The following is a 57,671-nucleotide window of genomic DNA, read 5'->3' on the forward strand; positions in this document are numbered from 1 at the left end:
AGAAGATTATAAGTGAGTGACGGCCTTATGCCCGTTATGCAGGTAAATCAGCCGGAGTATGAACTCCGACTGATTCGAGTAAGTCCTATTACAATAAAGTTTAAACCTGTTCGTCCACAGTTAAACCTTTGATATCCTCCGTAAGTAACTTTTCTTTGTCTGCCATGGCCTGAATTTCCCTGTGAATTTTGTCCCAGTCGGCATCATTCTTTTGAGCTTGTTCTATTGAGGTATCATCCCTATTATCTTTCGCTTTCTGTGCGGCTTTTTTATCATCGGCAGCTTTTTCCAGTTTTTCTTTTTCTTCTTTTTCTTTCTCTTTTATTTCTTCTGCTTTATCCTTATCCTCTTCTATCTTATCATCGATATTCTCTTTTGCTTCATCATACAGGCCGCTAATAGCTTCTTTACCGGCAGCTTCTAACATTTTATCCGATTCTTTACCTGCATCAACCATAGGGTGGGTCTTTAATTTGGCCAATTGAATTCCCTCGATAGTCATATGCTCACCGGTAATTGAATTTTTGGCATCATTAAGTCTTTCTCTCCAGGTCAATTCCATATCATGATATTTCAGAGCTGCTTTTTGATACTCTGTTAAAGGTCCCATATTTTCTATTCGCTGTTTTTCCTCTTCAGTAAGAGGAGTATCACCAAGGCCTTTGGCACAATCTTTCTGTTTTTCCAACAACTCCAGATCTTTTTGTTCGTCACTTTCCGGATCAATATTACATGTCTTCTGCAAATCCTGTTTCAGATTATCAATTCGATTTAATTCGTCCTGTGCCTCTTTTGCTTCTTTTTCTAATGCTTTAACATTATCCTGGTGTGACTCAATATTTTCATCTATTTTCTGTTCACCGGTAAAGGCACTTAACAACACTTTTATTGCATTCTTTTTCATATGATCTTTTTTGGAAAGTATATCCGTTTCGCCAAGTTGTAAGTTTCCGGCAAAAATGGTATCCCCGCTTTTCCCCTGCTTATTATTAACTTCCTCCTGTTTGTTTTGTTCCTTTTCTTTTGCCCCGGTATTTTGAATATAGATACTCTTGTTATAATTTTGTCCATTGATTTTATCCATGATTAATTCTCCCCTTTTTATTTTGAATTATAGTACTGATATTTAGTATAATAAATTTTATAAATTGCCATTTACTACCATATGTATCGGAGATTTAATCCTATAATTTAACCGGTCAGCTTATATTTAATTTAAAGAAATATAAATGCTTATAGAAGAACTGCTGTGCTCACATTACTATAAGTTCTTTGAATCATATGGAAATTTATACTAACATGATCTGAATAAACTTTTGGCACCTCTAATCCTAATATAATAATAAGAAAAAGAAACTGCCCATAGTTTTCCATGCGCCCGCAATCCTTTTAATGTAAAATGGGCACTGTTGGGCAGCGATAAAGCGTTATTTTATTGCATGAAAAAGGCTGAACCAATTGGTTCAGCCTTTTTCATGTATAATTAACGATCTTTATGCAATGATCTTATAGTCATTTTTTATTAGCCGGTTCGATATTAATACTCTTACCTTTTATTTTCGCATCTTTCATAACCTGAATGACATCCGAAGCATATTCCCTCGGAACTTCAACAAATGTATATTTGTCATACATGTCAATAGAGCCGATTAATTTACCGGGCATACCGGTTTCTCCGGCTATGGCACCCAAGATATCTCCCGGTCTTGTATTCTGCTTTTTACCGATATTAATGAAAAGCCTTACCATACCTGCTTCCGCACCGGTGTCGCCATAATCCATATAGCTTTCTTTCTCTTCAATCTGTTCATTTTCTTCACCCATGGTCATTTTAAGGAAAGCCGCCGCAATATCTAAAGTAGTATAGTCTTCTGCATTAACACGGGCCTCAATAATTTCAACCATTTTTGTTAAATCTTCCGAATTGATAATATTATTGACACGATCCAATATCTTTTCTGCTTTTACAGCTGTTACATCATTCATGGAAGGAATAGGCTGAGCAATAATTTTAGTCTTGCAGTATCTTTGGATATCCTTTAATTTATATACTTCTTTTCCAACTACAAGGGTAAAGGCACGTCCAGTACGTCCTGCACGACCGGTTCGGCCGATACGGTGAACATAATATTCATCATCCTGGGGTACATCATAATTAAATACCGCTTCCACATCATCTACATCAATTCCTCTTGCCGCTACGTCGGTAGCTACTAAGATATCTGTTTTTCCGTTACGGAAACTGTTCATAACACGGTCACGCTGCTGCTGTTTTAAATCACCATGAAGTCCTTCTGCAAAATATCCTCTGCCCTGAAGTACGGATACCAGTTCATCCACCTGTTTTTTGGTATTACAGAAAACTAAGGATAATTTCGGATCGTACATATCAATTAAACGGCATAAAACTTCTTCTTTATTTTTCGGTTTTACTTCATAATAATACTGTTCAATCTTAGGTACGGTTAATTCTTTTTTCACAACACGAATGATTTCTGCTTCTTTTTGATAAGTTTTTGCTATATCCATGATGGGTTTTGGCATGGTAGCAGAAAATAGTACCGTCTGCCTTTCTTCCGGAACATCCTTTAATATGGTTTCAATGTCCTCACGAAATCCCATATTTAACATTTCATCCGCTTCGTCCAATACCACAAGTTTTACATCATCAAATTTTACCGTTTTTCTTCTCATATGGTCCATAACACGGCCCGGAGTACCAATTACAATCTGGGTACCGGCTTTTAAAGAACGTATTTGTTTTGAAATTTCCTGTCCTCCGTAAATAGGCAGTACTTTAATTCCATGAAGAAACGTTGCAAGTTTTCTGATTTCATCTGCGATCTGAATAGCCAATTCTCTCGTCGGACTTAATACAACCGCCTGTAAATGTTTATTTTTAGGATCAATTGCCTGTAATAGCGGAATACCAAAAGCTGCTGTTTTACCTGTTCCTGTTTGTGCCTGCCCCACAATATCCTTACCGGATAACATAATGGGGATCGCATTGGCTTGTATCGGTGATGCTTCTTCAAAGCCCATATCAACAATTGCCCTTAATATGGGTTCAATAATTCCTAATTCTTCAAATTTCGTTGTTTGCATGTTTATTTCGGTTCCTTTCTTTTTCCTTAAATCTCTTATTATTTTGTCCTAGTTACCAGACATTCAATCCTTGATTAAATATCCGTGTTAACATAACTTAAGCATCTGCAAAATTATTATAAGAACGAACTTTCAGCTCCTATAACCAGATTTACGTCAAAAACGATCGCCGTGGGAATCGTAGTTCCCAAAAGTTTAATATAATCAACTCTTATTGAGTGAAATCCCATAATTTTTATGTAATAGGAAATCTTCTGAATTTCTTATTACACAAAATGTATTCTGCTTGCGGAATACTCTGCCTGGGGTGGGTTTCGCCAGCAACATCTTTCCATCTACCCCAGTGCGATCCTCGCGGAGCATTTTTTATCGTATAGGACGAAATTTCCTAGACGATAAAAAAAAGCTCTTGGCCAATTTGGACAGAGAGCTTAAATATATAATGTATTAACTATACTATTCTTAAACTATTCCTTTGCTCCAGATGCTTAATCCAGATAAATGTACCGTACGTATTATAACACGGAAACTTAATTTGGTCAAATAATTTCTGAAATTAATACATCTTTTAATAATTTACTGAATTTTCGGCAATTTTGCAACATTTGAAACAATTCAAATTACCCTTTAACTCTTTATTACCATCTCAATGACTCTTTGTTCTATCAAATGTGCCATTTCATCAATTTCCTGTTTTGTATTCAGGTTGGGCAGGAAACCTGCTGCCATAGTGGCATGCCCTCCGCCATCGCCAAAACCTGACAGCGCCTCTTTAATCACTTTTCCCGCATCCACTGTTTTTGATTCACTGCGAACGGAAAACTTAAGCCCGCCCACCCTATAAGAATAAACCAATGTAAAATCAACTTCCGATACCGTTAACAAAAAGTCAGAAATACTGCCGATAATCGCTTCCGAACAGTCATCACCGATTCTGGCTATTCCGACCCTGCCATATAGTTTCAGATTCGAGATTGCTTCCTGATAGGCAATCAGGTCATTTTTCCTTAAACTGCAATTATCAAAACCGAATAAAATATCTTTATCCGCTTTTTTATAAAGAAAGCAGAACATATCAATATCCAAATCCGATGCCCTTCTGGATAAATTAGCCGTATCCATCTTAATACCGTAACTTAGAGCTGTTGCTATTTCCATTGATATTTCAATTTTGTTTTCCACAAAATATTCTGCTATTAACGAAGCACAGGCTCCAATCTGACTGCGTATATCATAAAAACGGTACTCCAAAACCTCCTGTTTGGGATGATGGTCAATACAGGCAACTTTTCTGCCAATAAAATTAACCATATTGACATTACCCATCTGACCATCCACCAGGATTATTTCATCTTCCGCTTCCATTGAAAATTCTTTGTTATTATATATATCAATATGAAGAAGCTCAATCATTTTTAATGTGTTAAACTTATCAATCTGCCCATTATAACAAATAGTAGATTTTATACCCTTAATTTCAAGCAAAGCCTGTAATCCGTAAGCAGAAGCCAGTGCATCCTGATCCGGATAATTGTGCATTTGAATGTATACATGCTCTTTTGTAAGGATGGATATCAGTTCATCTAATTTAGTCATACACCTATGGTACCTCATTCTAACACTCGAAAAGTTGTCCGTTACAACTACAGTATGGCCAAAACCGTGTCAATGCTATTGTTGCTAAACGGATCAGTGTAAGCTGCAATTCTTTAATCACTTCCATTATATCTTATTTCAAGCAGAAATACTATATGAAGATCATTTACCCTGGAGGTTCATTTTTTCCATATACAGAAGAATCTTCCTTATGATCCGGAACATGTGAACATTCAAAACTGGAATGTACTGAAGAATCCTTATGATTACAATTCAATTGACACCTTTAATAAAATCGCTTTTCGGCACTTCTGGACGTATGCGCCTATTGACATAAACTGCATTAATAAGTAAAATATTGTTATATTAAAGTAATCATTGTATTATTATTCCATATTATATATGCTTAATACTATGTATATTAATTTAAAACAATATTATATCGTCTTATGTTATAACGTAGCATTCAAAAGTATATAGGTATTCTCTATGTTTGATTTATTATTTGTATTATTGTAATCTGACATGTAATATGACATGGCTTTATGTAGATGTTTAAATAATTTTCCCAATTATTTCGGGAATATTAAATTAAAATATCTTATATAAATGTAAGAACGGTTACACTCCAATTTTCTTTAGAAGAGTATGAGTTTATAAAATTTAATGTAATTGCTATGGATGTTACTTTAAATTGATTTACAGGCGATAATAGATATTATAGAGTAGGCTAGGCATCAATTCTGATTATGGTACAATGTGCCTTTATTCATAGTATAAAAGGTGTATTATTACATAGATATAACAATTAGAGGTATAATATATGAAATATATTGCTTTCTATAAAAAAGCATTTAAATCCATGACCTTTTATCGGTCTACAACGGTTATTCGGTTGTTAAGCTCGGTTTTGATGTATTTAATACAGTATAGCCTATGGAGTGCGCTGATTCGAACAGGAAATCATACGGACGTGTCTCTGAATGAGATGATTTCCTATGTGATTATCAACCTATTTGTTAACATGCTTACCGATACCAATATTGCATCTCAACTGGAACCGTCTATTCGGGATGGCTCTGTTGTCATGGACTTTATTCGTCCCATTAATTTCAGATTGTATTTATTCAGTTCCTCTTTGGGCATAAATACTTATAATATGCTTACCTCGGCACTTCCGATTGTAATTGTGATATTTATCTTTCATGACTTGTCATTTCCAAGTCCTTTCTATACGCTTATGTTTGTGCTTTCTCTGCTGATTGGGGTGTTAATAATATTTGAGCTTACATATATTTTTGGGCTGCTGGCCTTTTTTACACAGAGAGCATGGTATCTGCGCTGGTATCTGGACGGATTTAAAACTATTTTTGGAGGAACGGTCGTCCCGCTGTGGTTTTATCCGGATATACTAAAGCGAATGAGTATGCTTCTGCCGTTCCGGTATGTTTCATTTGAACCCGTCAATTTTTTCCTGCAAAGAACACCCATCGATGAGTCTTGGCGGGTTTTATTCATTGGTGCGGGATGGATTGTCATTTTGCGGCTTATTAGTACTCTTATTTACAATCGAATTATAAGTCGTATTACTATCAATGGAGGGTAAAATGCGGATAGGCCAAAAAATTCTCATATATTTTACATTTGCTAAATCTACGATCCGCCAGGAGATGACATACCGTGTTTCATTCATCACAGGTGTCGTCGGGCAATGGATCGCCTATGGCGGTACATTTTTAAGCCTTTATATCATGATTGAAAACTTTAATGTCATGGGCGGTTGGACTTCTTACGAGGTATTGTATTTATACGCTTTCAACCTCTTGTCTTATGCTCTGGCCGCTACAGTTTTTTTTACGCCGTGTAGAAGTCTGTCCATGAAAATCCGGACGGGCGAATTTGATATTTCGCTTACAAAACCGATTAATCCGTTTTTACACGAGATTTATAATGGCTTCAACTTCGGCTATATCGGCCACACTATTTTGGCTGTTTCTGTCATGATTTTTTCAGTATCTCATCTTGACACCCAGTTTTCCATTGTAAATCTGATACTACTATTGATTTGTGCAGCATTGCTGCAAGCGGCATTTCTTATTTTGTCGTCCAGCTTTTGTTTTATAACGGTCAATCAAAATCCGGTGTTTGATTTTATATTAGGAAATTTCAAAAGTTTCACAAATTACCCAATCACAATCTACGGAATAGCCATACAATTTTTATTAACGTTTATTCTGCCATTTGCGTTCATGAACTTTTATCCATCATTAATTTTGTTGGGCAAAACTCCTTCATCACCGTTTGCAGCTTGGCTTCCGTTTGTAAGTCCGTTTGTTGGCATTGCTATGTTCATACTAAGCATTAAAATCTGGAATTATGGTCTATCCAAATACCAGAGTTCTGGATCATAAAAGGGAGGAAATATGAGCCTGATTGAAGTAAATCACATACACAAGAATTTTAAAATCGCAGAGCCTACAAAAGGTGTTATGGGAAGCCTTAAATCTCTGCTTAAGAAGAAATATTACACCAAAGTAGCGGTGGAAGATATCTCCTTTCAGATAGATAGGGGAGAAGTAGTCGGATACATTGGGCCAAACGGCGCGGGAAAATCCACAACTATCAAAATTCTTTCCGGCGTGTTAACACCGACAAGCGGGTCTGTTACAGTCAACGGTATCATCCCCTATAAAAACCGGAAAGAAAACGCACTGAAAATTGGTGTTGTATTCGGACAGCGTTCGCAGCTTTACTGGGATTTACCGGTAGCTGACACATTCGAGCTGTATCAGAAACTATATAATATAAAAGACGACCTCTACAATACCAACCGTAGATACTTTACGGACATTTTGGAGATGCACGATTTTATCAACCAGCCTGTACGGCAGTTGAGTCTTGGACAGAAGATGAAAGCGAATTTGGCACTTTCTATGCTACATGACCCGGATATTCTTTATCTCGACGAGCCTACTATTGGACTGGACGTGATGAGCAAAAAAACGCTACGCACTTGTATTGCAGACATTAACCGAGATAAGCAAACAACCATCATCCTAACAACGCATGACATGGACGACATCGAAGCGGTCTGTGGCAGATTAATACTCATTGATAAGGGGAGAAAACTATTCGACGGTAGCCTGACAGATTTCGAGGAACATTACAAAAACGGTTATTTGGTGAGAATGCAGTTTGAAAGGAACCTGCCTGTTTGGGGGGCGGAAAAGAATTATAAGCTACTGGAGCAATCGGAAAACAATTTTGTTATCAGCGTAGATAAATGCCTGACGACTAGGGAGGCCCTGACTTATCTTATCAATCGCTACAATCCGGATAATATCTACATAGAAAAGGAAAAAATCGAGGACATTATCCAGAAGATTTTTACAAATTGAAGCTTATTTGGAGATATCATATTTAAAATGCCGGTATAGAATTGTTTTATCTCTAATCTGCATTTTACTCTACCCAGAAAGTGCAAAAAAGCCATCCCATTCTTATAAATTATACAAATCTTATAATTTTTAAGAATGGATGGCTTTGTTTGGAATTTACTTTATAAAAGTGGATCTGACCTTGAAATTTGACTCAAGTTTCCCATTTACCACATCAATAAGGATGGTATCCTGCTCCTGTATCTGATTGCTTAAAATCAGTTTTGCACTAAGTGTTTCCACATGTTTTTGCAGGTATCTCTTAAGCGGTCTTGCGCCGTATACCGGATCATAGGCCTGATCGATGATAAATGCTTTTGCGGCATCTGTTAATTCTATGGTAATCTCTTTATCCGACAGCCTTTTATTTAAATCATCCAGAAGTAAACTGATAATATCCCCGATATTCTCTTTTGATAACGGTTTAAACATAATAATCTCATCCAGACGGTTCAAAAATTCCGGACGGAAATGATTTCTCAGATCATCCATTACCAGAGACTCGCATCTTTCCGAAATATTACCGTCTGCTTCAATTCCCTCCAACAGATAGGTGGATCCGATATTGGAGGTCATAATAAGAATGGTATTCTTAAAATCTACGGTTCTTCCCTGGGAATCTGTAATTCGCCCGTCATCCAATACCTGAAGCAATACATTGAATACATCCGGATGTGCTTTTTCTATCTCGTCAAACAAAACGACGGAATATGGTTTTCTTCTCACAGCCTCCGTTAACTGACCGCCTTCTTCGTATCCAACATATCCCGGGGGCGCTCCGATTAAACGGGAAACAGAATACTTCTCCATGTATTCACTCATATCAATCCGTACCATATTCTGTTCATTATCAAAAAGGGATGCCGCTAATGCTTTTGCCAATTCTGTTTTGCCAACACCGGTAGGTCCTAAGAACAGAAAAGAACCGATGGGTTTTGATGGATCTTTAATTCCGGCTTTGGAACGCAAGATAGCATCGGAGACTTTACTGACTCCCTCTTCCTGCCCGACTACCCTTTTATGAAGTTCCACGTCCAAATGTAAGGTTTTATTTCTTTCACTTTCCGTGAGTTTCGCTACGGGAATACCCGTCCAGCGGGATACGATTCTCGCAATTTCATCTTCACTTACATTTTCATGAACTAAAGTATGGGCTTCTTTCTTAACTTTCTCTTCTTCCTCTGACAGCTGCCTGGTTAGGGATGGCAGTTTACCGTATTTTAATTCGGCCGCTTTATTTAAATCATAATTACGCTCGGCAATTTCTATTTCGTTGTTTAAAGCTTCCAACTCTTCTCTTAACTTCTGGACTTTTTCTACAGCGGCTTTTTCATTGTCCCATTTGGCTTTTCCCGCAGCAAAGATTTCCCTTTGTTCTGCCAGTTCTTTCTTAAGATCTTCAAGGCGTTCCATACTTAAACGGTCCGTTTCTTTTTTCAGTGCTGCCTCTTCGATTTCCATCTGCATAATACGCCTTTGTATATCGTCAAGTTCGGTAGGCATGGAATCCAGTTCCGTTTTAATTAAAGCACAGGCTTCATCCACCAAATCGATCGCTTTATCCGGAAGAAAGCGGTCGGATATATAACGGTTTGATAATATGGCTGCCGATACTAAAGCACCATCGGTTATTTTAACTCCATGAAATACTTCATAGCGGTCTTTTAAACCTCTTAATATGGATATGGTATCCTCAACCGTGGGCTCATCCACCATAACCGGTTGGAAACGTCTCTCCAGGGCCGCATCTTTTTCGATATACATCCGGTATTCATTCAGGGTTGTTGCGCCGATACAATGGAGTTCGCCCCGGGCCAACATAGGTTTTAACATGTTTCCGGCATCCATTGCTCCTTCTGTTTTTCCTGCACCGACTATGGTATGCAGCTCGTCAATAAATAAAATAATCTGCCCGTCGCTGTTTTTAACTTCTTCCAATACCGCTTTTAATCTTTCTTCAAATTCACCGCGGTATTTTGCACCGGCAACCAATGCCCCCATATCCAGGGCAAATATTTTTTTATCTTTCAGGCCCTCCGGTACGTCTCCTCTTACGATTCTCTGGGCCAGGCCTTCTACTACTGCGGTTTTACCGACACCCGGTTCACCGATTAATACCGGATTGTTTTTTGTTTTCCTGGACAGAATCCGAATAACATTACGGATTTCGGAATCCCTGCCGATAACCGGGTCTAGTTTTTGTGCTTTTGCCCTCTCTACCAGGTCTGAACCGTATTTTTCAAGAGTGTCATAAGTTGCCTCCGGATTATCACTGGTTACTTTCTGATTTCCTCTGACCGTCTGAAGCGCCCCAAGAAAAGCCTCTCTGGTAATTCTGAAGTTCCGGAACAGCTCCTTCACTTCCCTGTTAGGCTGTTTTAACATACTCAGGAAAAGATGTTCCACGGACACATATTCGTCCCCCATGGATTTAGCTTCATTTTCCGCGTAAATTAGCACCTTATTTAAATCATTGCTGATATATACTTGTCCTCCGGATACTTTAGGCCTTTTATTAAGAAGTCCTTCCACCTGGACAGTAAATACCTCCATGGTAATATCCATCTTTTTTAACAATTTTTGTATTAAGCTATCTTCCACGGTGATCAGGCTGTATAGCAAATGTTCCTGGTCGATTTCCTGGTGTCCGTAGTCTAAGGCAATTTTTTCGCAATCCTGAACAACCTGCATGGATTTCTGCGTAAATTTATTGACATTCATAATTTGCACCGACCTTTCTAATTAACTTAGTTCGTTTTGTATATTCTTATTTCGCTTTTACTTGTTCTATAACTAATATAACACCTATAATATAATTACGCAAGAGGGATTTTTAGAAAATTTGAATATAAATACTTATCCTAACTAATATTTTCATTATGTTATAATAGCTTATTTATTATTATCATCTTTTCTCAAAAATTTCATATTATCTTATTAAGTTGTTAAGTTGAAGGATTATTAAAATGAAAATTTATGTAGTTCAGCCTGGAGATACTGTCTACTCTATAGCAAATAAATTTAATTTACCAGTTGAAAAAATAGTACATGATAATAATATTTCTCCGGATTACGGAATTGTAAACGGGCAAATTATTATATTGGCATATCCAACGCAGACCTATATGGTACAACCAGGTGATACTTGGAAGAGTATTGCTGAAGCTACTGGTTTGTCTATTGTTCAATTATTGCAGAATAATCCTTTTCTATCAGAAAGAGATTATTTGAATATAGGGGAAGAGTTAGTTATAAGCTACGATAAACGAGAAGAACTGTTGGAAGTAAATGCTTATTGTTTCTCTTTTATCGATGATAACATACTAAAAAAAGCATTACCTTATCTGACCTATATTACAATTGCTAACTATAGGGTATCTGCGTATGCTGAAATTGAAGCCCCGGATGATACAGATATAATTCAGGTAGCAAAAGAATATGGCGTAGCTCCTATTATGATGATTACAACGGCTACAGAACTGGGAAGAGGAAGCTTTGGTATTACACACAAGATATTTAACAATGAAGAATTACAAAATGAATTAATTAATAACATAATATACTATTTAAGGGGAAAAGGGCTTTCCGGCATTAACTTCGGTTTCTCTAATGTAATTCCGGAGGATTTACAAAGCTATGTCAATTTCATTATACGAACAGCAGAAATACTTCAGAGTGAGGGTTACCAGGTACATGTTACATTAATACCTAATACTTTTGGATATCATGCTGATGAAAATAATGATAACCCATATTATTCACAAATCGGCCAGGTGGTAGACAGGGCAATTCTTCAGTCATATACATGGGCATCGGCAGATATTGATTCTTATGAACAGACTACTATTCCATTTTTAAAAGGTTATGTCGAATATGCTATAACACAGATACCTGCGGAAAAAATTTTGTTAGGTTATACGCGGATAGCATACGATTGGGAATTACCTTATGTGGAGAATGAGTCTCCTGTTAATGCATTAGCTAATTACCAGGCTTTATCCTTAGCACACCAGATCGGAATTGATCTTGGTTTCGACGAATATTATGTTACCCCTTACTTTCGTTATTACAACGATGGAATAGAGCATTTTGTCTGGTTTAAAGATGCAAGGACATTACATGCCATTTTAGATATAGTAATTGCGTATAACCTTAGCGGAATCAGTATATGGAACACAATGGATTTTACACCCCAGTTATGGGTTACTCTTAATTCTCAATTTAATATTTCCAAAATATTAAATGTAACATCTGAAATTTTATCATAATATAAAAGGTTCATCTACTCGTCAGGACATTCACCCTTTCTTGCTATAATAATAACTGACAGATAATCCTGTATCATTTCTCTGGTAACATTCATTTGTATAAGATATAAATCAGTTAAGGTTTTCTTAAAATACAATATTTCATCCTTATTATTAATTCCTGCCGGCACAGGTGTATATTCCATTAAAAATACGGTTCTTGCTACATCATACAAAAAAGTTCCATGACACAGGTTCATAAAATCTATAACACTTGTTCTTCCGTTTGACAGGATTATATTATCCGGATGGAAATCGCCATGGCAAAGTGCATTTCCATCCGGTAGCTTATCTACCATATGCAATACCTCTTCCCGTTTATTGATATCTGTTGCTAATGCTTTCGTTATATAATACTTTAAAAAATCTTTATAATTTGATACATTATTAATCCCGTTTTTAAGAATAGCTTTGTGTAAATCCGCCATATATACGGCACATTTATGTACATCACCGGTTTTTAAAACCCAATCAAGGAGGGATTCACCCTCCACATTGTCATATATAATCCCGATTCTTTCTTTATAAGAAATTATTTCATATGCCTTTGGCTTTGTAAAATTCATATCTCTGATTGCCATTGCATTATGGAATTCTTTTTCTACCGCTTCTTTAGGATAATCCTGGCAGAAAAGCTTAAGTACCTTACCTTCTTCCCATTCATAAACTGTTGCTGTATTACCTACTCCGATTATTTTTTCGCTGTTCATATATATTTCCTCCTATCTTTATATTTCTATATTTATGATTTTATAACTCTAATCTTTTTTATTACTCATACTGTACCAAATATAATAATGACGTTTTGTTAAATCATCCAAGAAAAACTTAGGAATTCCTAAATCAAACGGAACAAAATCAAAACAATATTTATTTGAAATATCAAATGCCTCAAAAAGTTATTTTCATATACAGCATGATATCGTTTTAATTATGTATCTCCCCCAATTATTAATTTTCTATAATAATTACAGACTAAAATAAAAATATTTTACTACATAAACCCATATATTGCTATCTTATTAACGAAACTGTGATTGGGAAAGTAATTTCTTCGGTTATTTATTCATTTATGAGACAGATGTATAACTCTATAAATTCATTCTTATCCCCGCACTATTACGAAAAACGGTTGGTGTCATACCATAGGCATTTTTAAATAGTGTTGCATAATAAGCAGAGTTGGTGAATCCAAATTCAATTGCGATATCATTGATCGTTTTTGTTGTTTCCAAAAGGGCAACTTTCGTTTTTTCCAGCCGATAATTCATAACATAATTGGAATAGGATTCCCCTTGGATGGATTTAAATATCTTACCAACATAGGTCGTTGACAGGCCAAAAACCTGAGAAACACTTTTTAAAGATAAATCCGGATTTTTATAGTTTGAATTCGTATATTCCAGAATGGATTCAACCAGTTTTTTGTTTTTTTCATGATAATTTGCTGTTACCTGGTTGTTGGAATCAATCAGTTCCTCTCTTCCGATAAGCTGATTCATTTCAAGATACTGCTTTGCTTTCTGGCAGGAGATCGATACATCCTTTTGACTGTCTACAATAAGGCCTAAGCTTCCGCTTACGGTAATACGGATCATCTCCTCTGCAAATTGTTTCAATTGTTTGAAACTTAACATATAATCCTCTGAGATATCCTTTTTATCCAGCATAAATAACAGACCAACCAGATCATTACCAATGTCGACGGATTTGCAGTGAAAACTTTTTTCGAATATTTCATCTGCCAGATTACAGATAGTATAACGGTATATTTTAAACTCTTCTTCCTGTTCTGCCTCATTTAGCGGTAATAAATTCTGTATTTTTATTAATAAAACACAAAAGTGATTCGCCGAATATTCCCCTCTTATCTGCCTTAATTCATGATCCGGAATCATTACAGGCATTTGCTGCCCTAACAATAAACACCGTAAGAACTGTGTCCGGATATAATTCTGATGAGCATACCTTTCCTGCTTCCCTCTTGCGATAGCAATATCCAGATATCTTAGTTCATCCATATCAGACAGTTCTTCCGCATCTGCCGCGTTACGGATTTTATTTACAAGCTGAACAAGCGGTTTTTTAATCTTTTTATTAAACAATGCGGATATTAATATACAGATCAGGATAAAAAATGCTGATATACCGATAAAGGGATAACTGATATCCTGAAATGCCTTATTAAAATAGGAATAGTCCTGTACGTCAATAAACCACCAGCTAAATTCTGCAGATTTCGAAAAAAACACCATCTGCCTCTTTGCCTTATCGTCATAAACAAAACATCCTTCCGTTTTGTTTTTAAGAGTTATAATGGAGTAAAAATAATCAGATAAAGGGTTATTTTGTATGATATCTTTCGTATTGCCGGTTACTGCATTCCCATTGGAATCTATAATATAAACGTTTCGTTCCTCTCTGCCGTTTTTATTAATACTGTACTGAAACAAATCCGCATTCACATCAATGACTATCGCTGCATTGTAGTAGGGAAGGTATTGTAAAAATGAAACTACATTTTTGGATTCCTTTGATATTTTAATCGTTCTGGGTACAATATATTTCTGCTTATTAATCATGGAAGAAGCAAAGTCGATATCTCCGTTTTCATTATTACTCCCCAAAGCCTGAACACATACGGAATTATTAAAATTAATGGCAGCTATATCTTCTATGTAAGAATAATAACTTTTTATATCCGTAAGCCTTAAAAATAAATAATAGTCATCCTGTTTATTATCGTTTTTGTTCTGATAAAAACGCAGAGCTTTGCTGTCACCTGCTATGACTGTCATAACATTATCAACGTCTGTCTTCAAATTCTCCACACCGCTTACCAGCTGATTCAAAAGTTGTTTTGAAGTCTCAGTGGAATAATTTTTTAAATTATTCGTAAAAACTTTATAGGTGCAAATTAGGATCAATACGGTAATTATAAGTATACTAACGGAATATGCAAGTAATGTCTTCCGGTATACGGAATAAGATAGCAATTTATTAATAATCTTTCTCAACCCAGGCTCCCATCTGCGTGTTTAACACACTTATAAATAACGGGGATATGATTGTATTCTGTCACATTGATTCCTCCAAACAGGACCGGTTATTTAAGCGGTACACTAAAAGGATAATCTATTGCAATACGTCCTTCCATGGAATCACCGATTCCTCCGTAAAGATCTGCCTTGCCATCCTCCCTCATTACAATTCCGGAAGTAAACGTACAATCCACAAGACTTGGAACCTTAGCCGGTGCATATGGGTAACAAGCTCTGGTACCTATAATCTTTTTATTTTTTATTTTGAAAGTAACGGGATTAAATTCAAAAGACACGTTCACATAAACCGCTAATTCTTCTCCATCTTCAACCGCTTCTTTATAACTTTGATGTCCTATGATTCCTATATTTCCATCTTCCAGCAGATAAACCTGATTACAGCCGCCCCATTCATCCATGTCAAATATACCGGCAATGGGCGCTGCATTTTGTATCACTTCATCTGTGAGATCATCAAGAGTTTCTATTACAGTAAATCCAATCATGGCATCACAGCCATATTTCTTTTTGATTTCTTCATTTCTGGGTCTTGAGAAAACACCGATTTTACCATCCAGAAGTTCCACAAGACGGATATCTTTCATATAATCCGGTCCCGTTGTAAAATAAACCAGGTCATTTAAATCAGTTCCTTTATAGAAATATCCATAATAAGTATCGATTTTACCGCTGCGTTTTCTTACATGGGTACCGCCTAATATCATTTCACCCTTTATTATACTAATATACGGATCTTCCAACTGGTAAATCATATGGTCTTTAACCAGGGAATACTCATCTCTTCCTGTCTTCTCAAATAATCGAACCCAGGACCTGGCCCATTCTTCCCTTTTCTCAACCCGCCCATAGATATATTCTTTTCCTCTCCAGGTAAAAGGAATGGAACAATTATAAACGTCAAATCCTTCTACTCCATGAAAGGATAATATCACACTTTCATAGATTTTATTCATTTTATCCGCCTCAAATTGGTTTTTCTTACTCTTTATAGACATATACTTCCTCCTTTATTTTTTACGAAATCCACTAAATTAAATATAACAATTGGTGAACTTATTTGCAAGTCAAGAAAAATCTTTGGAGAAGATACTCCAAAGATTTTCCGTACTTAAGGAATAGTTACCGGTTGTGTTTTATTGGTTTTCTCCTAATTGTTTACTAAATTCCGCTACTAAATCATCAATACCGGCTTCCTTTAATAATTTAAGCGCTTCCTCGATATAGCTATCATAGTCTACTACACCGGATGCCATAGGAGCTATATTAGAAGCTATAATTGTATTAACATCAGCAAGCTGAGTCTGAAGTTTTGAACCGTCGAAAGTGAATTTGGAAGCAACCCCTTCCACTGCGGTATCATCCAGCTTATAGAGATGGTCATTGGTTATCTTCGGTGCAACAGCACTGGTATATTCAAAATTAATGTTACCAATCATCCAGGTTGGGAAAGAATATGGCGCTGCCCCTGATGAAGCATCTGTAATCGCTTCATAATTTCTGTCATCCAGTTTCTTATAATCCGTGCCTTCCGTTCCATATAAAAATAAATCGAAATTATCCTGATTTAAATATAACCAGTTAATAAATTTAACTGCTGCTTCCGGATGTTTGCTGGATAGAGGAACTGCCTGCATATTTCGTGTACCATATGGGCGGATTTCCGGTGTTTTCGTATCATAATCCAACCAAACAAAATCATCTGTTGTAATATCAGGGTAGTTTTTCTTAATGCCTGTAATATCTCCGATAGTACCTGCATGAACTAGCCAATCACCGGAATTTAACTGATTATCCATCTGATCCTTTGTCGTTGTTAATACATCCGGGTTAATTAATCCTTTTTCATACCACAGATGTGCTTTGTTGCAGCTTTCTTTAAAGGCATCTGTTTCAAAATAATTTTTAACGTTTCCGTCCTGATTTACATAGAAAATTTTATCATATAGTACATAGTTATTATCACTGTTAAAGAAATAACCGCCTACCTGCTCGGTTCCGCACATAGGGAAATAAGGTTTCTGGTTACCCTCCCAGTTTTTCATAACTGTTTCGTAAGCACTGGTTAACTCCTCGAATGTAGCAGGTACTTCCAAATTGTATTTCTTTAAAATGTCAGTTCTGATAGATGCCTGATGATTTAATGCACTTTCAACCCAGTATGCTGGAATACCATATTGTTTTCCTCCCACCTGCCCGGACTTCATTGCACTTTCCGGATTCTTTTCTTTAATTGCCGAACCGTATTGGTTTATTAAATCCGTAAGATCTGCCAGGGCTCCCCTGGATGCGTAATTTGCCAGTGAAACACGGTCATTCATAACATGGAACATATCAAATTCTTCCCCGGTGGAAAGCATGATATTTAATTTCTGATCCCAGGCATCCCAGGCTATATATTGAAGTTCAATCTGAACCCCTACACCATCTGCCAGTAATTTATCGTTTACATTTTTAAGACCTCTCTCCAAATCCTTGGGAGCATCCCCCGGAACAACATAAACCAGTTTTACCACTTCATCCGATGCGGTATTGTCATTTGATGTATTACTTCCGGTTGTAGACTGTGCGTCTGTTTGTTCTCCTCCTGCCGGATCCGTATTAGTTTTGTTGCTGCAGCCTGTGAGAATGGATATAACCATCATAACGGTAAGTAATAAAGCAATTCCTTTTTTCATAAACACCTCTCCTAATTCATTATAATAGGTAATTGCGAAACAAGATTATTGTATTTATATACCATGATGCCGGGGTCAAAAGCCCTTTAATCATAGATATTATGAATACAGTGTATATATCTTCGATTTGGCGTCGACCGGCCGAAAACACTGCATATATTTTGTCAAGACTCTGGCTAAAAATCATGCCAGCAGGTTTGATTTTCGAGCCGTTTAGAGGCTTGCAAAAAATATAGTGTTTGAGGGAAAGGTAGCTGAATTGAATATATATACGCTCGTATTCATTCAAAACCCTTAATTGGGGCTTTTGACCCCGGCATCATACCATGCAAATAATACAATTTTAGAGCTGGAATCTTGCCAAAAGGGCAACTGAAGCTATGAAATTCGTATGATTTGTATGACATATTTTCATAAAATTTTATAGTTTTGCAATTACTTTAGATTCTATAATTAACCCTTAACAGAGCCAACTACCAAACCTTTTACATAATACTTTTGTAAAAATGGATATAAAAGTACGATGGGACCTATGGTTACTATCGCCGTTGCCATCTTAAGGGATTCCGCCGGAGCAACCGCTGATGAAGTCCCGCTTAAATACTGTAAATCCTTTAACATGCTGATTTGTGATTTTAGCTGCAGCAGTAAGTACTGTACGGGATATAACTTTTCGTTATCCACTAACATAACCGCATTCCACCAGTCATTCCAGTAACCAAGTCCGTAAAACAATCCTACCGTAGCCAGTGCCGGAACCGTTAACGGAAAATATATTTTTAGTGCAATGACCATATCATTTGCGCCGTCTATGGTAGCCGATTCCCTTAAGGAATCCGGTAATGAGCTCATAAAATTCCGGACTAAAAACATATTAAACGTGTTAAACAACAATCCTGGAATAATCAGCGCCAATAAATTATTACGCAGATGCAGCATATCGCAGATTAAATACCAGGGAACGATTCCGGATCCAAATACCATCGGTATAAAGAAATACATTCCAAGTAAGTTTCGGTATTTTACTTTTTTATTTGCCAAAGTGTAAGCCGCAAGTCCCGTAATTACAATTGCAAGTAAGGTTCCCACTACTGTTACGAAGATGGATATGAAATAACTCCGTATTACATCGGAACCACCCTGGAATATAAGCTTATAAGCATACAAGGATAACTTTTTCGGGAAAAAGCTGTATCCGTTCCGGGTTATGGAGGTCTCATCCGTTATAGAAACCATAAAGGTTAATACCATGGGTAGCAGACAAATCAGTGCAAATACCAAAATGACTCCCCCAATGAAAAAATAAGACCAGGTAAACCTTTTTTTCATAGTTACCACCATGGTTTTCTTTTTTTGTTTTATATTTCTTTTCAATTTTCTGCCTCCTTTCTTTTTTATCTTTAACTTAGGTAATTGTGAAACTCCACTATTGTATCGATATACCATGCAATTAATACAATTTCAGAGCTGAATCTTGCCCATAGGGCAACTGAAGCTATGAAATTGTATCAATTGTATGGTATATTCGGAAAACTAGATAGTTTCGCAATTACCTATTATCTTTAACTAGAATTCGAGTATCAAATACCGCATCAGAATGGCTATCTTCTTTAATATAACGCACCATCCGGATAAAACTTTCTGGTCAGCCAGTTAGAACCGTAAACCATAATAAATCCGATGCCAGACTGGAACAATCCGATTGCCGTGGACTGGGACATATCCCCTACCTGCCGCATGGAACGGAATATATAGGTATCAATAATATCCGTAGTTTTATATAGCGTACCATTATCTCCGACTAAAGCATATATCATACCAAAATCACCATACATGATTTTGCCCAACGATAATAATGTCATAATAATAATGGTTGGCATAATTAAAGGAATGGTAATCCGAAATACCTTATGTAAACGTCCGGCTCCATCAATGGAAGCCGCTTCATATAAAGAATCATCAATACCCGTAATGGAAGCCAGAAAGATTATGGCACTCATACCGGCGCCTTTCCAGATTCGCATGAATACAAGAATAACCGGCCATACATCCGGATTGGTATACCAGTTCACTGTCTCCATTCCGATTGATTTTAAGATAGAATTCACCAAACCATACTCCGTAGAGAATAAGCTGATTAAAATATAACTGACCATAATCCAGGATATATAACTAGGAAACAACATAACCGACTGTGTTGTCTTAACAAACCATTTACAGCGAAGTTCATTCAGCAGAAGAGCCAATACCACTGCCATTATGGTTCCTGTTAGTATAAATAATACATTTAAATAAATTGTATTATAAGTAACACGGAAAGCATTTTGTGACTGGAAGAAAAATTTAAAGTTGTTAAATCCCACCCACTTAGCTCTGAATATAATATCAAAAATAGAATTGTTCCTATAATCATACCGTTGAAAGGCAATCAGCATATACGGATATGCCATATAGCTGAATATAAATACATAAAGGAGTGCCGGCAACGCGATGATATAAGAAAACTTATTTCTTGCAATATCCTGAAGCAGGCTTACTTTTTTCTTATTGTTATAATGCACAGTAATTTTTTCTTTTGTCGTAACTACTCCTGTTCTATCTGTTCCTTTTCTCTTCAAAACTTAAACACCTCCTCTTGTTCTGTCATGCTCTCATTTTAGTATGCGTTTTGCAGGGTGTAAACTGAGGAGAATTTGCTTACGTCTTTGAAAAATAGCAATTTCACCTTCAAAATACTGATTTTCCTTTTAAAAACCTGCAAAAAGATAGCAGAAGACGCTATTCTTTGTGATTTTTGGGGTTGTATATTAAAAACGGGAAAAATGATAATAATACCGCAGTCAGATCTGTGGTTACCGAACTAGTTTCCAGAATTGAGTATGTATTTGACACATTTTTACCAAAATATCATATATGATAATAAAGATAGATATAGGGTAAAAATATATGAGTGATGAGGAAAAATATAAGATAATAAGCAATGCCTATGCTGATTTTTTAATAGAATACAATAATGATGTTACTCGTTTTGCAGCTTTTCCAAATAGCTCTGTTAATTATATAAATAAAAAGTATGCGGTTATCCATATGCCTGTAAGTAATATGACACCGGATAGTATTTCAAAATATGGTTATTCGGCTCTTCCTGGTTGTTACGGTTTATTATCTGCTCCCGGATATAATTCCACAGGAATTGACAAAATAAGGAACATTCCCGACTTATTGTTAAGAGGCAGAGGTATTCTGATCGGATTTGTAGATACCGGTATCGAATATACCCATCCCGCATTTAAAAACATAGACAATACTACCAGAATAATTTCTTTATGGGATCAAACCATAGACAGTGCGAACCATTATCCGGAAGGATTTTTTTATGGAACAGAATATAACCGTAATTTAATTAATCAGGCTATAAAAAGTGACAATCCCCTCGCCATTGTACCAAGCACGGACGAAAATGGACACGGAACTATGCTTGCCGGCGTTGCGGCAGGGACACCGGTAGAAGAATACGGGTTTATAGGTGTTGTTCCCAGCGCAGATTTAGTTATTGTTAAATTAAAACCTGCAAAACCGTATCTTAAAACGTTTTTAGCCATTCCTGAGGAAGCTATCTGTTATCAGGAAAATGATATTATTTTAGGTGTAAAATATTTAACACAAGTCGCCGAAAGACTGAAGCGTCCCATCGCTATTTGTATTGGGTTGGGTTCTTCAGGAGGCGATCATGGCGGAAGCGGTATGTTAAGCCAGTACTTATCCTCAATCTGTGAAAATCCAAGAACAGCTGTTATTGTATCTGCAGGAAATGAAGGAAATACCGGGCATCATTATTTTGGAGAAAGAAAACCTAATATGAATCCGGATAATGTTGAATTTATTGTAGCCAATGATGTATCCGGTTTTTCTATGGAATTTTGGGGGTTTCTCCCAATAATTTCTGGATAGATATCTTTACTCCCACGGGGGAATTTATATCAAGAATCCCTCCAACCTTAAAACATACACTGTATCTGACTCACGATAGTACGGTAATAACAGTGGATATCAATTCAAAAGAAGCTACTATAAATAAACAATTTATTCTTTTTCGTTTTCATAATCCAATGCCGGGAGTATGGAAGTTCCTGGTGTATGAGCAAAACAGTGATCTGCCCTTAAGATATCATATATGGATGCCTATCGAAAGCTTGATGACACCTGGTACATTCTTTTTAAATTCCAATAATGAAACGACGATTACCACACCCGGTAATTCTGAAGGACCTATTTGTATTACTGCTTATAACTATGTTGATCAAAGCCTGTCTAATAATGCCAGCAGGGGATATACGGTACTGAATTATCCCAAACCGGATTTAGCTGCTCCGGGGGTTGATATTTTATGCCCAACAATCAACCATCAATTTGTTAATGCCACAGGTTCAAGTCTAGCTGCTGCCCATGCAGCCGGAGTTGTTGCAATGTTGCTGGAATGGGGAATTGTAAGAGGTAATTATACGGCTATGAATAGTACTTTAGTGAAACGTTTATTAATTCAGGGTGCAAGAAGAAATCCCGATATGGAATACCCGAATCCTGATTGGGGGTTCGGAATTATAGATATTTTTAGAACTTACCAATCCTTAATTAATGACGGAACCATGATATCCGAAATGTATTATTGTGATTTGTATTAGCAAGGATTCAGTCTTGCCGTCTTTTGGTACTTTCACTCTGTTACTTCAGTAACAAACAATAAAATGCTCCCAAATACAGGGAGCATTTCATAAATAATAATTATAGGTACTTGCTTCTGACTTTCTGAACCAGGTTATATCAGTAAACTACAGGATATAAGCCCTTAATAATTTTAATGTATTTTCCATTGAATTTCTATGAGTTCTCTCCATTCCATGGGAAGCATGGATACCCTGTCCGATTAACGCTCCTTTTATATTAAAACCCCCGCGGATTGCTGCTGATACATCAGAGCCGTAGTGTGGGAAAACATCTACTGCATAATCAATATGATTTTCTTTTGCCAGGTTAATCAGGCTGGTAGTCAAATCATAGTCATATGGACCGGAAGAGTCCTTGGCGCAGATGGAAACCGCATATTCCGACCCGTTTAAATCATCACCGATAGCTCCCATATCAACTGCTATAAACTCCGTAATATCCTCCGGAATCCAACTGGCACCAAAACCTACTTCTTCATAATTACTAATCAGAAGTTTCAGATTTCTTTTCGGTTTTAGCTCTCCCTCCGAGATATCCTTAAGCAGTCCCAATAAAACAGCTACGGAAGCTTTATCATCCAAATGCCTGGATTTAATAAAACCTTTTTCCGTATATTCAAAACCGGCATCAAAGCTAACATAATCGCCGCTGTTAATTCCCAATTTTATAACATCTTCCTTGTTCTTTATTACTTCATCGATGCGGATTTCCATATTCCTTTCATTACGATCCAAAGTTCTGGCATCGTCATAGCTATGTACGGAAGGACTTTTTGATAATATGGTACCGGTATATACTTTCCCATCCCTGGTATGAATCTTACAATAACAGCCCTCTATACTCTGCATGGTATAACCGCCTACCATAGTAAACCGGAGCATTCCCTCCCTTGATATGGAACGAACCATGGCACCTAATGTATCCACATGTGCGGATAATCCTAATGTTTCATTCTCTAAACCGTTAACGGATATAACCAATCCGCCTTTTCTGCTGCTTTCGCATTTAAACCCATATCCCTTCGCCTGATTTTTAACAAATTCCATAACATTGTTTGTATAACCTGACGGGCTGGGTATATTAACTAAAGTTTCCAGTGTCTTAATGATATACTCCATTGTATCCATAATAATTTAGCTCCAGTCTATTACTAAAATTCTATCAGTACCGCCCTGCAGGGTGCACCGTCACTTCCGCCTAATTTAACCGGTGCGGCAGATAAGAAGTAATTACCTTCCTCCACCTCATTCAATCTTACACCCTCTAAAACTACTACCTCCTTGCCTAGTAATTCAAGATGAACTTCTCTTGGTGCTTCTGCCGGTCCTACACTTTGACCTTCAATTCCAATCAGTTCCAGGTTATATTCATTCATTAATTTAGCAAGTTCAATGGTAACAACGACGTTTCCCTTTAATAATAATCTTTTTTCACATTTTTGAAGTACCTGCTCCATTTGTTCCACATCTGGCTGCTTTTCAAATTGAACCACACTGCAATTGCCGATGCATTTCGTTAAATCCAGCTGTTCAATACTTCTTGCACCCTCATAAAAATGATATGGTGCATCAATATGAGTACCGTTATGGGCACACATATTTAATACGGTTACATTACAGGGTGCGCCCTCTTTCATATTTAATTTCCGTATAAAAGTAGGCGGCACATCCCCCGGATATACCACACTTGTAAATAATTCCTGGGTAATATCATAAATCTTCATATAAAACTCCTTTCCCTATATATTTATAGTTAAGTATTTGCAAAACAGAATTATTGTATTTATATACCATGTTATTCAAACAATTTCAGAACGGAATCTATCCTATAAGGCAACTGCAGCTCAAAACTTTAATCAGAAACCGAGCTTATGCTTAATCTTCCTTCAGTGAAATATTCAGTTCTACCGGACAATGGTCGCTGCCCAGGATCTCATTATGAATAACTGCATCCTTTATTTTTGATTTAATTTTTTCCGATACAATAAAATAGTCAATCCGCCAGCCTGTATTCTTCTCTCTAGCGTGGAACATATAGGACCACCAGGTATAAGCATCGGTTACATCGGGATACAGATAACGGAATGAATCCACAAATCCGCTGTTTAACAGTTCCGTCATCTTGCCGCGTTCTTCCTTGGAAAATCCGGCATTTCCCGTATTGGATTTAGGATTTTTTAAATCTATTTCATTATGAGCTACATTTAAATCTCCGCACAGAATTACGGGTTTGACCTCATCTAATTTAGTCAGATAATTACGGAAATCGTCCTCCCATTCCATACGGTAATCAATTCTTGCCAATTCCCTTTGCGCATTGGGCGTATAAGCTGTAACCAGGTAAAAATTCTCGAATTCCAGGGTAATGGACCGTCCCTCATCATTATGTTTATCAAGACCAAGATCATAAGCTACGGACAAAGGTTCTGCCTTAGTGAATACTGCCGTTCCGGAGTAACCTTTCTTTACTGCACTGTTCCAATACTGGGTATATCCCGGTAAATTTAAGTCAGCCTGTTCCCGCTGCATTTTTGTCTCCTGTATGCAAAACACATCCGCATCGATCTGACGGAAGAAATCTTCAAAGCCCTTGGTTAAACATGCTCTTAATCCATTTACATTCCATGATATTAATTTCATATACAGCTCCTATCTGCCCCTTTATCGGGCGTAAAATCAGAAAGTACTTCTTTTAATCTTCCAGTAACAAAACTTTTAAATCGTCAACTGTTTCCGCTATCTTACCTGCACCGGCATTCACTAATTCCTCTCTGCTTCCGAATCCATACAAAACACCGATAGAATCGATCTTATTTTCCCTGGCCCCCTCAATATCATGAAGACGGTCCCCTACCATGACGACCTGATCCAGGTCAGTTATATTATTCTTATCCAGTGCATAACGGATAACATCACCTTTTTTACAGCGCTTATTATCCATACTTGCACCGCAGATATCATGAAAATAAGTATCCAGGCGGAAATGTTCCATTATTATCCTTGCAAATTTTTCCGGTTTAGAAGTAGCCATTATGAGCGTTTTCCCTGCATTTGATAAACTTTCACATAATTCTTTTATTCCCTCGTACTCATAATTTTGATAGATACCGGTAACGGAATAATATTCCCGGTACAGGTCAACGCAGTGTTCTGCCTCCTCTTCACTAAACCCCCAGAAATCCATAAATCCAAACTTTAAGGGAGGGCCGATATGTTTACATAAGGAATCCAGGTCCTCCACTTCGATTCCCATACGGCGTAATGCATACTGAATGGATTTCGTAATTCCTTCTTTCGGATTCGTTATGGTTCCGTCCAAGTCAAATAAGATATATTGTTCCAATTATAATATTCCTTTCTGTGCAGTGCTTCCTTCTGATATACTGTACCTACCGGTAAAATTTTACACTTAAATAATAAATATTATTTTCTTAATCATAAAGACTGCTGTAATCACTCAGCCTTTTGGTAAGTAAAGTATAGATATCCTCTAAGGACATATCCTTTGCTTTATCCACCCTGATTGTAAAAGGGGGAGTCTGGTTATCCATATTATTTTTAGCCAGCCGTTGTTTTATTGGCGATAATTTATCCGTAAAATATTTTTCGTCTTTCGGTATAACACCGATTACTTTTTGTCCGCTATTGTTAACGATACAAAACCGTTCGATATCCTGAAACGGTATATAACCCACAGAATTAACGGATGAACTGTCAATGATACCGTCAAATGTGATCGTTAGTAAGGGTTTCCTTTGCAAAGCCCGCCCTAAATAGATTAAAAAACCGGTACAGGACAGTAGCATTGATAATAATCCTGTCAGCCATAATAATATTTTCTTTTCTCTCATTCCTAATATCCATATAAAAATTGAAAGCAGTAATAACAAAAATCCAATAGACATTAGTTTTATCGTTTTCGATTGCTTCATTTCGATGACAATCTTCTCCACAAAAAAACCTCCCTGAATTTTACAACCCTATTATATTTTATCTTATTTTATATGCTAACTGGAAAAAAAGCAAGCAGACCCTTTATTATTTTTCTATTATAAAATGGGCTTTTCAGGTATATGCGTTTCCATTGACGTCATTAAAACTCTTTAGTATACTAAAAAGTAAATACCATAATAATAGATATTTATATTTCAGGAACTACAATCACGTTTCCGGAATCAGATGTATGACGGAAATGCACTGCTTTTTATCGGAATTGTAAAAAGCAACTTCCGATCAGTTATAATACCCCTCATATATTAAATACTTAAAATAGAAAGGTACCCTTGATATGAATACATTATATATCTCTGATTTAGATGGTACGTTATTAAATAAAGAAGCAGAACTTTCAGAGTACACCCGCAATACTTTAAACGAGTTAATAAATAAAGGGATGAAGTTTACCATCGCTACAGCCAGAAGTGCGGCTACGGTTAATGGTATCCTGAAAGGAATTCATTTAAACCTGCCGGTAATCCTGATGAACGGAGTACTTATCTATGATTTTAACAATAAGACTTATATTAATATAGAGTATTTACCTGAAGAAAGCCTCACTTTTATTATAAGTACGTTGAAACAATACCACTTAACCGGATTCTTGTATGAAATAAAACAGGATACCCAGACGACTTATTATGAGAGATTGGATCATAAAGCCCAGAGGGATTTTTATGAAGAACGGGTCAGGAAATACCAAAAGCCCTTTACACAGGTATCCGATTTCTCCCTTGTAAGTCCGGAACATATTATTTATCTTGCCCTGCTGGACAGACAAAAAAATCTGGAACCTGCCTATGAGCAGTTAAAATCCTGTCCCGGAATTGCAATGGCTTATTATAAAGATATCTACTCAGAGGAAGAATTATGGTATCTGGAGATATTCAGCAAAGCTGCAACCAAATATAATGCCGTACGATACTTAAGAAACAAATACCATTATGAAACAATTGTAGGGTTTGGGGATAACTTAAATGATCTGCCTTTATTTAAGGCATGTGATATAACCTGCGCGGTAAAGAATGCAAAGGATGAATTAAAAGCAGCTGCAAACTATATTATAGACAGCAATACCGAAGACGGGGTTGCAAGATGGTTATCAATGAATGCCAATTGAGGAGGAATTCTATATGACAAATACTTATTTTTATGAGACCAGTATCGGTAAAATAGGAATCACGGAAAACGGAGAGGGAATTACGAACCTTACCTTTTCTGATGAAAAAATCCCGGATGGAACCGAAATTAAAGAAACTGCCCTTTTAGCAGAAGCTGCAAAACAATTAAGGGAATATTTATCAGGGAGTCGTACTTCCTTTCAGTTAAATCTGCTTCCGGAAGGCACGGATTTTCAGAAAAAAGTATGGGAAGTCCTTAAATCTATACCTTACGGCAAAACGTTAAGTTACAAAGAGGTTGCAATAGCCGCCGGAAATCCGAGGGCCTGCCGTGCCGTAGGTATGGCTAATAACAGGAATCCTATCGCCATATTTATCCCCTGCCACCGCGTTATTGGAGCAAATGGTAAGCTTGTGGGATATGCCGGCGGTTTAAAGCTAAAGGAACAGTTATTGCAAATAGAAAAAATGTGATTATTGTACACAAATATTATGAAAAAATAATCTTGCTAAATTTTTTAAAAAAAGTTAAACTGTATTTCGTATCTTATAATATTTAATAATAATTTAAAATATTTTATCATATCTAATACTTTAGCTATCATAGGAGAACACATGGAAAATTTAGCAAAACAATTAACGATACGCTATGCCTTTTTACAAAGTACTTACTGGGTCTGCCAGTGTGCCATATACAGCTTTGCTGCTGTTTATCTGCACTCCAAAAATTTTAATAATGTACAGGTGGGTATAGTACTTGCATTGGCTGCCATCTTATCCATCCTAATTCAGCCTTTGGTCGGTGCTTTTGCAGATAAAACAAAAAAAATCTCCCTGCGGCATATTGTTATAGTGCTTATGTTTGTGGTTTTTATATTGGCTTTCCTCTTATACATATTACCGGGATCCTTTTTGTTAATATCCGTTATCTATATTTCCATAAATGCAATTACCTTTACTATAAACCCATTGTTTAATTCCATGGCGTTATATTATTTAGATAAGGGTATTCCTATGAATTACGGACTTGCGAGAGGAATCGGTTCCATTGCTTTTGCGGTTATGTCCTATTTATTAGGTTATTTTGTCAACCGCTTTGGTGCGGGTATATTAATATCCATATTTTTAATCTGTTATTCATTTACCATCTTATCTGCTTTTCTATTTAAAGTAGATATACCGGAATCGCTCTCAACCGATTTAGACCCCGGGTCGAAAGTTTCTCTGACTCAGGGTAATACAGAGAAACAGGAAAATGCCCCCACCGGTATATTAACTTTTTTTATAAAATATAAAAGGTTTATTTTCTTCTTATTAGGTACCGCCATGATTTACTATTCCCATAGTTTAATCAATACTTACCTGATTAACATAATTGAAAATGTCGGCGGTAACAGTACGGATATGGGAATCTCCTTATCCATAGCCGCAGCTCTGGAATTACCTGCCATGGCCGGGTTTACCTATATTGTAAAAAAGGTGAAATCGAATAAACTGGTTACCATATCCGCCTTTTTCTTTGTAATTAAAGCAATTGTAACCTGGATGGCTCCAAACGTTTTTATGATTCACTTATCCCAAGGATGCCAGCTCCTGTCATATGCCATATTTACACCTGCATCCGTTTATTATGTTAATTCCATTATGGATGACCACGATAAAGTAAAAGGTCAGGCTATGCTTGGTGTAGCCCTCGCCGGAATTGCAGGATCCACTGCTAATATCACCGGCGGAAAGATACTGGATACCTTGGGTGTATCCGACATGTTAATGTTAGGAACTATAGCTACCGTTATCGGATTTATCATTATATACTTTTCAACTGAAAAGAAAACTGTGAAAATAAGCTAAAAAATAGATAGAAAACTTAGTAACGTATAAAACACCTCGTTAAGTTAGCTTTATGCTATATGCCCCGAGGTGTTTTTTATATCCAAGTATTCATAGTTACTTATCTGCTGCGAACTTTTCTTACACTGGCCGGTACGGATATGATTTGCTGAAGCGGATTCCATACAAATAATGCAATGGCAAAATCAATCATACTGTGGATCACAGTACCTAATCCTACAAGCCCTATAACAGCAAGAAGATAACCTTTTTCGTAATATGCACTTGTCATACCGCTTCCCCAATAAAAGAAAGTTACTACCCCTACTTCCATAACCGCATGAATTAATGATACGAATAAACCGAATAAGGCGGTATTTTTAGGAGAACTAAGCAGATTCCCGTTTTTCTTTAACATAAGTGCTCCAACGGCAGCAAATACAATATGACTTAAAGCACGAAGCACGATAACAATGGGAAAACCTGACATTAAAAATCCTAAGCCGCTGATTAACGCAACTGCAATTGCCACATAAGGTGATATGAACATAGCGATAAATACCGGTACATGGCTTGCCAATGTATAGGATGCAGGCTCCAAGACTATCTTAGGTGCAAACATAGGAATAAGAATTCCGATCGCACTGAGTAATGCTGATATGGTCATTAATTGTAATTTGTTTTTCTGATTCATAAAAAAACCCCCTGACTATTTATTCTTGATTTTAAGAACAGCTTGTCTGCGTAATCCGTTTACAGTCAATATAGCTGTCTTGTCACCTGTAATGTCAAACGTATTTTATCGTATATAATCACAAATGTCAAGAGTAATTGGAATGGAAAATAAAAAATAAAAATCAAAAATGGATCATAAAATATAAAAAATATACAAGACCGTTCTATTCCAGGCAGGGTACGCCTTGCAATGTTCATAGATAAGCACTTAGTTTGGATATCCAATAGATTATAGGATTTGTAACTGTATTAAAGTAAACCGGAAGAAACACTCTTTGCGAGTTTCTCGGTTCGCGTGTCCGTTGGAATTATTACAAGTAAGCTTGCTAATTTGGTTATATTTAACAAAATTTTAGTTTTATTCCAACTTTTACTTGCATATTTATTGAAAGAATGTTACCTTAATACAGTAACATAAATTTGTAAAGGAGGTCAGGTAATGTTTATTTTAATACTGAAAAGAAACCAACAAAATAACAGCAGCATGACCCGCCTATGTATAGATAAGTCGTATTTTATTTAACATAGATATAATTCACCGCAGGGTATGCTTATCCTGCGGTTTTTTATTACTATATTGATTTAGCCGATACATGTCTGTAATAACAAATTCTTATTTTTAGTTTTTGCTGACGAATAGCTAAATGAAAGCCACAGGTAAAAGATCCTGTGGCTTTTTTATTTGCAGAGGACCGATTGAGAATATCGGCTTTTCTTCAGAGTTTCGCAATTATCTGGATTACTATATATAAAATGAGGAGAAGTATTTATGAAAAAATCCATACAAAGTTATACCAAATTATTATCAAAGTATTTAAAAAACAGCAAACTGCAGCTGGTTACACTGGCTTTCATTATGGGAGGCAGTATTATAATCCAGTTGATAAACCCTCAGATTGTAAGCTTTTTCATTGATGGGATCGGGAAACAAAAGCCAATGGATACACTGTTTCTGGCAGCCGGATTATTTATATTGTCGGCTTTGATACAGCAGGTTCTGGCAGTCGCATCTACTTATTTCAGCCAGAACATTGGATGGAGGGCAACGAATTCCCTTCGCCTTGACCTGGTGAAACATTGCCTGGGACTTGATATGACTTTTTTTAAGGAGCACCAGTCCGGGGAAATCGTTGAAAGGATTGATGGAGACGTTACAGCTTTGTTTAATTTCTTCTCCAAATTATTTGTAAGCTTTATTAATAACATCTTTTTAATGGCCGGTATCCTTATCATTCTGATGATCCAAAATACGGCTGTAGGTATTGCATTTATCCTCTTTCTGTTTCTAGCCTTAGCAGTGATGTGGAAAACCCAGAAAGGTGCTTCCTATAACTTTGGTAAGGAACGGGAAATCAATGCACAATTCTATGGCTTTTTAGGAGAACATATCGGCTGTACGGAAGATATTCAGACGAATGGCGCCAGGAGCTATGTCATGAACCGGTTTTATGCCCTGTTAAGGAATTGGCTGCCGGTACAGTTAAAAGCTTTTCTTTCCGGATATAAAATCTGGATCACATTAGAGGGTATCTTTGGTATCGGAAATATTATGATATTTGCCTTAGGCGGATATTTGTGGTTTACGGGTAAGATATCCTTAGGTATGGTATATCTGATGATCAATTATATACAGCTATTGGAAAAACCTTTGGAGCAATTAAGGGAACAGCTGTTAGATATACAAAAAGCTTCCGCAAGCATTATCCGTATGGAAGAATTATTACAAATGAAATCAAAACTTAAAACTACGGTGGATAACAGGGAGGATTTCCCAGGAGAATTCTCAGTAAATTCAATGGAGCAGTTCACTGCAGGTAATAAAATAAATGAATTTATTAAGAATAAAAATAAAGATAATATTTCCTTGAAATTGGAGCAAGTGTCCTTTGAATATGAGGAAAATATACCGGTACTAAAAAATATATCCTTTGAACTCCCTGCCGGTAAAATCCTTGGGATTCTCGGGCATACCGGATGCGGTAAAACTACTCTGGCAAGACTTATCGTAAGATTCTATGATCCTAAGTCCGGACTTATTTATCTAGGTGATAAACCCCTTAAGCGTATCAGTCTGAAAGAGCTGAGAGAAAATATTGCTTATGTTACCCAGGAGGTACAGCTATTCCATGCAAGTGTCAGAGACAACATAACCTTTTTTAATCCTGCCGTAGAGGATTCCTTAATCATTAGAACAATTTATGAAATGGGTTTAAAAGACTGGTATGAAAACCTTAGCAACGGCCTTGATACCATGATTCAATCAGGGGGAGGAATGTCATCCGGTGAAGCACAGCTTTTAACTTTAGTCCGTATCTTTTTAAAAAATCCTAAGCTGGTTATTTTGGATGAAGCCTCCGCCAGGCTTGACCCTATCACAGAAAAGCTGGCAGACCAGGCATTATCAAAACTAATGGACGGCCGGGCCTGTATTATTATCGCCCATAGACTTGGCACAGTGGAAAGGGCTGATGATATCCTTATACTGGACGGGGGCAGTATATTAGAATACGGGAAAAGAGAAGAGCTTTTACAAAAGAAAGATTCTAAGTTAAATGAATTATTAAAGTATGGCATAGAGGAGGTGTTGGTATAGTGAATGCAACTATTATAAACGATTTAAACAGGCAGGAGTCTGCCAAGAAAACAGCTATCTTCCCCTTATTCTGGAAAATGATGACCTACAAATCCGGGTTATATACCCTCAATTGTATTCTCTGGTCCTGCATTCATGTTGAACCTTTACTATTAGGGCTTTTATTTAAACAATTTTTTAATATCTTAAAACCGGGTGAAAATTTTACAATAAATCTTTTCAGTATTATAGCTCTCACTTCTGTCTATACCATAGGCAGAATGATTAATATCAGGTGGGGAGCTATGGTTGATAATAAACACCGCTTTAACATGAGTGCATTACTCAGAAGAAATATGTTTGAGAGTATTCTGAAAAAACCGGGCGCAAGTTCCATTCCCTGTTCTCAGGGCGAGGCATTAAACTGTTTTCGGGATGATGCAAGAACCATAGAGGATTCCATCAGCTGGACTCTTGATTTTATCGGAAATGTAGTATTTGTAATTGTTGCTGTCACCATCATGGTAAGCATTAATGCTAAAATAACACTGTTTGTATTTACGCCTTTAGTTGCGGTAGTTGGAATTGTCCAGGTACTCAGGTCAAAACTGCAGAAATACAGGGTAGCTTCCAGGGAGGCCACCGGGCTTGTTACCGGGGCTATGGGTGAGATATTTTCTGCGGTACAGGCTATTAAGGTAGCCGGGGAAGAAGAAAATGTTGTCCGCTATCTGGAAAAACTAAACCGTCAAAGACATAAAATGATGTTAAAGGATACTCTATTAACACAATCCCTCCATTCCATCTTTTACAATACCGTAAGTATCGGTACAGGATTTATCCTTCTTCTGGCTGCCGGTTCCATGAAAAACGGTGATATGACAATTGGTGAATTATCCTTGTTTATTTATTATCTAAATTTTATTTCTGATTTTACCAGCTTCTTTGGCGGATTTATCGCCAATAACCGGCAGGCAAAGGTTTCATTTTTAAGAATTGCGGAAGTTATGCAGGAAGATAACCTGTATAATGCAGTAGAGCACAATGACCTGCATTTAAAATCCGGGAATAAAGATACTAAGGATAATATAAATATAAGTGAAAAATTCAGTGCAGAGGATCTAACTGATATCTCCGTTGAGGGCCTTTCTTATCAATATAAAACCTCCGGAAACGGTATTGAAGATATTCATTTTAGGTTAAAAAAAGGTTCATTTACTGTAATTACTGGGCGTATTGGCTCAGGTAAATCTACTTTAATAAAAGTATTACTTGGACTCTTACCTTCTGATGGCGGAAATATCAAATGGAATGGAAAAACCGTAACAAACCCGGCAGAATTTTTTATATCCCCTTACTGTGCCTACACCCCACAGATTCCAAATCTGGTCAGTGACAGTATAAAAAATAATATCCTGTTTGGACTACAGGAAGAAGCCGTTGATATTAATAATTCCCTCCATGCAGCCGTACTGGAAAAGGATATTAAAGAACTGGAAAATGGCTTGGATACGGTAATCGGCCCTAAGGGAGTAAAACTCTCCGGGGGGCAGATTCAAAGAGTTGCCGTAGCAAGAATGTTTGCCAGGAAAGCAGAATTGTTGGTTTTTGATGATATATCAAGCGCCCTGGATGTTGAAACAGAGAACAAACTATGGAACCGGTTGTTTAAGGACCGGCCCGCTACCTGCCTCGTTGTATCCAATCGCCGGGGTGCCTTAAAACAGGCAGACCAGATCATCGTAATGAAAGACGGAAGGATTGAAGCAATCGGCAGACTGGAGGAATTATTAGATCACTGTGACGAAATGAAAGCAATATGGGGATAGCCATAAAAATTTGGCTATTATAAGTAATCCAAAGGCAAAGCAAGTGGTATTGCTTTGCCTTTATTATTATTAAAATGGTTTATGATTGGGTAATTGATATTGTGATTTGAAAATTCTTCCATATCTATAACGGAAATGGAATGTAAATTCCACAATAGACTTATATTAATTTTTAATTACGATTAAAAAATAAAAATTATAATTGAAATTGGAATAAATTAGTTTTATAATATGAATGAAACTTACTTTGATCTTAATCAATCAATTCTGCGGATATAGTTTAATGGTAAAATGCTAGCTTCCCAAGCTTGTGTTGCGGGTTCGATTCCCGTTATCCGCTTACGTTACAGTAAGACTCATGACACAAGTTTTTTGTGGCATGGGTCTTATTTTGTTGTAAGTGTGTTAACAAATTAGAAGAGAAACTACAAGAATATCCCACTACTCCTAACAGTAGTGTTTCTGGTAATCGGAACCCTTTTCTTTGCAAGAAGTGGAAAAAACAGATAGCTAATAGCCCTGTTCGATTATACGTATACTACATTTAAGCGTATCCGCCTAAAAGCGATACTAAAAGGTTAAAACATCAGTCTGCGGGCTGATGCTATAACTGTATATGCTTCCGGCAGTCACCCACCTCTCATTGCCACACCTGGAATTTACTCATAGTTTCTATGATTCTTCCGATGTTTTATTTGTCATAAAAGATTTAATAATAAATAACCAGGTCTTTGTATCTACTAAATAATATTGAAAATAAATTCATAAAAATTTTTATTGATATTTATTCATATCCGCTTTATAATATTCTGGTAACTATTTTTTTTAACTATCCTAAATAAATACTGCATACTTATTTAGTTTTTTTATCTGATTCGGGGCATTAGCGCAGTTGGGAGCGCATCACACTGGCAGTGTGAGGGTCAGGGGTTCAAGTCCCCTATGCTCCATTTAAAAAATGCTGGGAATCAAAGGTTATAGCTGTTTAATATATTATTAAGGCACTCTTAATGATATGATTCCTTTAAAGTGGACAGTACAAAAATATTTCAAATGTAGCATAGATATAAACAAAAAGCACCTACCTAGTCTTTTATTACCGGACTTGAATACCGGTAGCACTCCGGTTTTTATTAAGCGATTAATATGATACTCTGTAAAGCTCGTTTCTGGATCCAACTGCTTAAAATATTCTGCTGCCTGGTGAGCTGTTCGCATCCGTGCCAGTCCTTGGTTGTTCTGTGTCTCGTCTTTAACCGGAAAAATATTATTTAATTCCTCCGTTTCTTCTTTCATAAATATGCTTAACCAGGTAGCCGGTAGGACGGTCACGCCATCCGTTTCGAGTCTTGCGAAAGGGGTGGTGCTTATGTACATTACATATAGTGATTTATTCACCTTTGTAATTATGATAGTTGCTATAATAACACTTGCCAGAAATGACAAGCACAAAAAATAGCCGTCCTGCTCTCTGCTAAAAGTCGGACGACTATTTTAAAGTAATCTGATTTTTCGCCGAGACGGATAGGTGCTACTATCCTCCGGCTGTCTTGTTAAGTATATTATACAACTTTAGCACTAAAGTGTCAACGTGTCAAAATGTTAAGATAGCGTCAATTTACTGTTGATTTTTGAAACTGGTGTCTATACTGGTATCTTTATGGAGTATATTGTATAATAAAACCAAAAAATAATAACCCATTTATCCAAAGAAGTCTGATATGAGTAAGATTAAGATAAGAAATTTACCTATGGTGTATCCGATCCCCTCTGTTTTAGTTGGTGTAATTGTCGATGAAAAACCTAATTATGTTACCTTAGGTAACTGTGGGATAATAAGTGTTGAGCCATCTGTTATTTATATTTCATCGAGCAAATCACATTATACTAACAAAGGCATTTATGACAATAAAAAATTTAGCATTAATATACCATCTACAAATTTAATGACCGAATTTGATTATTGTGGACTTGTTTCCGGAAGTAATATTGATAAGTCTGATGTTTTTGATACGTTTTTCGATAGTAGCAATAGAATACCAATGATACGTGAATGTCCTATTAATATGGAATGCGAGGTTATACAGGTATTTAACATTTATGACATGGAAGTATTTATTGCCCATGTTACAGAGGTATATGCTAATGAAGAATGCTTAATAAATGGATTCCCAGATACTCAGAAAGTAAATCCATTATTTTATTCCATAGACAACACTTATTGGACTATCGGAAAACAAATAGGTCATGGTTTCACTGAAGGTAAAAGCCTTAAAAAATAATAATACTCTAGCTATCATCTTAATATAGATTAAGGTACGAAACCAACCGGTTATGTACCTTATCTTTTTATCCTTTCCTTTCAATATAGGTCCTTTTATATGGGCCAGTGATGCTCATTGAAATCTTATAGGACTTAATTCTTGGCTTAAGCACCTCAATCACCTTTTGGCTTTTAGATCTCTTCGAAACTGGTAGCGGATATTCTTACTTTAGTAGATATGGTGATCTCCCTCCCTTTTCCAATTCTTCGGCAGATAAATGTCGCTGCAGATATAAAGATACCGGCCACACTCCGGGCAGCACTTCTTGTCCTGGGGATAGATATGTATTAACTTGGTCTAGAGACCTGACATTATTTCATTTCTGAAACTTTCTTAGCATGAACAAAATGTCTAATTTTGTCATATAATAGTTAGTGTGAAAGGAGGGAGATAATATGATCTCTAATAATCTGAATCGAATGGATATTGAATCATACTACAATCGCAATAATATTTATAGATACCCCGACAATTTAGACAATGCACTTTCACTAATACAGCGAGCAATTTCAGGAGAAAATGAAGATATATATTATTACAATTATTTAATAGAGATTGCCCCTAGCGAAGAAGATAAAGAAATTATAACTAGTATTAGAAATGATGAAATAAATCACTACAATATATTCATGCAAATATATTATGAAATAACGAGACACTCTGCACCTCAGAGAAACGATGAGCCATTTAATCCACCACTATCCTATTGTGACGGTTTAAAAACGGCACTATTTGGTGAAAATAGTGCAATACAAGAGTACCCGCAAATACTTTATGCAATGCAGCCACGCGTTCTTATAAACATGTTAACCGGAATAATAGCAGATGAAATTAGACATGGTATACTATTAAATTATTTATACTCTAAAAATAATTGCTATGTCTAATCATATCTTTTGCTATGTATCAAAAACAATGAGCACCTTATGGCGCTCATTGTCTCCGCGTACGCTCTGCAAGAAATATACTGCAAATTGGTGTGAAATACGGGGGAGTATTAATACAATGCTATTATCGGACTTAGTACCAATAAATAAAATAATATCTAAACGATTACTATGCTTCTCGCATTATTAATTTTTCAACTTATGTACTAATAATTTTTCTATATCGATTTTATAAATGTTGCATATTATAAAAACACGGATAAGAAGGTTCGCTAAAAGTACCGGTATGCCGACAGATTCGTTATCAATATTAACATCCATATAATCTGGTGTAAATCCGATTTTATGCATTTTATATATTTCTGATAATTCGTTTAGACAAAATATTATTTGATTATCAAAACTACTATTTGTAAAATTTGAAAACTCTTTTTTTAATAATATCATCTCTGTAAAATCTTCTATGTTATGATCTTGTGATATTTTATTACCTTCTTCAAAACTAAATTTATTATTTTTATATAATGTTAATACCCATCTGCCTAATTCATTTAATGAATTACTATAAGATTCGGCTGATCCTGTTTCCATTTCTTTTAAACTATTTAAAATTAATTTATATAATTTTTTCATTTTTTACTCCTATAATATACTAATCATACTTGCATTCATGGACCTTTTATTTATAAAAGCTATTTTAATACATATGAAAAAAATATACTATTATTTATGTCGATAAATTTAATCAAGCCGAAGTAAGTTTTAAACCAAAATTCCAATTCATATAAAACCAAGGAATATTATTCAAGCTAACAACATTATATATATTGTTAAAAATCTGCCAATGATTAAAAGAGATTTGGAATGACTTGCCGGCATTATTATGAGGTTATGACATTTAACTTAATTATCCTATGGATTATTTATTCTATTAATTATTTAAGAACATATAATAAAACAAAAAGAAATAAAGGACTAAATATGACAATACATGTTGTCCAACCAGGAGAAACCATTAATTCTATATCAGATTTATATAATATTCCAGCTGCCAGGCTAATACAGGAAAATGGCATAGACAATCCGGATAATTTGGCTATCGGTCAAACTATTGTTATAGTCTACCCTGAGTCGGTATATACAGTCCAGGAAGGAGATACTTTAGCAAGTATTGCGGAGAAAAATGGTATTTCTGTGATGGAGTTGTTAAGAAATAATCCCTATCTTTCTGATAGAGAGTTTATATATCCCGGTGAAACCCTTGTTATACGGTACCAGACGAATAAAATCAGAACCATTGCTACCAGTGGCTATACATTCCATTATATAAATAGAGATATTTTAAGGAAAACACTTCCCTTTTTAACTTATCTGACTATATTTAACCACCGGGTAACGTTTGAGGGAGAAATTATAGAGGTGGAGGATTCCGAATTAATACAGATGGCAAAAGAATTTGGCGTGGCTCCTATGATGTTCGTATCTTCTTTTACAGAAGAGGGAGTAAGCAGCAGTGAAGTTGCCTATAACATATTAAAAAATCCTGATGCTGTGCAACGATTGTTAGATAATCTTGTTCGTTTATTGGATAGTAAAGGTTATTATGGAGTTAATCTTTATATAGAATATATTAATCTGGAAAATATTGACAGAATAGCTGAATATCTCAGCCAAATAGCTGATATATTACATTCCAGAGGATATCGGGTATTAGTTACGGTGACACCAAATGCTATTATTGAAGGCCCGGTAGTAAAATTTGAGAAAATTGATTATTCAAAATTAGCGGTTTCTGTTGATGCTATTTTATTTACTACTTATGAATGGGGAATGACCTACGGTTTTCCAAGTTCACTTGTCCCAGTAAATATATTAAGGGATTTATTAAATTATACGGTTAGTATTGTTCCGCCTGAAAAGATGTTTTTAGGACTTATACCTATCGGTTATGACTGGCAGCTCCCTTATGTACCCGGTGTCTCAGGGGCAAATGCCATAACTTCTGACGGAGCTGTACGAATTGCCGCAGATTTAGGTATACCCATACAATTTAATGAACCTGCACAGGCATCTTATTTCTATTACTTTCAAAATGAACAGGACTTACATATAATATGGTTTAAAGATGCAAGAAGTTTTAATACAATCGTAGGGCTGATACCGGAATACGGCCTTCAAGGTTTATCTATCTGGACAATTATGAATTTTGAACCACAGCTGTGGTTTGTAATTAACACTCAATATGAAATTGAAAAGGTACTCAATATCTAAAAATAATAATAATAATTTTGTTGACAAGATTTAATTTCTGAACGATATGGGTTTCCTTCAAAATTTAATGTACCAATTAAATTAGACGTACATATAATGGTAAAAAGATTTATTGGAGACAGAAAAATTGAACTACAAAAACTATATTTTTCCAAACTCTAAAAATATTAATATATATGAACGTATAAAACAAATGGAATTAGAATCTAAAAATGAGGAGAATATATTTGTATACCCTTATAATCTGGATAATGCACTTTCATTAATACAGCAAGCAGTATCAGGGGAAAATGAAGATCGAATATTCTATACCTATTTAATTGAAAATGCACCCAATGATGAAGACAAAGAGATAATTACCGGCATACGAAATAACGAAATGGATCACTTTCGGATGTTCAGGCAGATTTACTATGATATAACAGGAAATATGCTCCCTAAAGTAAGAGCAGAAGAATTTGTTCCTCCTAAATCATATTGTGACGGACTTAGAGATGCCCTATTAGGCGAACAGAATGCTGTAAGAAAATACCGTCAAATACTTTATGCTATGCAGCCTCGGGTCCATATTAATATGTTAACTGAAATAATTACGGATGAAATCAGACATGGAATACTTTATAACTATCTGTATTCCAAAAATAATTGTAATTCATAAGGGAATAAAATAAGGGGATGCTGTTAAATTAATAATGTAAACACAAATTCTGGTCATTACTAAAATTGTTTATCATTTTGCAGCATCCCCATTTATTAATTATAATAATACCATTCATTTGCCGTTTACAGTATCTTCTTTAATAATAAAATTAAATTCATAATCATATAAGTAGGCAGATGATTCTTCCAGTATCTTTCTTTTTTCTTCTTCCGTGCAAATAACATGAATAATTTTATTCATTTCATCAATTTCCTGTTCCATAAAATACACTCCTTTCGGATATTATACCACTAATAGGATTATGTTGTACAGAACAGGTAAGAATAACTGATTTTATATTACTATTTAAAGCTGGAATAACCAAATTACTATGAAACGGAAATACCAAAAAGTCTGGCCTGCCAGATTCAAGCCCTGACGGGGAGAATTTTCCTCGTATGAGCCCAAAAAAGACTATCCGTTAACAGGATAGTCTGAAGTAAATAATAATGAAATCACTAATACTAATAATTAACAATTATTCTTATCTACTAAATCTTTGGTTGAGTCATTACTTGAATTTTTTCATTCCTGCTGCTACCAATATTACGGAAATCCTGACTACTATCCCTTAAACTGCTGTCATTACTTGTCGTTTCCTTTAAAGAACTATCGTTGGATGCATTTTTAGTTGACGTATCTTTATAATTGTTTTTCATAAATTCCTCCTAAGATTCTGTTATGGGTGGGTTACATATTTAATATGTGATAATTGCTTTTTAAATATTCTGCTAGATTTCATACAAAAAAGTCAAACTTTTCTAACGGCAGATTTGCAATTATATTTTATTATTTCATGTAAGTAAATTGGGACTTGCTTATTTTTTAAGATATCACTATAATTTTTCTATAAATACAATTTCTTGGGGATTAAAATTTTTGGAGGAAGATTTAGAACGAATCGCAAGAATGACTATGACTAATTTTTTTTCTTTTACAGAGAGGTTTTGCAAAATTAAAATTATATATAGTTAGTATTTTGCAGATATATTTCTAAGAATTAATTATGTACGAGTAAAAGAGCGTATCAGTAAATAATGAAAAAGTTTAGGCTGGGCATGTGACCCAGCCTGTTTACTATGCTCATAAGCTTTTCTAAAATCACTAAAAATGTTCTTGACTTTCATTAGCAGGTTTCTTTATTTCTATCTTAAACCTTCGAATTTATTTACTGTTCTTGATTTTCTGTCATTTCTTCCTCCTGCTGATGCTTCTTAAGCCTACTGATTAGTGCTAAAAACCAGACTCTTAAAACCATTCCTATCACAGCGGCTGATGCGGTTAGGGAATTGTTATAAAGTGTGAATGAGATACATACTAAAATAGTATTTAAAAAATAGATAATAAGATACCATTGAAATAGTTTTACAAGATTATCTGCGGTTTCCATATCATCCCCATCGTATAAATACTCTGCGGAACCATGAATAATAAAGTACTCTATTAATATCTCCAATATACTTATGAGGATAATCCAAAACATCATAAATGGGGAGGAATTATCCGCATATGGGTACCGAAACGTTACCAATAAACTGATAATGGAATGAAATACTGCTATAAGCGCTATAACTGAGGCCTTTTCAAATCTAGCACTGTTATAAATAGTTCTCAATTGATTTATTCCGCTGACAACCATAGCCCACCCGATGAAGTTAGGCAGTATCTGAAAGCTTCCAAGGTTAATATGAAAACTGATAAAAACAATCCCCCAAAAAATAGTTTTATATCCCCGAGACATTTAGAACTTCCCCTTTCCTGCTAAGTATTTATAGATCTGTATCCAAGTAAAATTCTGAATCATAGTATTATATTCAAAATTATATAACCTTACGGTATCAGTATTTCCCTCGGGAGTTTTAAAAAAAATACAGGGCTTAATATCAAAAAAAGAAAACTGGTCAACATTGTTTAACGACATTTTTAGATTACTGGTAACATTCAACGTACTTCCGGCATTGTATTGGATTCCGTTAATATCCTTACTGTCAATTCCATCTACCTTAATCTGATACAAACGATTTGCTTCTTTCATTAGAGGCGAGTCTATTTTTATCAATAATAAATCCGATTTCACATTAAATGACACAGAGGAAGTACCATCAGAAGAACTGGAACTGGAACGGGAATCCAGGTATCTATCCGAATGGTCTTGTTTGTAGAATATTATTTTACCAATATCCGCATTCCTCTGCGTACCGTCAGAGAATTCAAAGACAGCATGTGACAGCTGAGACTTATCAAACTTCTCTGTATTGCTGTCATAAACCATATTTACATAAACAGTACGTAAGGAATATCGTCCGTATACCATTCCCTTCTGTTGAAAGGCATTATTGTTCCAAACTATCATTCCGCCTCTCTGGTTATTTTCTGTTGCATAAAAATCAAGCTCTGGTGCTTCCTTAAAAGTGATACCGGTTACTTCTTTTTATCTGACCGGTTGGTAAGATAATGAAGTGCAAACATACTTTCTCCATTATCAGTATCATAGGCAGGAAGTTGACATTCATAATAATGCTGTAAAAATACCGGTTCGCTAAGTCTGCAATAATATATGAAAAACATACTTCCAGTGAGAGTTAATGCAATTAAAATTAACCCACCTGTAAGTATTTTCTTATTTAACTCCATTCCCTCACCCCGATTGTTTATTCTTCATTCTGATGGATACTTTTTAATTTCTTATTTAGATCCTCGGCTGTTTTCTTATCATTTTTAAACATTATTGTTGTAATATATACATATATGACGGACACTAACCCAAACAGGAATATAATATTAATTATTTCCCCCGGTTCAACCCAACCGCAGATAAAAGCACCACCAACCACAATTATATTAGTATAGATATAATGTAAGACAAAACGAAATTTAATCTGTTTCTTACTTAATTCCGTCCTGGAGTAAAATATAAGATCTCCCAAGGCGCATACTGCAGCAATACCAATAAACTGCCAGAGAAATCCGTAGGTAAACTGATAATCCAGATCGAAAACTGTAAGATAGATTGCCGCTCCTATGGTATTCCCAGCGGTAACATTGATAAAAACCTGTAACATACTTTTAAAAAATGACATATTCCTGCCTCCTTACAATCCAAGTCTTTTCTTGAGTTCGGGTACATATTGCCTTGAAATGACCACTTTTTCACCGTTAAACAGCAAAGCCTCGAATCTTCCTGAAAAGGCCGGACTAAGACTCTTTATTTTCGTAATATTTAATATTACTGACTTAGAAGCTCTAAAGAAGTTAGAATTCTCGTAGTTCTCTTCTATCTCATATAATTTCAATTTTGATTCATATACATTTTGCTTACAGTAAATAAACACCTTATTATCGACCCCTTCGAAATAATAGACATTTTTTGTATCTATCATGGTAATCATACCATCTTTAATTCCGGTAAGCTTCTTCTGCCCTGCTTTCAGTTCCGATATCAATTTTAAAACAGTATCGTCCAGATTTTTACAACGTATAATAATCTGTTCTTCATCCCCGGGATTGATATCCTCGATAATAATTTTCATGGCGGTTTGCTCCTATCTGACAACTGTATTTCGTTTTCTCTGAATCAATGCAGACATTATAATTAAAATTATACCACTAATTAACAAAAACGCCACCTGAAATTGACTTCCTATGATTTGATCTCCCCAATGTATGGTAATCCCCATATATTCCTTATAACCATCAATAAGTTGGTTCGGACAGTCCTTAAAAGTGGTCTGTAATGCTGTTTCCGTAAATACATTCCTCATTAAGGAACAGCCGTGAAGCAGTGGAAGACATTTTAACACATTTTGGATATCGGATGGAAGCATACCCATAGGAAGATATATGGCTGATAAAAAACCAACAAGGGTACCAATAATAGTACTCAGCCCGGAAAACGCACTGGTGCTATGTACAAAATTGGCGATAAAAAACACCATACTGGCTGACATAAATACATTTAATATAATATATAACAAAATCTGTAATAATTGTTCCATTGCCAACAGGGCACCACCGGTAAGCCATACATAAAATTCTCCTACACCCAGCGTAAAAAGGCAGATCACTATTCCCATGATAACTGCTGCCAGAATATAACCTAAGACAAAGATTGCCCTATTAACCGGTGCCACATAAAAACTGGATAATCTCTGCTGATCCTCATCCTCTACCATAAATCCAACCATCGTTAATGTAATTGTTACAGAGTTCACCACTATGATACCTGCAAGTGTCCATAACAAAACCAACTGTTCTGCATGATCCTGGTCTGCGGCCGCATCACGTGCCCCTCCATATTGATTTAGCAGATCCACAACACTATCTGCGTTCATATTTCCTAAAAATATTGCCATTAAACCAATAATAATGAACATAGATAATAAGGAAAAGAATACATTTGCTTTATTTCTGGAATAAACTAAAATATTTCTTTTTATTAGATTAACTAAAGTCATAATTTACCCTCCGTTTAAATACTAAAGTTATTAAAACACTGTTTTGCGCTATGTTTCCAATGACAGGAACATAAATATTGTTCCCTTCATAAGCCCAAGCGGAAGAAACACCCTTTGCGGGTTTCTTTGATTCGCGTGTCCGCTCGAATTATTGCAAGCAAACTTGCAAATCTCACTTTGCTTTTGCAATTACCTATACCTAATAAAGTTTTTATAAGCTCTTTCCGGTGATATTAAGAAAAACATCATCTATAGTGCCCTGAACTATTTCACAGGCACCCAAATAATCTTTTAAACTATTAAGCACTTCTAATCCATATAAGGTGTCTTTTATATTTACACGTATATGATTACTTCTTTCCTCAAAGATACACTCTTTTTCTTTCAGCAAGTGAAGAATATTTTCTCTGTCTTTCGGATAGACCCTAATCAAGTCGTGGGCATACCTTTGCTTTAATTCATAGGGAGTTCCCTGGGCAACCAGTCCCCCTGCCTCCATAATAGCAATATATTGTGCTTTTGCCGCTTCCTCCATATAATGGGTTGTCAGAAATACCGTCATCTCTTTCTCTTTTCTCAGTATTTCGATGCTATCCCACACATTTTGCCTGGTCTGGGGATCCAGTCCTGTTGTCGGTTCATCTAAAAATAAGATTTCAGGTCTATTCATCAACGCTCTGGCAATTTCACACCGTCTTTTTTGTCCTCCGGATAATTTTCGAAACTGCCGGCCTAGAAGGTCTCCGATCCCTAATATATCACAGACAAAATTTAAATTTTTCCGTATGATCTTAGAATCTTTGTAATAGAGTGAGGCACGTATCATCAGATTTTCTTTAATGGTCAATCGGTTATCTAAAGAGTTATCCTGAAATACCACACCAATCTTATTTCTTATTTTTTCATTTTCCTTACCAAGCTCATAACCACATAAGTAAACTTCACCTTCCGTTTTGTTTAACAAGGTGCATAAAATATTAATTGTGGTGGATTTACCGGCACCGTTTACTCCAAGAAAGCCATATAACTGCCCTCTTTCTACCTGAAAATTAATGTCATTCACAGCTTTAATTTCATTGAAATACTTCTTTAAATTAGATACTTTTATAATTGGCTCCATAATTGACTCCTTTCATTATTTTCATTATTAAAGCAATTGCGAAACTATATAGTTTTCTGAATATACCATACAATTAATACGAATTTCATAGCTTCAGTTGCCTTTCAGGCAAGATTCAGCTCTGAAATTCATATTATTTGCATGGTATATAGATGCAATAAGCTAGTTTCGCAATCGCCTATTTATTTAGGATTTGAGGGTCAAAAGTTAGGCCCTGTAGTTTAGTACCTTATATACCACTACGCAATTACCTGTTTTTGTCTTTTACTGTTTAATCTTTTACTTGCATTGTTTCTATTGTTACTGTAGTGTATATTACCTGTTACCTGTGCGCAATTCCTTTCATGGTAAGCTGCAGTCTCGCCACGGTATGTGGTTAATAGACGGCCGTAAGTGGTAATAAAAGAACTAAGGTACTTATTATAATAAAAGCAGAATATAATTAAACAGAACATCATACTGACTTCAGAACAAGTTGAAACATCAAGAAGTAGCAAAACTTATATATTGGTAAATACTTACAGATAGTTTACAAAGATAAAATATGTATTTTACAGATTTAAGATAGTAACTTTTAGGAAAAAGCACTATTATTTCTGACTGACAATATGTCCGTAAAAGAAATGCTTGCCGCAGCAAAACTGCAGTAGGCATTATTTTGTTTCTAAAAAATAAAACAGGAGTTTCTATGGAAAAAACTTATGTTCTTATTAAAAAATGATGATGGGGAACGGGGAGCTAATGCAAGGCAGGCAATACGCTATTTGGAACAGCTGCGCCAGGTTGGGAGCTTATTTGAAGGCGTTCCGCATTAGCTTTTGACGCGGCAAAGAGAATGTAGATTGGATAACACAATGGGTAGCAAATTGTTTGAATGTATGACAGTAATGGAAATGAAAAATTATCTTTTCTATTGAGCTTTCGATAATTCGCCATATAAAGATAGGAAGTAATAAAATACGAATGATATAGTTTTAAAACATTCATTTGTTACTCGGAGGATTAATTAACCTTATGCCAGATAAGTGTATAATAACCTATTTAGCTTTTGCCCGGGACTTCCGCCAGAATACCCTCTGGGCAAACTTTTGACTCACAGAGTATGATTCGCCCAGTTGTATAAATCTAAATAGTATTATTATACACTATCCACAAAACCTTAAATTAAACCCATAAACAGGGGTTATCTATAATTTAGGATATTACCCATAACCTAATTTAAAATATAATCTTTTTTTATTTTCTTACTCCCCTTTATATGCCTTAATATACAGTTCTTTTAATTCTGATACCAACGGCATTCTAGGGTTTGCAGTTGTACATTGATCTTCGAAAGCTTTATCAGCAAGTTTATCCACAGCTTGCATGTATTTCTCTTCAGAAATTCCACAATCCTTTATGGTTAACGGTATATCCAGCTTCTTTAAAAGTTCCGTTATATTTGATATCAGGCTGGAAATACCCTCTTCTGTGGTATTGCAGGGCAATCTAAGGTATTTTGCTATTTCCGCATATTTTTCATCCGCAATATAATGTTCATATTTAGGAAATGCCGTAAATTTCGTAGGTTTCGAGGCATTGTACCGAATAACATGAGGAAGTAAAATAGCATTTGCCCTGCCGTGAGGAATATGGAATTCACCGCCCAATTTATGGGCAAGACTGTGGTTGATTCCCAAAAATGCGTTAGTAAATGCCATTCCCGCAATACAGGATGCATTGTGCATTTTCTCCCGGGCAACATGATCATTACCGTTTTTGTATACCTTTGGTAAAAATTCAAATACAAGTTGTATGGCTTTCATAGCAAGCGCATCTGTATAATCCGAAGCCATCACGGACACATAGGCTTCAATGGCATGGGTTAAAACATCGATACCTGTATCCGCTGTTACATGAGGGGGCACTGATTGAACAAATTCGGGATCAATAATTGCAACATCAGGTGTAAGCTCATAGTCGGCAAGAGGATATTTCATATCCTTGGACGGATCCGTTATTACCGTAAATGAAGTGACTTCCGAACCGGTTCCGGAGGTAGTCGGTATTGCAACCAGCTTGGCTTTATTTCCCAGAGACGGATATTTAAATACCCTTTTCCGGATATCCATAAACTTCATATGAAGATCTTCAAATTCGATATCCGGATGCTCATAAAATAACCAGATGGCTTTTGCCGCATCTATTACCGAGCCGCCGCCTAATGCTATGATAACATCGGGCCTGAAAGATTCGGCTGTTTTAAAGCCCTCTAAAACCGTATCAACGGTAGGATCCGGCTGGACTCTGTCAAAAACTTCTGAATGCACATATTGGTCACTGTTACGTTTTCTTAAATGATACAGTACTTTTTCCACATACCCTAATTTCTCCATGATTTCATCAGTGACGATTAATGCTTTTGTGATACCCGGCATCTTAGACAGATATTGTACGGAGCCCGGTTGAAAATATATTTTTTCTGGGATTTTGAACCATTGCATATTGTACCTTCTTCTTGCCACACGTTTTTTGTTAATCAGATTAACAGCAGAAACGTTAGCCGTTGTACTATTTCTGCCAAATGAACCGCAGCCCAGAGTGAGGGATGGCATATTCGTGTTGTATAAGTCACCTATGGCACCGTGGCTGGAGGGTTGATTTACAATGATACGGCCTGTATTTACCTGTTTTGCAAATTCCGTTATAATTTCTTCATTATTAGAGTGGATAACGGCGGAATGGCCGGAGCCGCCAAAATTAATCATTTCAACCGCTCTCTTAATACCTTCTTTGGAATCATCCACTTTATAACATGCCAGAATCGGACAAAGTTTTTCTCTTGATAACGGATATTCATTCCCAACTCCCTCGACCCTTGCTACCAGGATTTTCGTATCAGCAGGAACTTCAATTCCAGCCATTTGTGCTATGGTTACAGCAGATTGTCCCACGATCTGGGGATTCATGGCACACTTTTTCTCATCAATTGCAAGCTTTTCAAGTTTTTGCTGATCCTCTGTATTTACAAAATAACAACCGAGCTTTGTCATATATTCAACTACGGCATCATAAATATCTTTATCAATAATGACTGCCTGCTCGGAAGCGCAAATCATACCATTATCAAATGTCTTGGATAATATTAAATCCGTAACCGCCCTTTTTATATCGGCTGATTTCTCAATATAACAAGGCACATTTCCCGGACCCACCCCTAATGCGGGCTTTCCGGCACTATAAGCTGCCTTAACCATGGAGGAACCGCCGGTGGCCAAAATTAATGATATTCCATCATTATTCATAAGTGCCTGTGTACCATCAATGGACGGCTTATCAATCCATTGGATACAGTCTTTTGGTGCACCGGCTTTAACGGCAGCATCCCGTACGATCTTTGCCGATTCCACACTGCACTGCTGGGAACTGGGATGGAAAGCAAATATAATGGGGTTCCGGGTTTTTAGGGCAATGATACACTTAAATAACGTTGTTGCAGTAGGATTGGTTACAGGAGTGATTCCTGCTATCACTCCTACCGGCTCTGCGATTTCAAAATAATCCTCTTCCTCATTTTCATCAATAATACCCACAGTTTTCTGGTACTTTATACTATGGTATATATACTCGGTGGCAAAAAGGTTTTTGACAATCTTGTCTTCATAAACACCCCGTTTTGTCTCTTCAACTGCCATCTTGGCAAGTCTCATATGATTTGACAATCCTGCAAGTGCCATCTCTTTCACAATATTGTCTACCTGTTCCTGATTTAATTTAATCATTTCTTTTAGGGCTATTTTTCCCTTTTCCACTAATTTTTCTATCTCATTTGCAATCTCATTTTCATTTTTACTTTCTCCTACTGCTTTATCGCTAATATCGTTACTATTTTCCTTATTACTTTCATTCTCCATAAGATTCTCCTTACTATAGCAATTTTTACAATACTGATATTGTTTGCAAATTATATTTGGTTTATTACAGGTTATTTTTTATTCATAATAAAGATAAATGAATAGAGAACTAATTTTAACAAATTCTAATAGAACAAATATCAGCATTACGCAGACATAAAATAATAGGTACAGGTTTTATTCGTTTAAAAAATTGATAAATAATTCTTGACATGCAACCAAAAGGTTGCTAATATAATGACATGGATAACATATTTAATGCTTTAGGTGATAAGTCTCGTAGATACCTGCTGGATTTACTATATGAGAGAAACGGCCAATCTCTCACTGAGTTAAGCTCTAAATTGGATATGTCCAGACAGGCTGTAACTAAGCATCTGAAAATTTTAGAAAGTGCAAATTTAGTAATACCTGTATGGAAAGGGAAAGAGAAGTTACATTATCTGAATCCCGTTCCATTAAGACTGATTTATTCACGTTGGATAAATAAATTCGATGAAATACGAATGGAAGGTCTTTATGAACTTAAAAATGAATTGGAAAATACGAATCAGGAGGTTAAAATGAAAGGTTTTATTTATCAAATTGTTATAGCATCCACTGCAGAAAAGGTATGGGAATCTCTGACTAAACCGGAATTTACGCAAAAGTTCTGGTTTGGCCGCAGCATATCTTCTGACTGGAAAGCAGGTTCAAGTGTATCTGTTATAACTCCGGAGGGAGAAGAAGAAGTAAAAGGTAAAGTAGTTGAATTTGACCCTTTTAAACGATTATCTTATACATGGCAGACACCGGATGAACAGGACAAAGAGCCCACAACTGTTGTTTTCGAACTACAGGAAATGGGACCTATGGTAAAGCTGACTATCTTACATGACATCGATACAGAAAATGCTAAATTCCAGCAGGCGGCTGCAGGATGGACATTTATCCTTTGCGGTTTAAAGACATTTCTGGAAACCGGAGCACCAATGCCTTCCATGCCTTGGAAAAAGTAATAAGACTATTAATCAGACTTTATTAGGAAAAATGAGATATGATGATTTATCCGGCAAAAGTTCAATTTTAATTTTTGAATGAATACGTGCATATATATATTCATGCTAATTTATGATGACTTTTGCCGGTTAATCTTTATGGCACCAGATACATATCGTAATGGTGCCATATTTTAATCCAATTCCGAAATCTTCAAAAATCAGTATCTTAGTTCTTTATGCTATTATATTTTAATAGCGTTCTTTTTTAACTCCCATCAATTCTTATCCTGCATTACCATAACTTTAATAAGCTTATACTACAGCTCATGGTATAGCATGCTCAAAAATCCATTAGTGAAGTTACCTATAATATTCCATGATTATTATTTTAATCCAAAAGAGATTGACTAATAAAAAATAAATTAAAAATAAAACTAAAAATTATTATTTATTTTCTATTGACAAAGACTTGAATAAATAGTAATATTTTTACATGGATTACATTTGTAATCGATAAGGAGGATAACTATTATGGAAAATACCGCAAAAATATCAGATTCTGAATGGGAAGTAATGAAAATTATATGGAAAAATCCTAATTGCACTGCACAGGATATCATTGAGCAATTAAAAGATAGCCAAAAGTGGAAACCTAAGACAATCAAAACATTAATCAGAAGATTAATCGATAAAAACATTGTTGGATTCGAACAATTTGGCAGGGAATATAAATATTACTCTTTAGTAAATGAAGATGAATGCAGAAAAGCTGAAAGTGATTCATTTTTGCAAAGAGTTTATAGTGGTTCATTAAAATCTATGCTTCTTAACTTGATTGAGAAAGAAAATTTATCGAAAGAAGACATTGAAGATTTAAAGTCTATCCTTAATGAAAGGAAGAAGTAATAATGAATCTTATTTATACACTATTTTATAAAATAGTTCAATTATCGTTTATGGGAAGCTTTATTGTGGCCTGTATTCTTTTGAGTAAGAAACTAATTAAAGATAGGATTGGAGTTAAGTTTCAGTATGCAATTTGGTTTATATTAATTTTTCGTTTGATGCTGCTTATTTCACCTTCAAGTAATTTTAGCGTATATAATTATGTACCGGCTTACGAAAATACCATGATGAATATTCCCGTTGTCTACCATAATACTGAGAAAACTCCCATTAATGATAATAAAGATGAAAGGGTTGGAAAAACCGATACAAGTAACGGTGTACCCTTAGAATCATTAAAGAAATCAGAGCTAAAATCTTTTGACCCTATAGCTCTTGCAAAAAAAGTAATTCCATTTATATGGGTATGCGGTGTTTTTATTATTGGATCGATAATATTTATCATTAATACTTTATTTTTTAATCGTATCAAGAAATGTCCCCATATAAATGACCCAAGTGTTTTAACTATATTGGATGATTGCAAAAACCTGATGAAATTATCAAAAAATATTTGTTTAGTTAAAACCAATGTTGTAAAAACTCCGTGTGTGTTAAATATTATAAAACCAATCATACTGATACCTGAATATTCATTAGAAAAATTTAATTTAGCAGATCTTAAGTATATACTTTTACATGAGTTAGCACATGTAAAGCGGAAGGATATTTTTATTAATTATATAGTTAGCTTATTATGTATCATTTATTGGTTTAATCCATTGATTTGGTATGGATTTCACAAGATGAGAGAAGACAGGGAAATATGTTGTGACTCCCTTGCACTTTCTTTTTTAAGAGATGATGAAGTAAAAAGCTATGGATTTTCCATAATTAAAATTGCGGAAATATCATTATGGGCGCCATGTCTGCCAGCAGTGGCAGGCATTATTAATAAAAATTCAAAAATAAAAAGGAGGATCGAAATGATCAAGGTATTCAAAAAAAATTCATACCGATTACCTGCATTTGCTCTTGTAGTTTTGCTTCTAGCCGGAATAGCCTTCCTTACAGAAGCAACCGAATCAAAGGCAAGCTCAACAGAAGAAATGGCTGGCTCAACAGATGAGACGTCAACACATCAAATCGTAGACAAAATTGATTATCCCTTTGTTGATGATGAAGATGCGGTTGGGAAATGGGAAACCGTTGATTTTGTAAGAGAAATTGAGGATTTTAAAGTTAACGTAACATCATGGCAGGGAGGTTTATATCTTAAGAGTATCAATCTGCTTCCTAACGGCCAGATGACACAACCCGTTGCCTCCGGAATAACATCGGATGAAACAACTCCTATTGATTGGATGACCTGGACAAAAGGATATATCATTCATCATGGTGATAAGACCGCCGGTAAATATGCAATAAAAGAAATCGACGGCTCCAAATATATGTTCTGGGAGTGGAAATCCGGGGATTATACCATAAGAGGTATGAAACCATCTTACTATGTATTAAAACAAGTAACTGGAAGCACAACAGAAGAAGTGCCAAACTCAGCGGAAGAGACATCAACACAGCGAATCGTTGATAAAATTGATTATCCCTTTGTCAATGATGAAGATGCGGTTGGGAAATGGGAAACCGTTGATTTTGTAGAAGAAATCGAGGATTTTAAAGTAAACGAGGTATCATGGCAGGGAGATCCATATCTTCTGAGTATTAATCTGCTTCCTAACGGTCAGATGACACAACCCGTTGCCGTTGGAATAACATCGGATGAAACAACTCCCGTTGATTGGATGACCTGGACAAAAGGATATATTATTCATCATGGTAATAAAACTGCCGGCAAATATACAATAAAAGAAATAGATGGTTCCAAGTATATGTTCTGGGAGTGGAAATCCGGAGATTATACGATAAGAGGTATGAAACCATCTTACTATGTATTTAAAAAAGTCAAATAAAATTCGAGATTTGAATTATATAAAAAATAATAAAATTTAGAAGCTGTAAAAAATAGTTTGTAAGTGAAATATTTAAATCGCTAAGGCTTTCTATGGTAAATATAAAAATCATAGAAAGCCTTACATCATATATCGTTCAGACCATACTACGGAACCTATCATTTCCCTCTGCTTTATACTATTTAGTTTTTTCCAAGCCTCCAGCGTCTCAAAATTAAACCGGCTGGCTTAATTTTGGTCAGAGTAAAATATATAATAATATATTTAATAAAATATAAACAGTATCCTTGGCCAGATCATAGTCGAATAAAATTCGAGCAAAATTATATCTATACACTGTATTCATAAAATTCGATATGAGAGACCTTTTGACCCTCGAATCTTATTTAGGTGATTGCAAAACTATATCGTTTTTTGAATATACTATACAATTAATACAATTTCAGCGCTTCAGTTGCTTTCCTGGCAAAATTCAGCTCTGAAATTGTATTAATTGCATGGTTTATAAATACATATTCAATTACTGTTATTCTTATAATAATTCAGATTCTCTAATGCCCATTCTTTGTTATAGAAATGATTGGCCATCGACGCTTTATCACTGGCAGATGCACAATAAGCGGTTCTCTTTCCTTCTTCAAGCTCTTTAAAGAACTCCAGGTACTTCCACTTGAATTCTTTAACAAAAGGAGTATTTTTATATGACTCCCTATGAATATTAAAACAGGTATTATTCTTTTTGTCCAGCTTGCACTGATCCTTTACTAAACATTCGGCACAGGTGATATCTTGAGCCATGTCTATCACTATCTGCGAAATCATATTCTGATCGCTCATAAAACCTGCCTTGAAATTGGTGTAATTGACAATTCTTGGTGAAATCTCTGCATCACCATAACATGTTTCCTCACTCCAATATCCTATTTCCTTTATTAACTCAGGTCTCATTCCCATACAACATCCGTGTACAAAATCCAGTAGAACATCTACATATCCATTCTTAAGTTCCAGGTAGGTAACATTATCTTTGGTCTTAGGTATAACTTGAGGGTATATCGGAAAATAAGGCGCGGTCCTCTGAACGCCCAACAGGCCTACGTCAGGAAATGTATTAAATACATTCATAAAAAGTGTAATCCAATTTTTAGTCTTTATAACCACATCACTGTCAACAGAAAAAAAGTATTGATTCTCTTTCCTCTTTGAAAGATTCAAATTTAACGCGAATACAGGCCCATAATTCATAACAAGTCGGGTGATTGATTTAATACGGCTGTCATTTATTGACTTAATATATTCCCAAGTATCATCTTTGGAATTACTGTCAATGATATGCATTTCAAAGTCTTCTGTCGTTTCAAGGATTGACTTCAAACTTCTTGCTGTTAAACCAAGACGATTGAACGTAATATAGCTTAAAAAAGGAGGAATCATTTTACCGTCCTTTCAATAAATACCATAGGTAATATTTAATTACAAACCATATTATGTTGACTTAATTAGAACTGTTACAATATTGTATTTTAAATGCTTATTTATAAAGGGACAGGGATTCCTTTAAGCGGCGCCAACCAGATTTGAAATATTTGAATATTACCAGAAGTCGCATAGAAAGGAGGGTTTTCAATCTCTGATACTGGTTGCACCTAGTTTACACCTATTTTATCTTACAAATTTTGGCGAAAATGAAAATGTGAAATCCTACATTTCTTCTGGGCATTGTATTCCTAATAAGTCCATTGCATCTTTTATTATTTTCTGCGTTAAATAAACCAAAACAAGACGCGCTTCTTTTATACTCTTCTCTGCATTTAATATATTACAATCATGGTAAAACTTATTAAACGATGTAGCCAATCCCCATACATATCGAGCTATAACAGATGGTTCATATCTTAACGCAGCTTCTTCTACTTTATCTTCGTATTTACTTAGTTCTTTAACTAATTCATAGCTTACTTCATCAGTCAGCATATTTACGTTAATTTGCATATTAGCTTTTTCTACATTCCCTTTCCGTAAAATACTTTTCGCACGGGCATAAGTATATTGTATATATGGACCAGATGCTCCTTCAAAGCTTAATACCTCATCCCAGGAAAAGTTAACATTTTTTATGCGTTGATTGAACAAATCATGAAATATTATTGCCCCAACTCCTACCATCTCAGCTATTTGTTCTTTATTCTTCAAATTTGAATTTTTTTGAGATATCAATTTATATGAACGATGAATTGCTTCTTTTAGTATATCTTCTGCATAAACAATATTGCCTGTTCGAGTTGAAAGTTTTTCTCCCTCAAGACTTACTAGCCCATAAGGTATATGAACCAGCTCTTCTGCCCAATCATATCCCATTTCCTCTATTGCCTTAAAAACTTGTGCAAAATGTAATTTCTGCTCTAATCCTGTAATGTATAAGCACTTTTCAAAATCATATTTCTTTTTGCGGTAGAGAACAGCAGCCATATCACGGGAATGATAGATTGAACTACCATCGCTTTTAGTTATTAAGCAAGGCGGCATATTATATTTTTCAAGACAAACTATATTCGCCCCCTGACTTTCTTCTAAAAGTCCCTTTTCCTTTAATTCAGTAACCAATGCCGGAACCTTATCCATGTAAAAGCTTTCCCCAATATAATAATCAAATTCAACATTTAATAGTTTATAAACCCTTTTAAATTCTTTCAGACTAATTTCTTTAAACCATTTCCAGATTGAAAGTGCCTCCTCGTCTCCCTGCTCCATTTTTGAAAACCAACTTCGTGCTTCTTCCTTCAATTTAGGATTTCGTTCAGCTTCGGCATTAAAAAGCACATAAATCCGTAATAATTCTTCAATACCGCACTGCTCTACTTTATCTTGTGAACTCCAGTTTTTATACGCAACTATTAATTTTCCAAATTGTGTACCCCAATCACCTAAATGATTAATTCGAATTACTTTATATCCTAATTTTCTATATATTTTATAAAGTGAATTGCCAATCACTGTTGTACGAAGATGCCCAACATGAAAATTCTTGGCTATATTAGGAGATGAATAATCCATACATATAACCTTATTTTTAAACTCAAAACTGATACCTATATTAAGATTATTGGCTTTCTCGAATATATAGTGGATATAACTACTTTTATTAAGATATATATTAAGATATCCATTAATATTTTGTATTTCTGATACAACCCCCTT

Annotated in this window: 47 protein-coding genes and 2 tRNA genes (1 of these 49 running past the window's edge); 20 read left to right on the top strand and 29 right to left on the bottom strand. The window is 35.5% G+C overall.

The annotated features are described in order from the left end of the window. Nucleotides 1-100: 100 nt before the first annotated feature. The 3 genes from Ana3638_RS04595 to Ana3638_RS04605 form a co-directional block, all read right to left on the bottom strand. Nucleotides 101-1,084, bottom strand: coding sequence for a hypothetical protein (locus Ana3638_RS04595; RefSeq protein WP_161836986.1), 984 nt, complete (start codon nucleotides 1,082-1,084; stop codon nucleotides 101-103). Nucleotides 1,085-1,512: 428 nt separating this feature from the next. Then, nucleotides 1,513-3,105, bottom strand: coding sequence for a DEAD/DEAH box helicase (locus tag Ana3638_RS04600; protein ID WP_161836987.1), 1,593 nt, complete (start codon nucleotides 3,103-3,105; stop codon nucleotides 1,513-1,515). Nucleotides 3,106-3,732: 627 nt separating this feature from the next. Beyond that, nucleotides 3,733-4,701 (bottom strand): DHH family phosphoesterase, encoded by a 969-nt coding sequence (locus tag Ana3638_RS04605; protein ID WP_161836988.1) that lies wholly within the window; start codon nucleotides 4,699-4,701, stop codon nucleotides 3,733-3,735. Between the two features lie 823 nt (nucleotides 4,702-5,524). Here Ana3638_RS04605 and Ana3638_RS04610 point away from each other — a divergent pair. From Ana3638_RS04610 to Ana3638_RS04620, 3 genes are read left to right on the top strand one after another with little or no spacing between them, the layout of a single operon-like run. Further along, the gene (locus Ana3638_RS04610; RefSeq protein ID WP_161836989.1) at nucleotides 5,525-6,307 is read left to right on the top strand and encodes an ABC transporter permease; all 783 of its coding nucleotides are present in this window, start codon (nucleotides 5,525-5,527) and stop codon (nucleotides 6,305-6,307) included. A gap of 1 nt (nucleotide 6,308) precedes the next feature. Further along, on the top strand, nucleotides 6,309-7,112 hold the full coding sequence (locus Ana3638_RS04615; protein WP_161836990.1) for an ABC transporter permease: 804 nt from the start codon (nucleotides 6,309-6,311) through the stop codon (nucleotides 7,110-7,112). A gap of 12 nt (nucleotides 7,113-7,124) precedes the next feature. After that, complete coding sequence (locus tag Ana3638_RS04620; protein WP_161836991.1) at nucleotides 7,125-8,099, top strand: ABC transporter ATP-binding protein; 975 nt, start codon at nucleotides 7,125-7,127, stop codon at nucleotides 8,097-8,099. 156 nt (nucleotides 8,100-8,255) lie between these two features. On the opposite strand, the gene clpB is transcribed toward Ana3638_RS04620, so the two are convergent. Then, nucleotides 8,256-10,859 (bottom strand): ATP-dependent chaperone ClpB, encoded by a 2,604-nt coding sequence (clpB, locus tag Ana3638_RS04625; protein WP_161836992.1) that lies wholly within the window; start codon nucleotides 10,857-10,859, stop codon nucleotides 8,256-8,258. 245 nt (nucleotides 10,860-11,104) lie between these two features. Here clpB and Ana3638_RS04630 point away from each other — a divergent pair, with 245 nt between their 5' ends. Next, nucleotides 11,105-12,406: a LysM peptidoglycan-binding domain-containing protein gene (locus tag Ana3638_RS04630; protein WP_161836993.1), complete on the top strand. Its 1,302-nt coding sequence runs from the start codon at nucleotides 11,105-11,107 to the stop codon at nucleotides 12,404-12,406. A gap of 14 nt (nucleotides 12,407-12,420) precedes the next feature. Here Ana3638_RS04630 and Ana3638_RS04635 read toward each other — a convergent pair whose 3' ends face one another. From Ana3638_RS04635 to Ana3638_RS04660, 6 genes are all read right to left on the bottom strand, one after another. Then, entirely contained in the window at nucleotides 12,421-13,155 is a 735-nt protein-coding gene (locus Ana3638_RS04635; protein WP_161836994.1) for an aminoglycoside phosphotransferase family protein, read from the bottom strand. Between the two features lie 381 nt (nucleotides 13,156-13,536). Beyond that, entirely contained in the window at nucleotides 13,537-15,462 is a 1,926-nt protein-coding gene (locus Ana3638_RS04640; RefSeq protein WP_161836995.1) for an AraC family transcriptional regulator, read from the bottom strand. Between the two features lie 89 nt (nucleotides 15,463-15,551). Next, nucleotides 15,552-16,502 carry a DUF1861 family protein gene (locus Ana3638_RS04645; protein ID WP_161836996.1) on the bottom strand — a complete coding sequence of 317 codons (951 nt, stop codon included), beginning with the start codon at nucleotides 16,500-16,502 and terminating at the stop codon, nucleotides 15,552-15,554. A 138-nt stretch (nucleotides 16,503-16,640) separates the two neighbouring features. After that, nucleotides 16,641-18,182: an extracellular solute-binding protein gene (locus Ana3638_RS04650; protein WP_161836997.1), complete on the bottom strand. Its 1,542-nt coding sequence runs from the start codon at nucleotides 18,180-18,182 to the stop codon at nucleotides 16,641-16,643. A gap of 453 nt (nucleotides 18,183-18,635) precedes the next feature. Continuing rightward, nucleotides 18,636-19,556: a carbohydrate ABC transporter permease gene (locus Ana3638_RS04655; RefSeq protein ID WP_246240787.1), complete on the bottom strand. Its 921-nt coding sequence runs from the start codon at nucleotides 19,554-19,556 to the stop codon at nucleotides 18,636-18,638. 236 nt (nucleotides 19,557-19,792) lie between these two features. Further along, complete coding sequence (locus tag Ana3638_RS04660) at nucleotides 19,793-20,800, bottom strand: ABC transporter permease (protein ID WP_202621567.1); 1,008 nt, start codon at nucleotides 20,798-20,800, stop codon at nucleotides 19,793-19,795. Between the two features lie 328 nt (nucleotides 20,801-21,128). Here Ana3638_RS04660 and Ana3638_RS04665 point away from each other — a divergent pair, with 328 nt between their 5' ends. Further along, nucleotides 21,129-22,133, top strand: a complete 1,005-nt coding sequence (locus Ana3638_RS04665; RefSeq protein ID WP_161836998.1) for a S8 family serine peptidase — start codon at nucleotides 21,129-21,131, stop codon at nucleotides 22,131-22,133. Then, nucleotides 22,103-22,864, top strand: a complete 762-nt coding sequence (locus Ana3638_RS04670) for a S8 family serine peptidase (RefSeq protein WP_161836999.1) — start codon at nucleotides 22,103-22,105, stop codon at nucleotides 22,862-22,864. Before Ana3638_RS04665 ends, Ana3638_RS04670 begins: the two co-directional genes overlap by 31 nt. A gap of 147 nt (nucleotides 22,865-23,011) precedes the next feature. Here the strand turns inward: Ana3638_RS04670 and Ana3638_RS04675 are convergent, their stop codons facing one another. The 5 genes from Ana3638_RS04675 to Ana3638_RS04695 form a co-directional block, all read right to left on the bottom strand. Next, a complete protein-coding gene (locus Ana3638_RS04675) occupies nucleotides 23,012-24,034 on the bottom strand; it encodes a M42 family metallopeptidase (RefSeq protein ID WP_161837000.1) in 1,023 nt (340 codons plus the stop codon). A gap of 23 nt (nucleotides 24,035-24,057) precedes the next feature. Next, nucleotides 24,058-24,630, bottom strand: coding sequence for a cyclase family protein (locus Ana3638_RS04680; RefSeq protein ID WP_161837001.1), 573 nt, complete (start codon nucleotides 24,628-24,630; stop codon nucleotides 24,058-24,060). A gap of 151 nt (nucleotides 24,631-24,781) precedes the next feature. Further along, a complete protein-coding gene (locus Ana3638_RS04685; RefSeq protein ID WP_161837002.1) occupies nucleotides 24,782-25,546 on the bottom strand; it encodes an exodeoxyribonuclease III in 765 nt (254 codons plus the stop codon). A gap of 52 nt (nucleotides 25,547-25,598) precedes the next feature. Continuing rightward, nucleotides 25,599-26,249 (bottom strand): HAD family hydrolase, encoded by a 651-nt coding sequence (locus Ana3638_RS04690; protein WP_161837003.1) that lies wholly within the window; start codon nucleotides 26,247-26,249, stop codon nucleotides 25,599-25,601. A gap of 88 nt (nucleotides 26,250-26,337) precedes the next feature. Then, entirely contained in the window at nucleotides 26,338-26,859 is a 522-nt protein-coding gene (locus Ana3638_RS04695; protein WP_161837004.1) for an STM3941 family protein, read from the bottom strand. 335 nt (nucleotides 26,860-27,194) lie between these two features. Here Ana3638_RS04695 and Ana3638_RS04700 point away from each other — a divergent pair, with 335 nt between their 5' ends. The 3 genes from Ana3638_RS04700 to Ana3638_RS04710 all read left to right on the top strand — a co-directional run bounded on the left by Ana3638_RS04700 (nucleotide 27,195) and on the right by Ana3638_RS04710 (nucleotide 29,874). Beyond that, nucleotides 27,195-28,022, top strand: coding sequence for an HAD family hydrolase (locus Ana3638_RS04700; protein ID WP_161837005.1), 828 nt, complete (start codon nucleotides 27,195-27,197; stop codon nucleotides 28,020-28,022). A 13-nt stretch (nucleotides 28,023-28,035) separates the two neighbouring features. After that, the gene (locus tag Ana3638_RS04705; RefSeq protein ID WP_161837006.1) at nucleotides 28,036-28,497 is read left to right on the top strand and encodes a methylated-DNA--[protein]-cysteine S-methyltransferase; all 462 of its coding nucleotides are present in this window, start codon (nucleotides 28,036-28,038) and stop codon (nucleotides 28,495-28,497) included. Between the two features lie 141 nt (nucleotides 28,498-28,638). Then, complete coding sequence (locus Ana3638_RS04710) at nucleotides 28,639-29,874, top strand: MFS transporter (RefSeq protein ID WP_161837007.1); 1,236 nt, start codon at nucleotides 28,639-28,641, stop codon at nucleotides 29,872-29,874. A gap of 100 nt (nucleotides 29,875-29,974) precedes the next feature. Here Ana3638_RS04710 and Ana3638_RS04715 read toward each other — a convergent pair whose 3' ends face one another. Next, nucleotides 29,975-30,547 carry a hypothetical protein gene (locus Ana3638_RS04715; RefSeq protein WP_161837008.1) on the bottom strand — a complete coding sequence of 191 codons (573 nt, stop codon included), beginning with the start codon at nucleotides 30,545-30,547 and terminating at the stop codon, nucleotides 29,975-29,977. Between the two features lie 810 nt (nucleotides 30,548-31,357). Here Ana3638_RS04715 and Ana3638_RS04720 point away from each other — a divergent pair. The 6 genes from Ana3638_RS04720 to Ana3638_RS04745 all read left to right on the top strand — a co-directional run bounded on the left by Ana3638_RS04720 (nucleotide 31,358) and on the right by Ana3638_RS04745 (nucleotide 38,200). Continuing rightward, nucleotides 31,358-33,181 (top strand): ABC transporter ATP-binding protein, encoded by a 1,824-nt coding sequence (locus Ana3638_RS04720; RefSeq protein ID WP_161837009.1) that lies wholly within the window; start codon nucleotides 31,358-31,360, stop codon nucleotides 33,179-33,181. After that, complete coding sequence (locus tag Ana3638_RS04725) at nucleotides 33,181-34,989, top strand: ABC transporter ATP-binding protein (protein WP_246240789.1); 1,809 nt, start codon at nucleotides 33,181-33,183, stop codon at nucleotides 34,987-34,989. Before Ana3638_RS04720 ends, Ana3638_RS04725 begins: the two co-directional genes overlap by 1 nt. 269 nt (nucleotides 34,990-35,258) lie before the next feature. Beyond that, nucleotides 35,259-35,329, top strand: a tRNA-Gly gene (locus tag Ana3638_RS04730). A gap of 537 nt (nucleotides 35,330-35,866) precedes the next feature. Continuing rightward, nucleotides 35,867-35,939, top strand: a tRNA-Ala gene (locus tag Ana3638_RS04735). A gap of 771 nt (nucleotides 35,940-36,710) precedes the next feature. Beyond that, the gene (locus tag Ana3638_RS04740) at nucleotides 36,711-37,271 is read left to right on the top strand and encodes a flavin reductase family protein (protein WP_161837010.1); all 561 of its coding nucleotides are present in this window, start codon (nucleotides 36,711-36,713) and stop codon (nucleotides 37,269-37,271) included. Between the two features lie 437 nt (nucleotides 37,272-37,708). Next, nucleotides 37,709-38,200, top strand: coding sequence for a ferritin-like domain-containing protein (locus tag Ana3638_RS04745; protein ID WP_161837011.1), 492 nt, complete (start codon nucleotides 37,709-37,711; stop codon nucleotides 38,198-38,200). Nucleotides 38,201-38,386: 186 nt separating this feature from the next. Here Ana3638_RS04745 and Ana3638_RS04750 read toward each other — a convergent pair whose 3' ends face one another. Then, nucleotides 38,387-38,833 (bottom strand): nucleoside triphosphate pyrophosphohydrolase family protein, encoded by a 447-nt coding sequence (locus Ana3638_RS04750; RefSeq protein ID WP_161837012.1) that lies wholly within the window; start codon nucleotides 38,831-38,833, stop codon nucleotides 38,387-38,389. A 231-nt stretch (nucleotides 38,834-39,064) separates the two neighbouring features. On the opposite strand from Ana3638_RS04750, the gene Ana3638_RS04755 reads away from it, so the two are divergent. Beyond that, complete coding sequence (locus tag Ana3638_RS04755; RefSeq protein ID WP_246240791.1) at nucleotides 39,065-40,471, top strand: LysM peptidoglycan-binding domain-containing protein; 1,407 nt, start codon at nucleotides 39,065-39,067, stop codon at nucleotides 40,469-40,471. 127 nt (nucleotides 40,472-40,598) lie between these two features. Then, nucleotides 40,599-41,129 carry a ferritin-like domain-containing protein gene (locus tag Ana3638_RS04760; protein ID WP_246240793.1) on the top strand — a complete coding sequence of 177 codons (531 nt, stop codon included), beginning with the start codon at nucleotides 40,599-40,601 and terminating at the stop codon, nucleotides 41,127-41,129. 114 nt (nucleotides 41,130-41,243) lie between these two features. Here Ana3638_RS04760 and Ana3638_RS04765 read toward each other — a convergent pair whose 3' ends face one another. The 10 genes from Ana3638_RS04765 to adhE all read right to left on the bottom strand — a co-directional run bounded on the left by Ana3638_RS04765 (nucleotide 41,244) and on the right by adhE (nucleotide 50,638). Further along, nucleotides 41,244-41,393: a hypothetical protein gene (locus tag Ana3638_RS04765; RefSeq protein ID WP_161837013.1), complete on the bottom strand. Its 150-nt coding sequence runs from the start codon at nucleotides 41,391-41,393 to the stop codon at nucleotides 41,244-41,246. 269 nt (nucleotides 41,394-41,662) lie between these two features. Next, nucleotides 41,663-41,830 carry a hypothetical protein gene (locus Ana3638_RS04770; protein WP_161837014.1) on the bottom strand — a complete coding sequence of 56 codons (168 nt, stop codon included), beginning with the start codon at nucleotides 41,828-41,830 and terminating at the stop codon, nucleotides 41,663-41,665. Between the two features lie 509 nt (nucleotides 41,831-42,339). Beyond that, nucleotides 42,340-42,912, bottom strand: coding sequence for a hypothetical protein (locus Ana3638_RS04775; RefSeq protein ID WP_161837015.1), 573 nt, complete (start codon nucleotides 42,910-42,912; stop codon nucleotides 42,340-42,342). After that, nucleotides 42,913-43,524, bottom strand: coding sequence for a hypothetical protein (locus Ana3638_RS04780; protein WP_161837016.1), 612 nt, complete (start codon nucleotides 43,522-43,524; stop codon nucleotides 42,913-42,915). A 68-nt stretch (nucleotides 43,525-43,592) separates the two neighbouring features. Continuing rightward, nucleotides 43,593-43,805, bottom strand: coding sequence for a hypothetical protein (locus Ana3638_RS04785; protein ID WP_161837017.1), 213 nt, complete (start codon nucleotides 43,803-43,805; stop codon nucleotides 43,593-43,595). 17 nt (nucleotides 43,806-43,822) lie between these two features. Then, nucleotides 43,823-44,251, bottom strand: coding sequence for a DUF3021 family protein (locus Ana3638_RS04790; protein ID WP_161837018.1), 429 nt, complete (start codon nucleotides 44,249-44,251; stop codon nucleotides 43,823-43,825). Between the two features lie 12 nt (nucleotides 44,252-44,263). Then, the gene (locus Ana3638_RS04795; protein ID WP_161837019.1) at nucleotides 44,264-44,701 is read right to left on the bottom strand and encodes a LytTR family DNA-binding domain-containing protein; all 438 of its coding nucleotides are present in this window, start codon (nucleotides 44,699-44,701) and stop codon (nucleotides 44,264-44,266) included. 12 nt (nucleotides 44,702-44,713) lie between these two features. Then, nucleotides 44,714-45,625: an ABC transporter permease gene (locus tag Ana3638_RS04800; protein ID WP_161837020.1), complete on the bottom strand. Its 912-nt coding sequence runs from the start codon at nucleotides 45,623-45,625 to the stop codon at nucleotides 44,714-44,716. 211 nt (nucleotides 45,626-45,836) lie between these two features. Beyond that, the gene (locus Ana3638_RS04805) at nucleotides 45,837-46,745 is read right to left on the bottom strand and encodes an ABC transporter ATP-binding protein (RefSeq protein ID WP_246240795.1); all 909 of its coding nucleotides are present in this window, start codon (nucleotides 46,743-46,745) and stop codon (nucleotides 45,837-45,839) included. Nucleotides 46,746-47,989: 1,244 nt separating this feature from the next. Further along, nucleotides 47,990-50,638: a bifunctional acetaldehyde-CoA/alcohol dehydrogenase gene (adhE, locus tag Ana3638_RS04815; RefSeq protein ID WP_161837021.1), complete on the bottom strand. Its 2,649-nt coding sequence runs from the start codon at nucleotides 50,636-50,638 to the stop codon at nucleotides 47,990-47,992. Between the two features lie 242 nt (nucleotides 50,639-50,880). Between adhE and Ana3638_RS04820 the strand changes: the two genes are divergently transcribed. The 3 genes from Ana3638_RS04820 (at nucleotide 50,881) to Ana3638_RS04830 (ending at nucleotide 54,473) form a co-directional block, all read left to right on the top strand. After that, nucleotides 50,881-51,636, top strand: a complete 756-nt coding sequence (locus Ana3638_RS04820) for an SRPBCC domain-containing protein (protein WP_161837022.1) — start codon at nucleotides 50,881-50,883, stop codon at nucleotides 51,634-51,636. Nucleotides 51,637-52,149: 513 nt separating this feature from the next. Continuing rightward, nucleotides 52,150-52,524 (top strand): BlaI/MecI/CopY family transcriptional regulator, encoded by a 375-nt coding sequence (locus Ana3638_RS04825; RefSeq protein ID WP_161837023.1) that lies wholly within the window; start codon nucleotides 52,150-52,152, stop codon nucleotides 52,522-52,524. 2 nt (nucleotides 52,525-52,526) lie between these two features. After that, on the top strand, nucleotides 52,527-54,473 hold the full coding sequence (locus Ana3638_RS04830; protein WP_161837024.1) for a M56 family metallopeptidase: 1,947 nt from the start codon (nucleotides 52,527-52,529) through the stop codon (nucleotides 54,471-54,473). Between the two features lie 516 nt (nucleotides 54,474-54,989). Here Ana3638_RS04830 and Ana3638_RS04835 read toward each other — a convergent pair. Further along, nucleotides 54,990-55,907 (bottom strand): glycosyltransferase, encoded by a 918-nt coding sequence (locus Ana3638_RS04835; protein ID WP_161837025.1) that lies wholly within the window; start codon nucleotides 55,905-55,907, stop codon nucleotides 54,990-54,992. Between the two features lie 267 nt (nucleotides 55,908-56,174). Continuing rightward, a protein-coding gene (gene argS, locus Ana3638_RS04840; RefSeq protein WP_161837026.1) for an arginine--tRNA ligase crosses the window boundary here: on the bottom strand, nucleotides 56,175-57,671 show its 3' portion. The gene runs 201 nt beyond the window's last position; only the last 1,497 of its 1,698 coding nucleotides appear in the window; its start codon lies off the right edge, out of view; its stop codon occupies nucleotides 56,175-56,177.

It is taken from the genome of Anaerocolumna sedimenticola (assembly GCF_009931695.1).
GTDB lineage: Bacteria > Bacillota > Clostridia > Lachnospirales > Lachnospiraceae > Anaerocolumna > Anaerocolumna sedimenticola.

Coding starts and splice junctions, on each gene's coding strand:
- Ana3638_RS04595 (WP_161836986.1), bottom strand. CDS start 1,084: ATGGATAAAATCAATGGACAAAATTATAACAAGAGTATCTATATTCAA.
- Ana3638_RS04600 (WP_161836987.1), bottom strand. CDS start 3,105: ATGCAAACAACGAAATTTGAAGAATTAGGAATTATTGAACCCATATTA.
- Ana3638_RS04605 (WP_161836988.1), bottom strand. CDS start 4,701: ATGACTAAATTAGATGAACTGATATCCATCCTTACAAAAGAGCATGTA.
- Ana3638_RS04610 (WP_161836989.1), top strand. CDS start 5,525: ATGAAATATATTGCTTTCTATAAAAAAGCATTTAAATCCATGACCTTT.
- Ana3638_RS04615 (WP_161836990.1), top strand. CDS start 6,309: ATGCGGATAGGCCAAAAAATTCTCATATATTTTACATTTGCTAAATCT.
- Ana3638_RS04620 (WP_161836991.1), top strand. CDS start 7,125: ATGAGCCTGATTGAAGTAAATCACATACACAAGAATTTTAAAATCGCA.
- clpB (WP_161836992.1), bottom strand. CDS start 10,859: ATGAATGTCAATAAATTTACGCAGAAATCCATGCAGGTTGTTCAGGAT.
- Ana3638_RS04630 (WP_161836993.1), top strand. CDS start 11,105: ATGAAAATTTATGTAGTTCAGCCTGGAGATACTGTCTACTCTATAGCA.
- Ana3638_RS04635 (WP_161836994.1), bottom strand. CDS start 13,155: ATGAACAGCGAAAAAATAATCGGAGTAGGTAATACAGCAACAGTTTAT.
- Ana3638_RS04645 (WP_161836996.1), bottom strand. CDS start 16,502: ATGTCTATAAAGAGTAAGAAAAACCAATTTGAGGCGGATAAAATGAAT.
- Ana3638_RS04650 (WP_161836997.1), bottom strand. CDS start 18,182: ATGAAAAAAGGAATTGCTTTATTACTTACCGTTATGATGGTTATATCC.
- Ana3638_RS04665 (WP_161836998.1), top strand. CDS start 21,129: ATGAGTGATGAGGAAAAATATAAGATAATAAGCAATGCCTATGCTGAT.
- Ana3638_RS04675 (WP_161837000.1), bottom strand. CDS start 24,034: ATGGATACAATGGAGTATATCATTAAGACACTGGAAACTTTAGTTAAT.
- Ana3638_RS04680 (WP_161837001.1), bottom strand. CDS start 24,630: ATGAAGATTTATGATATTACCCAGGAATTATTTACAAGTGTGGTATAT.
- Ana3638_RS04685 (WP_161837002.1), bottom strand. CDS start 25,546: ATGAAATTAATATCATGGAATGTAAATGGATTAAGAGCATGTTTAACC.
- Ana3638_RS04700 (WP_161837005.1), top strand. CDS start 27,195: ATGAATACATTATATATCTCTGATTTAGATGGTACGTTATTAAATAAA.
- Ana3638_RS04705 (WP_161837006.1), top strand. CDS start 28,036: ATGACAAATACTTATTTTTATGAGACCAGTATCGGTAAAATAGGAATC.
- Ana3638_RS04710 (WP_161837007.1), top strand. CDS start 28,639: ATGGAAAATTTAGCAAAACAATTAACGATACGCTATGCCTTTTTACAA.
- Ana3638_RS04715 (WP_161837008.1), bottom strand. CDS start 30,547: ATGAATCAGAAAAACAAATTACAATTAATGACCATATCAGCATTACTC.
- Ana3638_RS04720 (WP_161837009.1), top strand. CDS start 31,358: ATGAAAAAATCCATACAAAGTTATACCAAATTATTATCAAAGTATTTA.
- Ana3638_RS04740 (WP_161837010.1), top strand. CDS start 36,711: ATGAGTAAGATTAAGATAAGAAATTTACCTATGGTGTATCCGATCCCC.
- Ana3638_RS04745 (WP_161837011.1), top strand. CDS start 37,709: ATGATCTCTAATAATCTGAATCGAATGGATATTGAATCATACTACAAT.
- Ana3638_RS04750 (WP_161837012.1), bottom strand. CDS start 38,833: ATGAAAAAATTATATAAATTAATTTTAAATAGTTTAAAAGAAATGGAA.
- Ana3638_RS04755 (WP_246240791.1), top strand. CDS start 39,065: ATGACTTGCCGGCATTATTATGAGGTTATGACATTTAACTTAATTATC.
- Ana3638_RS04765 (WP_161837013.1), bottom strand. CDS start 41,393: ATGGAACAGGAAATTGATGAAATGAATAAAATTATTCATGTTATTTGC.
- Ana3638_RS04770 (WP_161837014.1), bottom strand. CDS start 41,830: ATGAAAAACAATTATAAAGATACGTCAACTAAAAATGCATCCAACGAT.
- Ana3638_RS04775 (WP_161837015.1), bottom strand. CDS start 42,912: ATGTCTCGGGGATATAAAACTATTTTTTGGGGGATTGTTTTTATCAGT.
- Ana3638_RS04780 (WP_161837016.1), bottom strand. CDS start 43,524: ATGATAGTTTGGAACAATAATGCCTTTCAACAGAAGGGAATGGTATAC.
- Ana3638_RS04785 (WP_161837017.1), bottom strand. CDS start 43,805: ATGGAGTTAAATAAGAAAATACTTACAGGTGGGTTAATTTTAATTGCA.
- Ana3638_RS04790 (WP_161837018.1), bottom strand. CDS start 44,251: ATGTCATTTTTTAAAAGTATGTTACAGGTTTTTATCAATGTTACCGCT.
- Ana3638_RS04795 (WP_161837019.1), bottom strand. CDS start 44,701: ATGAAAATTATTATCGAGGATATCAATCCCGGGGATGAAGAACAGATT.
- Ana3638_RS04800 (WP_161837020.1), bottom strand. CDS start 45,625: ATGACTTTAGTTAATCTAATAAAAAGAAATATTTTAGTTTATTCCAGA.
- Ana3638_RS04805 (WP_246240795.1), bottom strand. CDS start 46,745: ATGGAGCCAATTATAAAAGTATCTAATTTAAAGAAGTATTTCAATGAA.
- adhE (WP_161837021.1), bottom strand. CDS start 50,638: ATGGAGAATGAAAGTAATAAGGAAAATAGTAACGATATTAGCGATAAA.
- Ana3638_RS04820 (WP_161837022.1), top strand. CDS start 50,881: ATGGATAACATATTTAATGCTTTAGGTGATAAGTCTCGTAGATACCTG.
- Ana3638_RS04825 (WP_161837023.1), top strand. CDS start 52,150: ATGGAAAATACCGCAAAAATATCAGATTCTGAATGGGAAGTAATGAAA.
- Ana3638_RS04830 (WP_161837024.1), top strand. CDS start 52,527: ATGAATCTTATTTATACACTATTTTATAAAATAGTTCAATTATCGTTT.
- Ana3638_RS04835 (WP_161837025.1), bottom strand. CDS start 55,907: ATGATTCCTCCTTTTTTAAGCTATATTACGTTCAATCGTCTTGGTTTA.